We start from the raw sequence: 55,083 nt of genomic DNA, 5'->3' as shown, positions 1-55,083 counted from the left end.
GACCTCCAGCCGCAACCCGACGAAGGTCTCGGTGCGCGAGCGCGGCTGGACGCCGGGGACCGCCAGGTACCCCTCGTACTGCCCGCGGACGTAGTGGGCCGGGTCGGCGTCGGGGATCGCCCGGAACACATCAACCCGGCGGTCTCGGAGCGCGTCCGCATCGGCGGCTGATGGCGGCTCGGACGCCACCAGGGCGAGCAGCTGCAGCAGATGGTTCTGCACGACGTCGCGGAGCGCGCCGACCGGGTCGTAGAAGTGGCCGCGATCCTCGACCCCGAAGTCCTCGGCCATGGTGATCTGCACGCAGGAGACGTGGTCGCGGTTCCACACCGGCTCGAACACGGAGTTGGCGAACCGCAGGAACAGGATGTCCATCGCCGGCTCTTTGCCGAGGAAGTGGTCGATCCTCATCAGTTGATCCTCGTCGAGGAGCTGACGCAGCTCGGCGTTGAGGGCGCGCGCCGACGCGAGGTCATGCCCGAATGGTTTCTCCACGACAACCCGGGCGCCCTTGGTCAGCCCGACGCCTGCCAGGCCCTCGACCACCCGGGCGAACAGCGACGGCGGGATCTCCAGGTAGAAGACCGGGTGCCGCTTGCCGTTGACCGCCTGGGCGAGGCGATGGAACGTCTCCGGGTCGGCGTAGTCGCCCTGCACATAGCTGAGTCGGGCGGCGAACCGGGCAAAGACGGTTTCGTCCAGCGGCTCGCCCGTTGCCTTGATCGCCGTGCGGGCGTGGTCACGCAGCGCGTCTTCGGACCAGCCGTCGCGCGCCACTCCGACGATCGGACAGGTCAGCAGCTTGCGCCGCTCGAGCCGATAGAGCGAGCGGAACGTCATCTTTCGCGCGAGGTCGCCAGTGATCCCGAAAATGACCAGCACGTCTGCGGGAACGTTCGACGAGTTCGAAGCCACCTCATCCTCCTTACGGAGCCGGCACGGCAATGGGGTCGGGCATCATGGTCCTGTCGGCGACCGGACGCCTTCGCGAGCAGGATCCCGGCCGGCCGCCGCCGCGTCCGCGAGGACGAGCGACGCCGCCGCCTCGACCCGGCCGGCGGGAATCGAACGGTCTGCCGCAAGGAGCCTCGAGAGCGCTTCGCGCTTGTCCGCTCCGGTGATGAGCCAGAGCACCTGCTGGGCGCGAGCGAGCGCGGGATAGGTGAGCGTCATACGCCGGTGGCCCAGGTAGGGCGCCGTCAGGGCCACCGGCCGGTCCGAGACTTCGAGCACCGGGTCCCGTGGCACCAGCGAGGCGGTGTGCCCGTCCGGACCGAGGCCCAGGTGAACGAGGTCGAAACGCTCGGGCAGCGACCGCCCGTAGGCGGCGGCCGCCGCGTCAAGGTCGGCGTCGTTCACGGGCATCGCGATGACCTCGGCCGGGGCCGCACCGAGGCTCTCCCGCAGGTGGGTGAGGTTACGGTCCGGGTCACCGTCGGGCGCGACCCGCTCGTCGACCTGGAACACCACCACGTGCTCCCAGGGCACGTCCTCATGTGCGAGCCGTGCGAACATCGCCCATGGCGTGTGCCCCCCGCTGACGGCGAACGTGAATCGGCCGTGCGCTTGCACGCGGGCCCGGGCCAGCCTCGCCACGAACGCCGCCGCGGTGCCGGCGACCGCATCCGGATCGGCGACGACCTCGAGTTCGTGATGCACAGCCCTCAGCCCTTCTTTTCGGCGTGCCCGCCGAACTCCGAGCGCATCGCCGAGAGGATCTTGTCGGTGAACTCCCCGGCCTCCCTGGACTCGAAGCGTTCGTAGAGCGAGGTGGTGATGACCGGTACCGGGACGCCTTCGTCCACCGCGGCGAGGACGGTCCAGCGGCCTTCCCCGGAGTCTGAGACCCGCCCGGCGAAGTCGTCGAGGGAGGGCGAGCCGGCGAAGGCGTCGGCGATCAGGTCGACCAGCCACGAGCTGACGACCGAGCCGCGCCGCCAGACCTCGGCCACCTCGCCGACGTCGATGTCGTACTGGTAGGCCCAGGGATCGCGCAGTGGCGTCGTCTCCGCGTCGACCTCTTGCCGGCTTTTGCCGGCGTCCGCACGCTTGATGATGCTGAGGCCCTCGGCGATCGCGGCCATCATCCCGTACTCGACCCCGTTGTGGACCATCTTCACGAAGTGCCCGGCGCCGTTCGGCCCGCAGTGCAGGTACCCGAGCGGGGCGGTGCCGTCGGTCCGGGTCCGGCTCGGCGTCGGCTCGGCGCTGCCCTCGCCGGGAGCGATCGTCTTGAAGATCGGGTCCAGATGAGCCACGACCTCGTCCTCGCCGCCGATCATCAGGCAGTAGCCGCGCTCCAGCCCCCAGACCCCACCGCTGGTCCCGCAGTCGACATAGTGCAGCGACTTGCCGGCAAGTCGCTTGGCGCGCGTGATGTCGTCGCGGTAGTAGGAATTTCCGCCGTCGATCAGGATGTCGCCGGGATCCAGCAACGGCTCGAGCTGGTCGAGGATGGAGTCGACGATCGCGGCCGGAAGCATGAGCCATACGGCCCGTGGCTTGTCCAGTTTCGCGACGAAGTCCTGGAGTGAGTCCGCGCCCGTCGCGCCCTCGCCGGCCAGTTCGGCGACGGCCGCCTCGTTGACGTCGGACACGACGCAACCGTGACCGTCTCGCATCAGCCGACGCACCAGGTTCGCCCCCATCCGGCCGAGCCCGATCATCCCGAGCTGCATGGGCTTGTCTGTCGCCATGTGGCGCCTCCTAGTCCCTGGGTGAACACGCTGTGTGGTACCGGGCGGCGAGCCACTTCCAGGCGATCGCCATCCCGACCGAGGTCGCAACGCCCTGGCCGGGCGGACCGGTCGTGGTCTCCACTCCGCTGGTCCACCGGTACTCCGGGTGCCCGGGGCGGCGTGAGCCGAGCTGGCGGAATGTCCTGAGGTCGTCGAGGGTCAGGGCGGGTCGGCCGGGGATCTCATGGTCGGGGTCGGCAGCCCGCACACCGGTGGGGTGGAGCAGCGACCGGAGCGACGCGGAGGCGGGTCTTTCCGACAGCATGAAGCGGTCGTGGTTGGGCCAGATCGGGTGGGCCGGGTCGAAGAGCAGGAAGCGCAGGAAGCGCTGCCGGAGCGTGTACGCGACCGGGGCGATTCCCATCGGCGTTCCCGAATGGCCGGAGCCGGCCGCCTGGACGGCGTCCACGCACAGAGTGCGGATCGTGTTGACGGAAGGAATTTCCAGGTCGTTGTTGCTCAACGCGAGCCTCCCTGAAGGTGCCGCCCGTGCCCTCATATCGAGCGCGGCAGGCTAGGGTTGGGATTTCCCGGCCGGGGCGAAGAGCGCCGCGCCGACAATGCCCGCGTCGTTGAACAGCTGCGCCGGCACGATCTCGGTCCTGAGCTCGATGTACGGCAGGAACTTGTCGGCCTTCTTGCTGACGCCGCCGCCAATGATAATCAGGTCGGGCCACAGCAGCCGCTGGACGAGCTCGAGATACCTCTCCAGACGGTGCGCCCATTTCTTCCAGGACAGGTCGTCGTGCTCACGCACCGACTCCGCGGCCCAGTCCTCGGCGTCCTCGTGGTGCAGCGGCAGGTGCCCCAGCTCGCTGTTGGGCACCAGGTTCCCGTCGGAGAAGACAGCACTGCCGATTCCGGTGCCGAGCGTCACCATCACGACGACGCCCTTGCGTCCCTTGCCGGCGCCGAAGCGCATCTCGGCGATCCCGGCCGCGTCGGCGTCGTTCACTACACTCACGTGGCGGCCTGTCGCTTCTGCGAAGAGCCGGGCCGCGTCCGTCTCCATCCAGGCCGGGTCGATATTGGACGTCGTCTGGACTTTGCCGCCCCGGATGACGGCCGGGAGCGTCAGCCCGACCGGTCCTGGGACGCCGATCTGGGAGAGGACCTTCACGACCACGTCCGCGACTGCCCCCGGGGTCGCCGGATGCGGTGTCGGGATCCGGACCCGCTCACCGATGAGGCTGCCGAGCTCAAGGTCGACCGGCGCTCCCTTGATACCGGTCCCTCCGATGTCGACCCCCAGCACGTGGGCCGTCTTGTCCAGATTTTCCTGCGTCACTGCCCGCTCCCCTCAGGGGCTGGCCCAAAATGTGTTGTGTGAATTTTGGACGTTGGGCCCCAACAAGAGCTTCGCCATATAATACTTAACGTTCGCACATGTCTCTTATGCTCGCCACATCAGGTTTATAGGATTACATCGAAGGTTAAGGGTAAATCCAAGCATTGCGCGCCGCGCCCGCAGGAGCACAAGAGCATTGGCTTTCCCCTCCGTTCGAGAGGAACGCGACTGCGATGCATGCCGGCCGCGACCTGAGCTTACGGAGGCGTGATGCCAACCCGACCGATCCGCCTGCTTCTTGCCGACGTCGACGGCACTTTGGTCACGAGCGACAAGGTCCTCACCGACCGCGCCGTCCAGGCGGTCCACAAGCTCCACGACGCCGGCGTCCTCTTCGCGGTGACCAGCGGGAGACCACCGCGCGGCATGTCCATGATCATCGATCCCCTGGCGTTGACCACTGAACTCGCCGCCTTCAACGGTGGTCTCATCGTCAACCCGGATATGACCGTTGTCGAACAGCAGGTCATTCCCGCGGAGGTGGTGGCCCCGGTCGTCTCGCTGATGGAGTCGTTCGGCCTCAGTGTCTGGATCTACCGGGGCGCCGACTGGTACGTCCGCGACATGAAGGGGCCGCACGTGGATCGCGAGAGCTGGACGGTGCAGTTCGCGCCCACGCTCGTTCCCAGCTTCGACGGGCTCGAGCAGGGCGCCGCCAAGGTCGTCGGGGTCTGCGATGACCACCAGGCCGTGGAGGCGGCCGCGGTCGCAGCTCGCGCGCAGTTCGGCGAGCATGTCTCGGCCGCGCGCTCGCAGCCCTACTACCTCGATGTGACCCATCCGCAGGCCAACAAGGGCGGCGTCGTCAAGTACTGGTCCACCAAGCTCCGGATTTCCCCCGAACAGATCGCCACGATCGGCGACATGCCCAACGACGTACTGATGTTCGCCCACTCGGGACTGTCCATCGCGATGGGCAACGCCAGCCACGAGGTCCAGCGGGCGGCCAGGCGGGTTACGACGAGCAACGAGGAGGAGGGATTCGCGCACGCGGTCGAGCAGTTCATCCTATGACTCGCGTCATCGCATTCCCTCGGCATGGTGAAGGTGACCCGCGACCTGGTGGCCGGCCCTGGAAGCACTCGGCCGGGCCCGCCACGACATTCGGCCTTCCGGGGATGGCGGTGCGTTGCGGGGGGCACTCGGCTCACCGCGACTGCGGGGAGGTGGGGCGCGTCGTGTCCTTCTTCGGCCGTGCCGCGTGGGCCACGAGGAGCAGGAACAGTCCGCAGGTGGCGACGAGGATCCAGCCCGGGCGGGACGCGTGCGCGAGTCCCGCCGGGGTGGTGCCCGCGACCAGGCCGCCGGCGATGGCTATGCCGAGCGCGGAGCCGAGTTGGCGTGCGGTGGACGTGATCGCTCCGGCCACGCCGGCGCGGCTGGAAGGCAGTCCGCTCACCGCGGTGTTGGTGATCGGCGCGTTGGCGAAGCCGAACCCGACGCCGATGAGCAAGTAGGCCGCCAGGAGCAGGAGCACGCTCGTGTGCTGGTCGAGCCCGACCAGGCAGAGTCCGCCCGCCGTGATGAAACCGCCGGCCAGGACAAGCGGCAACCGTGGTCCGACGCGACCGACCAGGCGGCCGGACAGGGGTGCGCAGACGGTCGCTCCGACAGCCATGGGCAAGGTCGCCACCCCGGCCGCCAGTGGTGTCCATCCTCGGGCGTGTTGCAGGTAGAGGGTGTTGAGCAGGAGCGTCACGTTCAGGGCGACGAAGACCGCCACCGCGCCCAGCACGGCGCTGCTGAAGACCGGATGCCGGTAGAGCCGTAGATCCATCAGCGGCTCGCTCCGGCGGGATTCGACCGACACGAATCCGACTGCCGCCAGGGCAGCGATCGCGTACGCGACCATCGCAGGAAGCGACGCCCACCCGATGCGCGGTCCCTCGATGAGGACGCCGACCGAGACGCCGATGACCACGGTCAGCAGGGCCTGCCCCGGGAGGTCGAGCCGCTGTGCCCGCGGTGCCCGGGACTCCGGCACGAAGAGCGCGCTGAGCACGAGGGCGGCCACGATGACCGGCGCGTTGATCCAGAACACCGATCGCCAGCCGAAGCCGGCGATGAGGGCGCCGCCCGTGACAGGGCCGGCCGCCATGCTGAGCCCGAAGACCGACGCCCAGACACCGATCGCCTGTGCTCGCTCCCTCGGATCGGGCATCGCGTTCACCACGATCGCGAGAGCCACGGGACTGAGCATGGAGGCGCCGATTCCCTGGACGGCGCGGGCCGCGATCAGCACGCCCACCGAAGGGGCGATCGCGCAGACCAGGGAGGCCGTACCGAACACGACCAGGCCGACCTGGAACAACCGTCGGCGTCCGAACCGGTCCGCCAGCGCGCCGGAGGAGATCAGGAGACCGGCCAGGACGAGCGTGTACGCGTCCACGGTCCATTCGAGGCTGCGGGTCCCGATACCGAGACCTTGCCCGATCGCCGGCAATCCGACATTGACGATGGTGGTGTCCAGGCCCACCAGGAACATGCTCAGACAGCAGACGGCCAGCACCGTCCAGCGTCTGCGTGCGCTCAGAACGGGCTGAATGGGGTCCAGTGGCTGAATGGGACGGGTGGTTGTGGTCACTTGGTACCTCTCACGTCCGGAAGGGGCTGCCCGGCAAGGCTCGGGCCGGATCGCACCCCCCGCCCACCAAATTTGCGAAGGCCGCAAACTGAACCCCATGGACGCGGAACTGGAACAGATCATCGACGGCATCGGCCCCCGGCTGCGCACGCTGCGCCGGGACCGGGGGCTCACGTTGGAGGCGCTCGCGGCGACGACCGGAATGTCGGTGAGCACGCTGTCGCGTCTCGAGTCGGGCAAGCGGCGCCCGACCCTGGAGTTGCTCATCCCCCTCGCGCGTACGCACCGCGTCGCACTCGACCAGCTGGTGGCCGCGCCGGCCACCGGTGATCCTCGGGTGCATCTCAAGCCCTTGCGCAAAGGTCACGGCAGCGTCCTCGTGCCTCTGACGCAGTACCCGGGTCGGGTGCAGGTGTTCAAGCAGGTACTGGCTCCCCGCGAGCCGGCGTTGGTGACCCATGACGGCTACGAGTGGCTCTACGTCCTCGCGGGCGAACTCCGCCTCATCCTCGGAGAGCAGCACTGCACACTCCACCCGGGCGAAGTGGCCGAGTTCGACACCCGAGAACCACATTGGTTCGGTCCGGCGAACAACAGCGCCGTCGAAATCCTGCACCTGTTCGGACCACGAGGCGATCAAGCCGTGGTCCGCGCGAAACCCTCCGTATCCGATCCCGACCGGCCGACCGCCGCAACCCCGCCGTCGACAACGTCATGAGTCACAACACCGGGTCCGTTTCGTGAGGTTCAGCACGGCGGGGGTACCGTCACGATCGGGCAGGCGCCGAGCAACTCGACCAGGTCCGCAACGTCACCAAGCCGCCGCAGGGGCTGATCCGATGCGCGTGCTCCGACCCGCCGTCGCCGTCATTCGCCCGCGGGAAAGTCCGCGGACCGGCTGACATCGGCCCACCGCTCGGCTTCGGCGGCACGGGTACGGGAGGCGGTGGCCGCCATCTCGACGGCTCCGGCGCCGAGCAGCAGACGCAGCGGCGGTTCGTCGAGCCCGACGAGGTCGGTGATGATCTTGGCTGCCCGGGCCGGGTCTCCGGGCCAGGTGGCGGCGGTCTGTTCACGGTAGCGGTTCATCGCGCCAACGGTCTTTTCGTAGGCGGGACTTACGGGCAGGGCGGTCATGGACGAGCCGCCCCAGTCGGTACGGAAGCCACCGGGTTCGATGATGGTGACCTTGATACCGAGGGGCCCTACCTCGGCGTTGAGGACTTCGGAGAAGCCTTCTACCGCGAACTTCGCGGTCTGATAGGCGCTCAGGCCCGGTGATCCGCCCACGCGTCCGCCGATGGAGGAGAACTGGAGGAAGTGGCCGGAACCCTGTCGGCGGAGTACGGGCAGGGCAGCCTTGGTGACGTTGACGACGCCGAACAGGTTCGTCTCGATCTGGGCCCGGAAGGCGTCGTCCGGCATGTCCTCGATGGCGGCGCTGTCGGCGTACCCGGCGTTGTTCACGACGACGTCGAGCCTGCCGAAGGCGTCCAGGGCCAGTTGCACGGCGGCGCGGGCCGCTGCCGGGTCGGTGACGTCGAGGGCGACGGCGCGGACTCGGTCGCCGTAGCGCTCGACGAGGTCCTTGAGCTGCTCGGGGCGGCGGGCCGTGGCCACGACGCGGTGGCCGCTGTCGAGGACGTGGCGGGCGAGCGCCCTGCCGAAGCCGCGGGAGCTGCCGGTGATGAGCCAGGTCTTTGTCATGAGGTGTCTTCGCTTCCGGGATGGCCGAGCCACAGAGGGCCGGAGCCTGCTAACTAAACAGTCATTTATATAGTGCGGCCACCCGTGAGGCGTGTCAAATAAACAGTTAGTTGCACTACTCTGGAGTCATGCCCCAGCACCAGCCCCCCGCCCGCACCCGGGACTCCGAGGCCTCCAAGGCCCGCCTGCTCAAAGCCGCGACGGACGAGTTCGCGGCCCGTGGCATCGCCGGCGCCCGAGTAGATCGCATAGGCGCCGCGGCAGAGGTGAACAAGGCCCTCATCTACACGTACTTCGGCAACAAGGAACAGTTGTTCGACGCCGTCATGGACGCACATGTCGCCCGCATCCTCGACGAGGTCCCCTTCACGCCCGAGGACCTGCCGGGCTACGCGGGCCGCCTCTTCGACTTCCTCCTCGCCAACCCGCACCAGCTCCGGCTGGCCACCTGGCACCGCCTCGAACGCTCGGGCACCGACCGCGAGCCTCAAGGGCTGGGAGCCTCCATGCGGCAGAAGACCGCCGCGATCACCCAGGCGCAGACCGACGGCCTGCTGACCACGTCCTTCACCCCTGAAGACCTGCTCGTCTTCACCCTCGCCCTCGCCAACGCATGGATGCCCACCAGCCCCATGGCCACCAACGACCACGCGGCCGAGCAGACCCGGCAGCACCGCGACGCGGTCGTCGAAGCCGTCCGACGCCTCGTCGCGGGACCCCCGACAACCCAGCCTCTTTAGGAACTGGTCACCCGCTCAGGGGCATGTGTCCCGCGGTTCGGGCCGCAGGAGTGCTCGGTTGCCCAGCGGCGAGCCGGGGCAACCGAGCACCGCCGTCTCCACAGCGTGACGTCCGAATCCCGCCGGGCAAGGGGATCCACAAGCCGCAAGGTTGTGGATGCAACACCACTTGTGGCCTTGGTCAGGAAAGGATCGAGACCGATGACGGCCCACTCGCCGATGGACAGCCCGCCGGGCGCCTTCCACGACGCGGCATGACCATCACCACACCGGCCGCCGCACGCCGCACTTACACACTGCTCGGTCCGGACGGGCAGCTCTGTCGGAGCGGCACGCCGGGCACGCTCGGCGGACACCAGCGCGGGCGCCTCTACGGGCGTCTCGACTGCCCTTCCGCCCTCCGGGCCATCGCCCGCGGCCACTACGTCAAGCACCGCGTGTTCTTCCCGGACGAGGCCACCGCGATCGCGGCCGGATACCGGCCCTGCGCGGTCTGCCTGCCCGCCGAGTACGCCCACTGGAAAGCGACCAGAGAAAGCAGCAGCGCCTCGTCATGAACATCCTCGCCGAGCGGGAGCGGTCCCGCTCACCCCTGATCCGCGCCGCCGAACTGGCCGAGTTCGGCGTCCTGCCCGCCCACGCCGCACACGCAGGCCGAACTCGCTTCCCTCATCGACCTGTTGACCGTTCCGAAGTCGCGGATCGAGACCGTGACCATCGGCCACAGCCGCGATGCGGCTTCCCTGGCGGCTGCCGAAGCCTTCGCCGCCGCGTGGGAGGCGTGTGGCGGAAAGGTCCTCGCGTCGGTGGACTGGCCGGAGACCGCCGCATCCTGGCTGCGCCCCGCCAGAAGGCTGACTGCCGAAGCACCCGACGCCTGGGTCATGGCCGGGGCCCCGCTGGGCTTCGCCCAACTCGCCCGCCGTCTGCGCCACTCCACCGACTGGGACCCGGCGCGCACCTTCGCCTTCGCCTCTCTGCGGGACTCCCGCCTCCCCGCGCTCGCAGGCCCGGACACCCTGCACGGCCTGCGCGGGGCGACCACCGAAGGCGGTGCCTGGTACGTCCGCCACCGCTGGGTCATGTCCTAGGTCATGAGACGCCGTGCCAAGCCGGAAAGGCTCACCTCGTCGTCTCGGAAGGGGCCCGGGAACGCAGACGGCGGAGCATCCGAACATCCTGGAATCCCACCTCGCGGGCCGCGGCTTCCACCGTGGTGCCGTGGCCTATCAGGTGCTCCGCGCGTTCCAGTCTCAGTGTCTGCTGGTAGCGCAGCGGCGTCAGGCCACCTGTGGCACGGTGAAACATCCGGGTCAGCGTGCGTTCGCTGACACCGACGCTGGCGGCCACATGGGCCAGCGGCAGTGGTTCGGCGAATCGCGCGTCTATGAGGTCCTGAGCGCGGTGGACGGTGTCGTCGAGGTGCGACCGGTGCCGGAGCATGGCACTCGCCTGCGGCTCGTCGCCGTTGCGGCGGGCGTAGACGACCATGTCCCGCGCCACCTGGGCAGCGAGCGCGGGACCGTGACGGACGGCCACCAGGTGCAGCGCCAGGTCGATGCCGCTGGCGATGCCGGCCGACGTCACCACCCGGTCGTCGGTGGTGAACAGCACATCCCGCACCACGATCGCCCGGGGGTGGCGGGCCGCCAACTCGTCCTGGACGTGGTGGTGCGTGGTGCACCTTCGCCCGTCCAGCAGCCCAGCCCGGCCGAGGGCCTCGGCCCCGGCGCACACGCTGGCGACAACACCCCCGGCGGTGTGGTGGGCGCGCAGCCGCTCCAGCACGGACTGGCTCAGCTCCGGCCCGCCGCGCAGTGTGGTCGCTCTCCACCCCGGGACCACCACCAGGTCGTCGGCGCTCAGCTCCGGCCACTGGGTGCGGGCAGCCAGCGGCAGGCCCTGGGCGCTGCACACCTGCTCCTGGTCGGCGACGTAGCTCAGCCGGTAGGGCTGTCCGAAGTCCCCGGCCATGCTGAAGACCTGGGCCGGTCCGGCGAGGTCGAGCAGGTGGACGCCGGGTACGAGGACGAAGACGACATGGCTCACGCTTCGGATGCTCCCAGCTCCGCCTCCCGTTCGGCCACCGTGGAGATCCGGGCGAACCGGTCGCGCAGGACGGCCTCCGTGCGCTCGATGATCGCGTCGGCGCTCAGGTCGCCGATCGGATTGGTGGTGGTGGCGTCGGTGACGAAGACCATGCGGTACCCGAGGTCGCTTCCCACCCTGGTGGTGGTTTCCACGCACTGCTCGGTACGGATGCCGCAGACCGTCAGCTCGCGCACGCCCGCCTCGGTGAGCAGTTGTTGCAGATGGGTGGTGGTGAAGGCGTTGTGGGAGGTCTTGTGCAGGACCGGCTCACCGGACTGCGGCTGCTCCAGTTCGTCCAGCAGGCGGACGTGCCCCTGGACCGGGTCGAAGGCGCCGCCGCTGCCGGGCTCGATGTGGAGGACCCAGACGACCAGGTCGCCGTTGGCACGGGCGAGTCGCACCAGACGGTTGACCGGTTCCGCGATCTTCGGATTGGCGATCTGCTCCCACAGCGGGCGGGCTCGGAAGGATTCCTGGACATCGATCACGATCAGCGCTCGGTTCATGTCTCCCATTCTGGCCTGGGCAGATGCTGGATCCGCAGGCCCGATCCAGGCCGACACCGGAACGATCCGGTCAGTGGTGTGGAGGCTCGCAGAAAAGTGACACGGGGCGTTCTGCCGTCTACGACAGGCCGGCGCGCCGACCACACGGACGGCGGCCACGCGCTGACCCGGGACGTCAGTCCCGTCAGCGGGGACGTCGCGGGGGCGGTCGCCGCGTTCGACACCGTGGGGTACTGGTACATCGCGCTGCTACGGGATCCGTATCGCGCCGGACAGCACGGAACCGGGCACCGACCGGTCGTCCGGCCGAGCACGCGGTTGCGGGACACACGCGGGCCGGACTCTCAGTACGCGGCGAGCCCTGCGACGAGTCGACGGCCGGTGACGAGCTCGGGCTCGATGCGGATGAAGACCTCCTTGGGTGAGGCCACCCATGAGCGCGGGCCGGTACGGGCCAGCCGGCCGTGCTCCACGGGATCGGTCACCACCGTCGCGCGGCCGGTGACCACGACACTCCAGCCGCAGTGCGCCGTCGCATCCACCTCGTCCGCTTCGAAGGCGATCACCACGCCGTCGACCGCGGCGGCCAGTTCCGAGTCGGCGGAAGTACGCATCAGTACCGCGGAGTCGACGTCCAGGCAGAAGTTGACCGGCAGGACCGCGGGCAGGGCGTGGCGCGTGTGGACGACGCGGCCGATCGGTGCCCGCTCCAGCAGACGCAGGCACTCCTCGCGGTCGAGTTCACGGAAGCCGTCGTTGGGATTCATCACCGGTTCCAGCCTTCACGGGGTACAGCGGTACGCGTTTCAGCGTGCGGGGCGGCGGGCGCCGGGAAGAGAGCCCACCGGCGCGGGGCGGCCGAAGAGCGCCGCCCCTCGACGCCGGCGGTCAGGGCACCTCGATCCGGCGCCCAGTGACGGCGACCGGATCGACACACACCCACAGGGACCGCTCGCCGCCCGCCCACGGATCGCTGTACGCGCGTTCCTCCAGCCGTCGCGCCGCGTCCGCGTCCGTCACGGCCCTCGCACGACCCCGTACGAGGACGCTCCAGCCCTGGCTGAGCGCCTCGTCGATGTGGTCCACCTCGAAGGCCACGTCGGTTCCGACGGCCTTGGCGGGAGTCGTGCCGGGTGCCGTCCGGAAAGCGATCGCGCCGTCGACGACGCTGTAGTTGAGGGGGACGATCAGCGGCCCTTCGGCGGTCTCCATCGCCAGTCTTCCCACGCCGTGCGTCGACAGCCGGGCCCGGCACTCCTCGGCGCTCAATTCGACCAGCGCGGGGTGGCGGGCGGCTCGACCGGTCCCGGGTGGCAGGTCCGCCTCGCCACCACGCAGGGCCTCGACGCTGGTCTCGAGGACGTCGGCGAGCCTGATGAGCACGCCGATGCCCGGCGTGGCGGTGGACTGTTCCTCCAGGTACCGGACGTAGCCGGGAGCCGTGCCCGCCCGGTAGGCGGTCTCCTCCCGGGTCAGGCCCAGTTCCTCACGCCGTCGGGCGATACGGCGCCCGATGTCGCCCCGCGCGCTGTCCGCGGTGGCGGACGCGGCGTTCGGCGGTGTCTGTTCGCACATGGCCGTTCACTTCCTCCTGTCAGGGCGTCCTGACCGTCAGGACGTCGTGCTGCGGTCCGCCGAGGACGACCTTGAGCGCGCCGGTGTCGGCGGCCCGCGAGAAGATGTCGTACGCCTCCTCCATCGCGTCCAACGGGAAGATGTGGGTGATCAGGGACGACGTGGGCAGTTGCCCGGCGGCCGTCATGCGCAGCAGGGCGGGCGTGGAGTACGTGTCGACGAGCCCGGTGGTGATCGTCACGTTCTTGATCCACAGGTCTTCGAGGTGGAGCGTCACGGGCTTGCCGTGCACGCCGACGTTGGCCACGTGCCCGCCGGGCCGCACCATGCGCGTACACGCCTCGAAGCTCGCAGGCACCCCCACCGCCTCGATGACCACATCGGCCCCCAGGCCCTCGGTGAGGTCGGCGACCAGTTGCTCCGCCTCGTCCCCCGCCGCAGCCACCGCGTCGGCGCCGAAGCGCTTGGCGGCGTCCAGCCGGGCCGGGGCCAGGTCCACGGCGATGATCTTCCCGGGGGTGTACAGCCGGGCCGTGGCGATCGCGGCGAGCCCGACCGGCCCCGCTCCGACCACGACGACGGTGTCCGCGGGCCGTACCCGCCCGTTCAGCACACCCACCTCGTAGGCGGTGGGGAAGATGTCGGCCAGCAGTACGGCGTCCTTGCTGTCCACCGCCCCCGGCAACGGATGCGTCGACAGATCCGCATGCGGTACGCGGACGTACTCGGCCTGCGTGCCGTCGATCAAGTGGCCGAGAATCCAGCCCCCGCCACCGCGGCACTGCCCGTACATGCCTTCCCGGCAGTAGCGGCAGCGGCCGCACGCCGTGATGCACGAGACCAGGACACGGTCGCCGGGGCGGACCGTGCGGACGTCGCCGCCCACGTCGACGATCTCCCCGACGGCTTCGTGTCCCAGCACCGTGCCGGGGCGCACCTCCGGTAGGTCGCCCTTGAGGATGTGCAGGTCCGTCCCGCAGATCGTGACGGCGTCGACGCGGACGATCGCGTCGGTGGCATCCTGGATTCCGGGGTCCGTGACGTTCTCCCACGCGGACTCTCCGGAACCGTGGAACACGAGTGCTTTCATGACGATCCCTTCCTGGCTCTTGCGGATGCCGGTCGCGGGGCACTACGTCGAGCAGGCGCCCCTTGCCGTGCGGCCATCGCTTGCCGTCGAAGTCGTCGACTCCGACGATGGCGGTGCGCCGCTCGACGGCCTGTTCGCGCGTGGATCGACCTCGTACGTCCAGTCTGGGCGTGAGCGTCGCCGTCCGCTTGGGCCGGTCGGTCCCCGTCGCGGGACCGGCCGGGGTCGCGATGGCGCCTGGTCGGCCCCTGCCGCCGCGCACTCCCCGATGCGACCGTCCAGTCCATGACGCCGAGGAGGTGCGGTCGGATGCGCAGAACCGAGCGTGTGAGGCGGCTCCTGTGGCGCTGGCGGAACAACCCCCTGCGCCGGCACGACGACGTGGTCGAGGCCTGGATCGTGCTGGCCGTATGGCTGGTCATCGCGATCGGCGGCACCCTGACCGGGCTGCTGACGGCCCATGCCGCCGACGCGTCCTTCGCGCGGCTTCGGCACGAGCGGCACGCGGTGCAGGCCGTCCTCGTCGCGAGCACGGCCCAGGCGGTGGGGATCGGGGTCGATACGCCCTACGACCGTGTCCGGGCGACGGTCCGCTGGACGGCGACGGACGGCTCGACCCATACCGGCCGGGCCCTGGTGGACTACGGCCATCGGGTCGGGTCGAAGGTCGTCGTCTGGCTGAACAGCAAGGAGCAGCTCACCACGCAGCCGCCGACCGCCTCGGCGGCTGACGTCGAGGCAGCCTCGCTCGGCATCGCGGCCGGGGTCTCCTTCGGCGGCCTGGCGTTCGCCGCCGGGCGCGTCGCACAGTGGCGGCTCGACCAGCGGCGCTACGACCAGTGGGGTCGTGAGTGGGACCAGGCCGGACCACAGTGGCGACGTAAGACCACGTGAGACACAACGACCGTGCGGGGGACCGACCCCCAGGCCAGGACACGGGCGCGGGACGCCCCTGGCTCTGGTGGATCCGGCGGGTCGCCTGCTCCTCGTACGGCGCCCTGGACACCGACCCTCATCGCTCATCGTCCGGGCCTGTTCAGACGTGCGGGACGACGGCGACGGGGCAGGGAGCGTGGTGCAGTACGGCGTGCGCGACGGCGCCGAGGTGGGTGCCGAGCCGGGCCTCGCGCGCCCGGCGTCCCACCACGAGGAGCGCCGCGCCGGCCGAGGCGTGGACCAGCTCGCCTGCCGCGCGCCCTTCGGTGACGGTCTCGGTCACGGCGACCGCGGGGAACTTCCCGCGCCAGGTGCGCAGCGTCGCGACCACGGCGCGCTCGTGCGCGGCGAGCAGCTCGGGGCCGTTCTCGGGGGCGAGCCTGTCGATCGCCGCGTAGGCGGACGGACCGCTGAAGGCATGGACCACGCGGAGCGGAGCGGCACGGCGTCGGGCCGCGTCGAAGGCGAACTCGATCAGTTCGTCGCAGGGCCGGTCCGTGTCGAGGCCGAGCACGACATCGCGGTACGGGGTCTCGGGTATCTCGTCGGGGGAGATTCCGTCCACGGCCGAGAAGTGCTCGTCGGCGGTGCACTCCCCCGCCCGTACCAGCACCACGGGGCGCGGTGACCTGGCGACCACCCGTTGTGACACCGATCCGGTCAGGAAGCCCGCGACGCCGCTGATCCCGTGGGAGCCGAGGACCAGCAGATCGGCCTCTTCGGCCGCCGCGAGCAGGGCTCCGACCGGTGCTTCGTCGACCGAGTGGGTGATGACCTGCAGGCCGGCGTGCGCGGCGCGCATGCTGTCCGACGCCTGCCCCAGCATGTCCTCGGCCCAGGACCGCTGCGACATGTCCGCGGGAACGGTCGGAGCCGGCCGCGGCTGCCACTCCCAGGCGTGCACCAGACGCAGCGCCGTACCCCGGCGCAGGGCTTCCCTGGCCGCCCAGTGCGCGGCGGCCAGGCCTTCGGGAGAACCGTCGATCCCTGCGGCGACGTGTCGAAGCATGGTCCGCACCTCCTGCGTACATGCCGGTGGATTGCTCTTCTCCCATCAATCCTGGTACCGGCCCGGCCCGGATGCAGGGGTCGGGCGGGCCCTTCCGAGGGGCCCTTCGGCCCATGGCGGAAGGGGGGCCTGGAGAAGAGATTGAAGGTGGCCGGGTCGCGCTCCTGGAAAGGAGCCCGAGGAAGAGGACACGATCATGAACGCTTCCCCCACTTCCAGCATGCTGCGGGCGTTGCCCGCCGAGCACGGCGAACGACTGATGCACATCGCCCGTGAGGTTTCGTTCCCGATGGGGACCCGCCTGTTCGAGGAGGGACGGCGAGCGGACCGGTTCTGGATCGTCCGTACCGGCACGGTGGCCTTGGACATGCGCGTGCCGGGCCGCCGCCCGGCCGTGATCGAGACCGTCGGGCACAACGAACTCGTCGGCTGGTCCTGGCTGTTCGGACCGCACACCTGGCACCTGGGCGCCGAGGCGACGAGTCCGGTGCGCGCGTACGAGTTCGACGCCGAAGTCGTACGCGCCATGTGCCGGGCCGATCCGGCGCTGGGCATGGCCGTGAGCCAGTGGGCGGGAGACACGGTCGCCCGCCGGCTGCGGTCGGCCAGGACCCGGCTGTTGGACATGTACGCGCCCTACGGCAGCGGAAGCCTTCGCTGACCGCGTCGCATTCCAAATCCAACGAGGAGTCACCGGGCAGGCACCCCGCACATGGTCGGCGGCGTGATGACCCACACCGTCGCCGCCGTCGGCCGCGAGGCCCACTTCAAGGAGATCGTGCGGTTGACGGAGCAGTGTGGAAGGTCAGTGCCCCGGCCGTCACCGTCCGGGCGAACGCGACTCTCGCGCAGGCCGCACGGGCCATGGCGCGAGGGGGTGCGCCGCGAGGTGGTGTCGTATGTGTGGGACGTGGACTTCGAGCTCACGGGGCCGGCCCGCGGACCGGAGCAGTGACCGGGGGCCGATGGGACGACCGCGGTCAAGTTGGGCCGGTCGGCCCTAGTGTGTTCGGCCCCGGAGGGCGATGATCGTCGTCACAGTCGGCTCGTGGTCCACAGTCCGGCGCTGGAACCGAACAAGGGGTCGTCATGGCCGAGGCGCGCACCTTCACGGAACAGAACCCCATCCGGGTCTTCCTGCTGGACGACCACGAGGTGGTGCGCCGCGGTCTGACCGATCTCCTGGACGCCGAGCCGGACATCTCGGTGGTCGGCGACGCGGGCAGCGTCGAGCACGCGCTGGTGCGCGGCCCGGCGCTGCGGCCGGATGTGGCCGTCCTGGACGTACGCCTGCCGGACGGCGACGGGATCGGCGTCTGCCGGGAGCTGCGCAGCCAGATGCCGGAGCTGGCCTGTCTGATGCTGACGTCGTTCGACGACGAGGAAGCCCTGCTCGACGCGATCATGGCCGGAGCCTCGGGCTATGTGCTCAAGCAGATCAAGGGCTCGGATCTGGTCTCCGCGGTACGCACCGTGGCTTCCGGTCAGTCGATGCTGGACCCCACGACGACCGCCCGGCTGATGCGGTCGCTGCGCGCGGACCCGGCCGAGACCCCTGCGCTCGCTCCCGAACTCGCCGGCCTCTCGCCCCGCGAGCGCGACATCCTCGCGCTGATCGGGGGCGGCCTCACCAACCGTGAGATCGGCAAGAAGCTCTACCTGTCCGAGAAGACGGTGAAGAACCACATCTCCCGGCTGCTGGCCAAACTCGGCGTCCAGCGCAGGGTTCAGGCGGCGGTCCTGGCCAGCCGGCTGGAGCACCCCGACACCGCCGACCACCGGACTCGCTGACCCCAGGAGTGCGCTTTCAGGGGCGCGGTGACCTGCGCGACCAGCCCCCACCACCCGCAGCCGACGGACACCGGTCGCGCAGATCGGCGGCGGTCTCAGCCACGCGCCGGACCGCCCCCCGGCCCCACGCCGGGTGCGCTCACCGGTACCCGCCACACGAGCCGCGTGCCACCGCCCTCGGGCCGTTCGCCGAGCGTCAGCACGCCCCCGAGGGCGACGGCCCGCTCCTCCATGTTCTTCAGCCCGCTGCGCCGCACGTCACCCGGCACCCCACAGCCGTCGTCCGTCACGGTGAGCGTCAACTCGCCACCGGCGCACTGGAGTCGGACGTCCACGGCGTGCGCTCCGGAGTGCCGGGCCGCGTTGCTCAGCGCCTCGCCGAGCACCGCGACGGCATGATCGGCGATGTCGCCGGGGACTTCGGTCTCGACGAGCCCCTCGATCCGCAGCGCGGGCGCGAACCCTAACGACGTGGTCGAAGCCGTGACCGCCTCGGAGACCCGGCCGCGCAGACCGTTGCCGTCCCGGCCGGCCCCGCCGTGCGTCCGCAGGCCGAAGATCGTGGACCGGATGATCTTGATGGTGTCGTCGAGGTCGTCGACGGTGCGTGTCAGTCGCTCCATGCCCTCGGCATGCTCCATGAAGCGCTGGGCGCTCTGCAGGGTCATGCCGGCCGCGAAGAGTCGCTGGATGGCGAGGTCGTGCAGGTCCCGGGCGATGCGGTCGCGGTCCTGGAGGAGCGCGATCTGTTCCGCGTCCCGCCGTCGCTCGGCCAGCTCCAGTGCCAGAGCGGCCTGGTCGGCGAACCCGAGCAGCGGTCCGGTGTCCGCGTCGCCGAACGGTGTGCCGCTCCGCACCCGCCCCAGCAGCAGCACACCCCGCGCCTTGCCGCTGGTACCCAGCGGCACCGCGACGACGGGTCCGAGCCCGGTCCACTGGGCTTCGCCCGCGCCCACACGGGGATCGTGTTCGATGTCGGCGCTGACCACCGGCTCCGCGGAGCCGAGCGCGGCTCCGACGAAACCACTCCTGGCCGACATCACCAGGCCACCGCGCTCCTGCGCGCCGAGCCCGACGGCCAGCGCCGGCCGTAGCTCCTCCTCGCCCGCCACGTGCTCCGCGATCAGCCCCATGTCCGCGGAGACGATCTTCCGCGCCTCGTCGACGATCAGCCCCAGCACCTCCGCGCCCGGCGCGCCGGTCAGCAGGACGCTGGTGACCTTCCCGCTGGCCCGCTGCCAGCGTTCGCGGAGCCTGGTCTCCTCGTACAGCCGCGCGTTCTCGATGGCGACGCCTGCGGCCACGGCCAGCGTCGACAGGACGGACTCGTCCTCGGCGTCGAACTCCCGCTCGTTGCGCTTCTCGGTGAGGTACAGGTTCCCGAACACCTCGTCGCGCACCCGGATCGGTACGCCGAGAAAGGAGTGCATCGGCGGGTGGTGGGCGGGGAAGCCGTACGACTCGGGGTGCTCGGAGAGCTCCGGCAGCCTCAGGGGCACCGGGTGCCGGATCAGTTCGCCGAGGAGTCCGTGCCCGCTGGGCAGCGTCCCGATCTCGGACCGCCGTTCCTCGTCGATGCCGACGGTGATGAAGGCGGACAGCTTCCGGTCGCCGCCGATCACGCCCAGAGCCCCGTACTCGGCGTCCACCAGGACGACGGCGGCCTCGACGATGCTGCGCAGTACCTGTGGCAGGTCCAGCTCCCGTCCGACCGACAGGACGGCCTCCAGCAGGCTGTGCAGGCGATCCCGGGTGCCGCGGACGGCGTCGATGCGCACCTGCAGCTCGCCCAGCAGCTCGTCGAGCCGAAGCTTGGGCAGATGCTGCTCGGATCCCCCGTGTGTCTCCGCGCCCATCGCTTCCTCCGGCCCATTCGGCGCACAGGAGGCCGCGCGCCAGTTCGCCTGCCCTCACCGTACTGCCTGGCAGCCCGCGGCAGCGCGAGGCACTGCTCCGACGACAGGAATCCTGCACGTAGTTCAGACATCAGGCGGACGTCGGGGTCCCGCCGCGAAGTGGGTGCGTCGTCCTCGTCGAGCCCGATGGCGCAGCGCGCCTCCGGGCCCTGACAGGTCGATGCCTCCGCGCCCTGGGGGCGGCGGGTGCCGCGAAACCGACCGCGGTGCCGCCCTCAGATCGGCGACATCCCCGGCCAGGGCCTCGTGTACGAACGTCCACGGCTCCGCGCGCCGTCCTCGGTGAGCAGCCACTCCGTGTGTGCGGCGACGGCCCGGACCTCGGCCTCGGAGGGCCGCAGCCCCCGGGCTTCGAGGAAGGCCGCGGCGGCGTGCACCCGCGCGGAGTCCGTGATGACGCCGTGGGTGTCGAGGAGCACGGCCCGCGTCCCCCGCAGCGCACGGGTACGCGGGCCGCTCCGGGCTCATCGGTCGTCGGACTCGACGGCGACGCGACCGGTCATGCAGTTGAACTCCTTTGCTGGGTCCGGGATTTCGGCCGGAGCGGAGTGGGGGGGCTCAGCCGGACCAGGTCCAGTCGGCGACTTCCGGCAGGTCGGTGCCGTGTTCGCGGATCCAGGCGTGGTGGCGGGTGCGGGCGTCGGCCATCTGCTGACGGACGGCGGCGGCGCGCACGCCGAGGCCGGGGACGCGGTCGATCACGTCCATGACGAGGCGGAAGCGGTCCATGTCGTTGCGGACCACCATGTCGAACGGGGTCGTGGTGGTGCCCATCTCCTTGTAGCCGCGTACGTGCAGGTTGGCGTGGCCGGTGCGGCGGTAGGCGAGACGGTGGATCAGCCAGGGGTAGCCGTGGTAGGCGAAGATCACCGGCTTGTCGGTGGTGAACAGCCCGTCGTACTCGAAGTCGCCCATTCCGTGCGGGTGTTCGTCACGCGGCAGCAGCCGGGTCATGTCGACGACGTTGACGACACGGACGGCGAGCTCGGGCAGATGGCGTCGGAGCAGGTCGGTGGCGGCCAGGATCTCCTGGGTGGGGACGTCACCCGCGCAGGCGAGGACGACGTCCGGTTCACGGTCCCCGTTGGCCGAGCCCGCCCACTCCCAGATCCCGGCGCCGCGGGCGCAGTGATCGCGGGCCTGGTCCATGGAGAGCCAGTCGAAGCAGGGCTGCTTGCCCGCGACGACGACGTTGACGTAGTCGCGGCTGCGCAGCACGTGGTCCGCCACCGACAGCAGGGTGTTGGCGTCCGGCGGCAGATAGACCCGTACGACCTCGGGGCTCTTGTTGAGGACGTGGTCGACGAAGCCGGGGTCCTGGTGCGAGAAGCCGTTGTGGTCCTGACGCCAGACGTGCGAGGTGAGCAGGTAGTTGAGGGACGCGATCGGGGCCCGCCACGCCAGTCCCCTCGACGTCTTGAGCCACTTGATGTGCTGGTTGACCATCGAGTCGACGATGTGCACGAACGCCTCGTAGCAGGAGAACAGCCCGTGCCGGCCGGTCAGCGTGTAGCCCTCCAGCCAGCCCTGGCAGAGGTGTTCGGAGAGGATCTCCATCACTCGGCCGTGCCGGTCCAGATGCTCGTCCACCTGGAGGGTCTGGGCCTGCCAGGCCTTGCCACTGGCGCCGAAGACGGCTCCCAGTCGGTTGGAGGCGGTCTCGTCGGGGCCCACCAGGCGGAAGTCCCGGCGGTGGGAGGTGTCCTTCATGACCTGTTCGAGGAGGTCACCGAGGACCCGGGTGGGCTCGTGCAGGGTGGCGCCCGGTTTGTCGACGGGGACGGCGTAGCGGTCGAGGGACGGGAGGGGCAGATCACGGACGAGCAGGCCGCCGTTGGCGTGCGGGGTGCCGCCGAGTCGCTTCGAGCCGTCGGGTACGCAGGCGAGGACGTCGGCGACGGGGCGCCCCTCGGTGTCGAAGAGTTCCTCGGGACGGTACGAGCGCAACCAGGTCTCCAACTGCCGCAGGTGTTCCGGGTTTTCACGGACCGCGGCCAGCGGCACCTGGTGGGCGCGCCAGGTGCCCTCGACGGGCACACCGTCGACCTCCGCCGGTCCCGTCCAGCCTTTCGGGGTGCGCAGCACGATCATGGGCCAGCGGACCCGCTCGGCCACGCCCTCCTCGCGGGCGGTGCGCTGCATCAGCGCGATGCGGTCCAGGGCCCGGTCGAAGGCGTCCGCCATCGCGCGGTGGACCTCGTGCGGGTCGTCGCCGGCGACGTGGATCGGGTCGTGGCCGTAGCCGCGCAGCAGCTCGTCGAGTTCGGCCTCCGGGATCCGGGACAGGACGGTCGGGTTGGCGATCTTGTAGCCGTTGAGGTGCAGGATCGGCAGCACGGCGCCGTCGTGGACCGGGTCGAGGAACTTGTTGGAGTGCCAGGACGCGGCCAGTGGCCCCGTCTCCGCCTCGCCGTCACCGATGACGCAGGCGACCAGCAGGTCCGGGTTGTCGAAGGCGGCCCCGTAGGCGTGTGCCAGCGAGTAGCCGAGCTCGCCGCCCTCGTGGATCGAGCCCGGGGTCTCGGGCGCGACATGGCTGGGCACCCCGCCGGGGAAGGAGAACTGGCAAAACAGCCGCTCCATGCCGGCCGCGTCCCGCGAGACGCCCGGATACGTCTCACTGTAGGTCCCCTCCAGCCAGGAGTTGGCGAGGACCGCGGGCCCGCCGTGACCGGGCCCCCACACGCACAGCGCGTCCAGACCACGGGCCTTGGTCACCCGGTTGAGGTGCGTGTGCACCAGGTTGAGGCCGGGCGAGGTGCCCCAGTGGCCGAGCAGCCGCGGCTTGATGTGCGCGGGGGTCAGGGGCTCGGTCAGCAGCGGGTTGGCGAGCAGGTAGATCTGGCCCACGGCAAGGTAGTTGGCGGCTCGCCAGTGGGCGTCCAGGGTGCGCAGTTCGTCGTCGGTCAGTACGGTGCTGTCCTGGTGTTCGACCTTGGGCGGTTCGGCCTGGGGCATGGTGACTCCGTAAGTCATCGAGGTGCGTCACGAGGCGTGTCGCAGGACGTGGCATCGGTGTGCGTGATCGAGCGGAGGAGGCGGCATGGCCGGCGAGAAGACGGCGAAGGTGCCGGCTGCGGCGTACGAGCGGGAGCTGCTGCGCCTGCAGACGGAGCTGGTGAAGCTTCAGGAGTGGGTGCGCACCGAGGGCGCCCGGCTCGTGGTGGTCTTCGAGGGCCGGGACGCGGCGGGCAAGGGCGGCACGATCAAACGGGTGTCGGAGCTTCTCAACCCGCGCGTCGCACGGACCGTGGCGCTGCCCAAGCCGACCGAGCGCCAGCGCACCCAGTGGTACTTCCAGCGGTATGTCGAGCATCTGCCCGCCGCCGGGGAGATCGTGCTGTTCGACCGGAGCTGGTACAACCGCGCCGGCGTGGAGCACGTCATGGGCTTCTGCACGAAGGAGGAGCACCAGCTCTTCCTTCGCCAGTGCCCGATCTTCGAACGGATGCTGGTCGAGGAGGGGATCCTGCTGCGCAAGTACTGGTTCTCGGTGAGCGACGGGGAGCAGCAGAAGCGGTTCCGGCGCCGGCTGAAGGATCCGACGCGGCGCTGGAAGCTGTCCCCGATGGACCTGGAGTCGATCACCCGCTGGGAGGCGTACTCCCGGGCCAAGGACGAGATGCTGGTGCACACGGACGTCTCGGAGGCTCCGTGGTACGTCGTGGAGAGCGACGACAAGCGCCGGGCCCGCCTGAACATGATCGCCCACCTGCTCGGCTCCGTTCCGTACCACGAGGTGAAGCCACCCGTTCTCGAACTGCCGCCCCGGCCGCCGTCGACGGGCTATGTGCGTCCGCCGCGCGATCTGCAGACGTACGTCCCCGACCACGCGGCGACCCTCTGAGCCGCTCACCCCCGTTGCGGTACGACGGCGACCGGGCAGGCGGAGTGGTGCAGAAGCGTGTGGGCGACCCGGCCGAGCTGGAGGCCGGCGAGTCCGTGGTGGCGCCGGACTCCGACGACCAGCAGGTCGGCGTCGTCCGAGGCGTCCAGCAGGATCCGGCGAGCGCTGCCCTCGGCGGTCCTGCGGCGCAGATCCACCGCAGGATGCTCGACCGCGGCCTTGCTCAGCGCCGACTCCAGGATCTCCGCGGCCCGCTGCTCGTGCAAACGGGCCGGTTCACCCTCGAGCAGGGGGTCGTCGGTGCTCTCGTACGCCGGGCAGCGCCAGGCCCGTACGGCGTCCAGGGCGGCCTTGCGGATCTCGGCCTCCTCGAAGGCGAGCCGCGTGGCGGCCGTACTGTGCGGGCCCTCCCCGACGCCGAGGACCACGCGCCGGTGCGTCCCGGCCCCTGCCCGCCTGTCCTGGTCGCCGCGCAGCACGATCACCGGGCACGCGGCGCGGCCGGCGACCGTGAGGCTGACCGAACCGAGCAGCAGTTCGGCGAGGCCGCTGCGGCCGCGCGACCCGACGACCAGCGCGGCGGCGGTGTGCGCCTCGTTCAGCAGCACGCTCGCCGCGTCGTCGGGCAGGACGTCGGTGGCGACCTTCACCTCGGCGGCCCGCCGGTGGGCGCGCCGCGAGGCGGTCTGGACGATGCCGTCGGCCATCGCCTGCTCCGAGGACCCACCGATGCCCTCGGCGAGCGCGGCGCCCTCGTAGCGCTCCCACAGCGAGGCGTACACCAGGCGCAGCGGTGCGCCGCGCAGCGCGGCCTCGTCCGTCGCCCAGTCCACGGCGCGCAGGCTGGGTTCCGAGCCGTCGACGCCCACAACCAGGGGCAGCTCCACCGTCCTCACCGCCCTTCGCCGAAGTCTTCACCGAAGTCGAAGACGATCCGGACCTTGACCTGACCGCGCAGCACCGCGTCGATGGACTCGCTGACGGAGACGAGGGGCCGGGACTCGCGGCTGACCCGGGTGCGGCCCGCCACGTGCGGCTCGAAGACCTCGGCCAGGTCTTTCCGGGTACCCACGATCGAGCCGATCACCGACGTGCCGTTCAGCACGGTGCCGAAGACGGGGCACCGCGACGCGCTGCCCGAGCGCGGGGTGCGTGACGCCGTCGTGTGGCACAGCCCGGAAGCCTCCACCCTGATGCGGACTCGACCGGGGTCGGGGTCGGGGCGCTCCTCGATGACCAGGGGCTCACCGAACGCTCGTACGACTGCCGCTTTCATGGATGTCCCTCCTCGGATGGTGAGGCGTGTCTGCTGGTCAGTCGTGTCGAGTGATCGGTCGTGCCGGGTGATCGGTCGTGCCGGGCGTCAGTCGTGCGGGACCACGGCGACGGGGGCTGTGGCGTGGTGCAGTACGGCGTGGGTGACCGGCCCGATGTGGGCGCCGAGTGCCGAACGGATGTAGGGCGGCTCGTTCCAGCCGTGGACGACGCGCAGGCAGGCGCCGCGCAGGACGGCCGCCTCGAAGGCGAAGCCGATCGGGGTGTCGTCGGGGGCCGTGCTGTCGAGCCCGAGCAAGGCCGGCCGCGAGGGCTGAACGGCGGAATCGGTACCCGCGATGCCTTCCGCGGCCCGTACGAGGACGACCGGACGCTCGGCGTGTGCCACGACGGCCAGGCCGACGGAGCCGACGATGAAACCGCCCAGGCCGCTGCCCGGTGACGTGCTCGACGAACACGTCGACCTCCGGGTGGGCCGCCCGCAGTTCCTCTGCCGTTTCCCGCGGTGTCCTCCCCCAGCCTTCGGCCGGGGGTGCCCCCCTCTCGCTTCGCTCGCTCCAGTGCTGGTGGGTCTCGGGGCCGAGCAGCGGGGCCTGGGCGACGGGGGCCGGAGCGGGCTCCCAGACGTTGACGAGCTTCAACGGCAGCCCGCGGAGCTTCGCCTCACGGGCCGCCCAGTCGGCGGCGGCACGGCTCTCGGGCGAGCCGTCGGGGCCTGCGGTGACGGTGCGGGGCATGAACTCCACCTCCTGAACCGGGATCGCTCGATCCCGGTTCCAGCGTCGTGTCATGAGGGTTCGCGGTGCAGGGGCCGCAGGTCCCCGGCAGGGGCCGACCGGCCCTATGAACCCGCGGGGCGAGCGTGGAAGGGCGGCCCGTCCGGGTGTCGCCCGCCCTGGAGTGGACGGTGGACTCCATCGGCCCCGCCGCGACGCCGCTGAGGAAGCCCTTGGCCGACGAGCCACCGTCGGTCCAGCCCTTGCCGGAGGGGGGTGGCGTAGCCGAACCCGATGGTCTTGTCGCGGCGAAGGAGCAGGCCCGCAGGGTGTGCGTGACCGTGTGATCCCTTCGGGGATCGGACAGTGCCGGACCGGTGCCCGACGGCGACCGCTCTGGTGGCGCGGGACAGGTGGCACCGGGTGCCGAAGGGCCGTGACCGTGGGGCCGAACGACCCTGTCCGCGAGGGCTGTTGGGCCTGTCCCGCGCGACCGCGCCAAAAGGCGGCGGCTCTCCCCGACGCCCCTTCGAGGAAGCCGACTACGTCTCGGGACGTTCAGACTCGTCAACGCCGACACAGAAGCGCTCTTCGGCAACGGCCGCGAGGAACTCCTCGGCCCGACAGTGGACTTGCTCGTACCGGACCGTTTCCGAGCCCACCACTCACCGCACCGCGTCGCGCCCGCCACGCCGGAGAGCGTCAGGGGCGTCCGATGGGCGCAAGGCCCTCCTCAGCAAGGCCCTCACCTCTTGGGGCTGCGCAGCAAAGGCCGACGCCGGAAGGACGACCTGGCCTGTGCGCGAACCCGCCGACTCACTGGCCGGCGGTGGCGGTGCCCGAGCCGCTGGACGGGCCCTGACCGCTCAGGACGAGTTCCTTCGCCCTGCGGAACTCGTCGTCCGTGATGTCGCCGCGGGCGCGGATCTCGGACAGCTTGGCGAGTTCGTCGACGCTGCTGCTTCCGGTACCGCCGCCCGCCGCCTGCCGGATGTAGGAGTCGAAGGCCTCCTGCTGCGCGCGGGCCTGATTCACCTCTCGGCGACCCATGTTCTTGCCGCGGGCGATCACGTAGACGAGGACACCCAGGAAGGGCAGGAGGATGACGAACAGGAGCCAGCCGGCCTTGGCCCAACCACCCAGCTCGTCGTCACGGAAGATGTCGACGATGATCCGGAAGAGCAGGATGAACCACATGATCCACAGGAAGAACCAGAGCATGCTCCAGAAGACGCTCAGCAGCGGGTAGTCGTAGGCGAGGTACATCTGTGTACTCATGTCGCTCCTCCATCCCGGGCGCTCGCCCGGCGGTCGTCCCTCCCGATTCACCATGCGCACGGCAAGGTTCGTCCGGCCTCACCCGGGACGGGTGAACGTCCCTGCGGAGTCTCAGAGCGACTGGGCGGAGCCGTGCGGGTCCGCGGCGCGTGCGCGGCGGAGTGCGGCCCGCCAGGCGAAGGCGAGGACGAGTTCGATCAGGCCGAGCAGCACGAGCCACAGGCCGAGCAGCCGGGTCAGGGCGCGGGCGGACTCGGTCGGCAGGGCGAGCACCACGACTCCCGCGACGATGCCGAGCGCCGCGGCGCAGAAGACGACGCCACGGTGCGGGAGGGCCTTCATGGCGATGGCCGTGTAGGCGGTCAGCATCCCGGACACGAGCCAGACGACGCCGACGATCAGCGAGAGCGCGGCGATGGTCTGCAACGGGTTCCGCAGACACAGCACCCCGGCCAGGACGAACAGCACCGAAAGCAGCAGCCCGGGGAGCCGCTCGCCGTGTTCCTCACGGCCGAAGAGCGCCACGAAGCGGAACACCCCGGTGACGACCAGGTAGAGACCGATGAGTACGGCCAGGATGTGCAGGGTCTCGTCCGGCCACACCAGTACCAGGATGCCCGGAACCAGCGTCGAGATCGCCGAGCCCAGGATCCAGGTCCATGAGCGGCCGAGTCCCGCCAGCAGTTCCTCGGGGTCGGCGGGTGGCGCGGCGGCCGACCCTTCGGGCCTGGACCTGGGGCCGGGTTCGGTACGCGGCGCCGGACCACGCGATTCGGTCATGGCTCCTCCTCACGCGGTCGAGCGGGTCGTCGCCGGACCGCCGACGGGACGGTGTGCGGGGACTTCACCGGGTCAGCGTCCCGCGCGCCGCCCGCTGCCGGGTCACCCTCGGCGGGTGATCGTCCCTACCCCGGGGGCCGTGGGTGATCGTCCCTACCCTCGGCCCGGCGTACGCCCGGTCACTCCGGTAGACGGCGCATCTCCACGACGTGCAGTCCCAGCGACTGACAGCGGGCCAGCAGCCCGTACAGGTGCGCCTCGTCGACAACGGGGCCGAACAGGACGGTCTGACCGGACATCACCACGTGATCCATCTCCGGAAACGCCTTGGTCAGCGTCTCCGTCATGTGTCCCTCGACACGGATCTCGTAGCGCATGGGCTCAGAACGACCTTTCAATGCGTCAGGAAGAGCTTGAACGAGATGATCAGCAGTCCGAGCAGCAGATTGATCGAGGCGGCGACGGCCGTGAGACACCAGGAGGCGCCCGCACGACGTGCCGCGGCCGCCGACCAGCCCACCTGCCCGGCCACAGCGACGGCGAGCGCCAGCCAGAAGGTGCCTTGGAGATCGAGGCCCAGGAGCGGGCTGACGGCCACGGCCACGGTCGGCGGGACGGCGGCTTTGACGATCGGCCACTCCGCACGGCACACCTCGACGACGGCCCTCCGGTCCAGGGACTGCTGGGCCAGACGTGCCCCGAAGAGCTGGGCGTGCACGTGCGCGATCCAGAACGCCACGCCGGTGCCCAACAGCAGCCCCGCCAGCTCCAGGTGGGGGAACGAGCCCAGCGTGCCGGTGCCGATCACCACCGATGCGGCGAGCATGGACCCGTAGACACCACCGGTGTAGTCGGCTTGCGCCCGATGGTCGGCGTCGGCCGCAGAGGGTACGGCGGGTTCGGTCCGTGACATCAGGGCCTTCTTTCCGATTCGGCGCACCGGACCGAGGGCCTCGGCCGCATCGCCGGATTCGGGATGCTTCGGGCGCCCCGCCCGGCCGGGAGGTGCATGGTGCCGCCACTCCCATCGGATCCGAACGGCTCGTCCCGCGCCTCACCCGTGACGGGCGAGGGTGCTCACCGATACGGGTTCACAGCAGCCGCAGCTCGCGCGCCCGGCGCACCGCTTCGTTGCGCCGGTTCACCGCCAGTTTCCGGTAGACGCTCTTGAGGTGGGTCTTGACCGTGTTCACCGACACGCAGAGGTCGGCCGCGATCTCTTCCGTCGACATCATCTGGGCCAGTCGCCGGAGAACATCGCGTTCGCGTTCGCTCAGCTCCTGCACGACAAGCGGCGCGGGCGTTTCGAGCCGGGGCGCCTCGCCGTTCGTCAACCAGCCCGCAGCCAGTGGCTGCAGTGGCGCCGTGCCCAGGAGACGTCGGATCCACGGTCCGGCCTCGAGGAAGGGGCGCCGCAGCCGCTCGCGCCTGGCCTCCAGGAGCGCCTGGCCCACGAGCTTGCCCGCGGCGGCGGAGTCATCCGCCTCCAGTGCGACCTGCGCCCGTGTCAGCATGGCCCGCACGGTCACCGCCGGACCGGCCGGACCCTCGGGGCGCAGACGGCCGAGCAGGTCGAGCGCGGCGGCGGGGCGGCCCGCCGCCAGCTGGGCCCGCGCGGCCTCCACCACACAGGCCGGCTGGTCGTCCGGCACCTGTCGCAGCACCTCGGCGGCCGCGTCCGGCCGCCCCTCGGCCAGGTGGGCGGCGGAGGCCACCAGAGCGGTATGAGCCTGCGCCCAGGGTGATGCCATGTCCGTGGCGAGCGCCGGGTCCACTGCCGACAGAGCGGCTCGGGTCTTGCCTCGGGCGAGCAGGAGACGTGCCGTCACGATGGACCGGCCCGTGGCCGACACCGGGTCCCGTGTCGCCAGGCGTGAGCCGACAGCCTCGTCGAGGAGGGCTTGGGCCTGATCCAGTTCGTTCCGGTCGACGGCCACGGCGGCCAGGACCACCCGCCCGATGTCCGAGCCGGACGACCCGCACAGACCGAACCGCTCCGAGTCGGCCGTCGCCGCCAGTGCCTTGCGCTCCGCCCTGCCGTGCCGGCCGTACAGGTAGTCGATCAGCGCCAGGTGCCCCAGGGAGTCCTCGCGCGGAAGCGCCGTCGAGGCTCCGCCGGGACAGCCCGCCGCCGCGGACAGCGCGGTACGGGCGTCCTCGAAGCGCCCGGCCCACAGGCGCGTCGAGCCCAGATGCGTCAGCAGCAGAGCGATGAGTTCGGGATGCTGCCCCAGGAGGTGGGCGGGAACCGCCCGTCTCAGTTCCTCGGCCGCCTCCGCGGCCGTCTCCGCCTGGAGCGGGGACCCGGCAAGACGGGCCGCCAGTGCCTCCAGCAGCGCGCAGCTCAGCCGTGCCGCCGCCAGGCCGGGCACGCCGGTGGCCGCGTCGGGCACGTCCGCGGCCAGGCTCGCCTCGGCGTGGCGCAGACGGGCCAGACCGCGGTCGAGGTCGCACTGAGACAGGTCACGGGCCGCTCGGACGACGTCCGTCGCGGGGCTCGTGGCCTCGGGTCCCATCCGGGCGAACAGCTCGGCCAGCTCGTCACGGCGCAGACCGGTGAAAAGCTGCCCGATCGCCAGACCGTCGACGAAGGCACCGGCGGTGAACTCCCAGTCGCCCGCGGCGGCGCCGTGGGCGATCGTCTCCGGGAGGGAGCCGGAGCGCAGCAGCCACCGGGCGGCCCGCCGGTGGAGTTCGGGCTCCAGTCCCGGACAGCGCTCCCGCAGATGGGCCCGGAGGATCTCCCCGAACAGCGGGTGGAGTCGGTACCACGAGTGTCCGAGGTCCTCGACGAACGCGTTCTCGCGGTGCAGCTCGGCGAGAATGGGCTCGGCGTCGGTGCGCCGCGTCAGCGCGTTGGCCAGATCGGGGCAGAGTCGCTCCAGGACGCTGACCCGCAGCAGGAGGTCCTGTGTCTCGGCGGTTCGCCGCTTGAGCACCTCGGCCAGGAGGTAGTCGGCGACCGTACTCCGCCCCGCTTCGAATTCCTTCAGGTACCTCTCCGGATCCGGGCTCTCCCGCGCGGCCAGGGCGCACAGCCGCAGGCCGGCCGCCCATCCTCCGGTGCGGTCCACGAGCGCCCCCACCGCGTGCGCGGGCAGGCGCAGGCCGTGCAGCTCCAGGAGTAAGGCCGCTTCCTCGGGTCTGAAAGCCAGTTCCGCGTTCCGGATCTCCGTCAGGTCACCGGCCGCCCGGTAACGGTGCACCGGCAGCAGCGGCTCGGTGCGGGTGACAAGGATGAGGCGCATTCCCGGTCCGGCGTGGTGCAGGACGAATTCCAGCTGCTCCGCGATCTCCGGCGCGGTCACGCGGTCGTATTCGTCGAGCACGACGATCGCCGGCCGGTCGCGTCCGCTCAGCTCGGCGGCGAGCCGTGCCAGCAGTTTGCGGTCCACCCGGCTCGCGTCGGCGGGACAGCGAATCTCGCTGGGGACCGGCACGCCCGAGGCCCGCAGGGCCTGGATCACGTACGCCCAGAACATCCCGGGCCGCTGATCCGCCGCGTCGGCGGTGAACCAGGCGACCGGCTGCCCCAGCCCAGTGACCCACTCGGCGACCAGCAGGGTCTTCCCCGCCCCGGCCGCTCCGTTGACCACCGTCAGGGGGGTCAGCAGAGCCTGGTCCAGGTGTTCGACCAGCCGCTCCCGCCGCAGGAACGTGACGGGCCTCGTCGGCGGCGCGAACCGCGTGCGCAGAAACGGGTCTCCCATGGGATCGACCCATCCGACGGTCGACCCCTGGCCGCTCTCCTCGATCCCAGCCATGGTGCTCGCCATTATCCCGTCAGATCACGGGCGGCGCTCTTCGCACTCCTGCCGTGGTCAGCACCGGTTCGGGCAGCGGGTCCGCCGCCGACGTCCCGGTGGCCGGGTCGGCGAGCGACATCTCCCTGTCCGAGTGGCTCCCCTGCACGTCCTCCGCGACATCGCGCTGGACTCGAACCAGGGCAGGATCCTGTCCGTCGACCGCAGCGACACCGGCGGCACGGTCCAGGAGCCCTCGTGCCCGACCTGGCCCGACCTGCCCGCCGAAGCCATCGGCACCCGGTGTGGGGCCATCCAGGCCGGCGGGGCCCCATGCTCGACACCGACGCACAGGCGCCCCCGCCGTGGCACGCGCTGCCGCCGGAACTCGCCCCTGTCGACATCGCGTTGACACGGCCGGTTGCCCGGCGTTGACTGACAGCACGGTGCGGAGTCCTACCATTCCGGTGACACACTCCACTGACCACGACAGCCGTGATCACCGGCGGGTGTAGCACCCTTCGGGCCTGTGCACGACGCGGCCCCGCCCAGGGCGACGACACCGAAGCGGCCGGTACGGCGTACAGGAAAGCGGCACACGATGATGTACGACCAGTCACGCGCCCAGCAGCCTCCGGACAAACAGCCCGGTTCGGCCGGGCGTCGTACGCCGGGCCCCGAGCCGCTGCTCCCGTCGGACGAACGGGACAAGCTCGCCCATCGCCTCCAACACGCCCTCAACACCTTCGCCGACAGCCCGCGTGAGGCGTTGGAAGAGGCCGAGACCGCATTCGACGAGGTCACCGCCCAGCTCATGAGCACTCTCGCGGACCGGCGGCGAGTCCTCCACGCGACCTGGCAGGACCAGGAGCCCGGAACACAGTCGGACGAACTCCGGCACGCGCTGAGGCAGTACCGGGAGATCACACAGCGGCTGCTGCGCCTGTAGACACCTACCGCACCCCCAGGTCGACCGGACGGCCCGGTAGCCACCGTGGGTGAGGCCGCGGTGGAAGCCGACGGTCAAACCCGGTCGTGGGTACGGGCGGCCAGGACCGTCAGGCCGTCTCGCCGTGGTGGGTCCGGTCGGCGGGCGGTCTGCTGGTGTCGAGCCAGGAGCGGAGCGGGCCGGCGGCGCGCGAGGCGTCGATCGTGAGATGCAGTCGCGCCCCCGTCCCCGATCGGCCCCCGGGATAACTCCGTTGCTCGTCCCCGGCGAACAGGAGCCGGAGCGCTTCGGCGACACGTCGGGCCGCCTCGGGGTTCTCGGAGACGAGGCGGACCTCCACCCGGCCCTGCCCGTGGAGCTCGTCCGAAGACGCGGCGCAGTCCGATGGGTATGTGGCTTCGGATGTCATAGGGCGGAACCTGCCCCGGACCGGAGCGGCCCGTGTCTGCTGCGCGACGAGGACGAGACCGGTCAGGTCACCGGCATACGACGTGCCCTCGGTGGCTCCCACGGTACTCCAGTCGCTCCCGCCGGCCCTTACAACGCGGGCGGGAGTACGGTGCGGAGTACCGAGGGCATTCCGCACACCGGCCTCACGCCGGGTCGTTCTCGGTGAGCGATGAGCCCGGGCTGTGACCTCAGGGGACGGCCCGAAGACGCGTCCGCATGATGTCCGCGACCTCCGAAGCGGCTCTGCCGCGGCGTGTACCCGTCGCCGCCCCGCCCGCCTCGCGCTGAAGACCGTACCGCACCGGATACCCGTGGACGGCCATGTCGTGGAGGTCGGCTGGCCTGCCGCCCAGCCGCCGGCGCGGCCACGACGCGGCGAGGTCGGGCGCGCGACGTGACCACCGCGACGGAGTCCGTGGCCGCTTCCCGCCGCGCCGCCACCGGAACCGCACCACCCACAAGGAGCGGTGACCCGTACCGCCCCAAGGCCGCCGTACGCACCGCCGGTTGGCCTGCATGCGCGCAAGCCGGGACCGGATCTCCCGTCGGCGCACGCCTCACTGCGGTGGCACCACCCGTCCCCACCCACGGCGCGGCTCCTCGCGCGCACCGGTTCCACTCCCCTGCTCCTCGACGCTCCGGCGGCTCCGGTGCCGTCTTCTCTCCTTCACGACCTCCGCTCCCCCGCCGAGCCGCGCTGACCGGTGGTCAGTGCGACCTGCCGGGCCCGGCCCTCGTCAGTGGATGTCGGTCGCCACGGCGGCCATCAGGTACTCGGCGTCCGCCGCGTCGACCTCCGGGGGCACGACCAACAGGTCCCATCGGCCACGGCCCGGGCTGAGCAGGCGGACGGTGTGCCGGTCCCGCGAGACGGGCTCCCTGCGCAGTCGTACGACGTGGTTGGCGACGAGTATCCGTCCCGGCGACGCGGACCACATCTCCGCGTTCACGGTGACGCCGTTGATCTGCCCCCAGTCCCGGGGCAAGGCGCCGATCAACAGGGGGAGTTCGACCAGCAGATTGCGTGAGCGGGGCCACCATGCCCCGTCGATGCGCCGCGGCACCGCGCTGTGCGGCGCCAGCCGTAGGCGGGCCACGGGCCCTGCGGGCGGGGGCTGAGGGACGGAGGCCATGAAGGCGTTCCTGTCTGGGGGCATGGCCTCGTGGCCTGCCCCCGGGGCTGTCTGCGGCGGACGGCGGACGGAAGGAACGACGGGACAGCCCCGGTGAGGAGAGTGGTGAGGACGAATCAGGCGGCAGGCGGGGCTTCTTGGCCTCGGATCCCCCACCGTACTCCGCCCGTTGGCCAACAGCGTCGTACCGGATGGACCCGGACTCGCCGAAGACGCGGTTAGGGTGCCGGTGTGCCGTCGTACAGCATTGGCCAGGCCGCGCGCCTGTTGAGGGTGAGTCCGGAGACCGTGCGCCGTTGGGCGGACGGGGGCCGGCTTCCCATGGGGCGGGACGGTTCGGGGAACCGGGTGATCGACGGCGTCGGGCTGGCCCGGTTCGCGCGGGAGCGTGCGGCCGAGGACGAACGCGGCACCGTCGGCGGCGGGCCGCCCACGTCGGTGCGCAACGCGTTCACGGGCATCGTCACGGCGCTGACGGTCGACGACGTCGTGGCACAGGTGGAGATCCAGGCGGGGCCGCACCGGGTGGTGTCGTTCGTGACCCGGGAGGCGGTCGAGGAGCTGGACCTCGCGGTCGGCGTCACGGTCACCGCGCGGGTGAAGTCGACGAGCGTGCAAGTGGATCGCTCGTAGCCGAAGGCGTACGGCACAGCAGAGCGGCCCAGAGATCGAGGCGGTCGTAGAGGCGGGACAGGTCGCGGCCGGTGAAGTGCTCGATGCGCTGGATCCGGTAGTGGACGGTGTTGACGTGCAGGTGCAGGACCTCCGCCGTGCGGGCCCATGAGCCGTCGTGGGCGAGGAAGGTCTCCAGGGTCTTCAGCAGTGCGGCGGCGGAGGCGTTCCGGGTGTCCAGCAGGGGGCCAAGGACGGTGCGACTGTAGGCGGTGCGGACCTCGGCGGGTATGCCGGTCAGCAGGGTGTCGAGTCCGGTGAGCGACGAGGAGTCGATGACGGACGAGGAGTCGGGGGCGGTGGTGCGGGCCGAGGCCAGGGCGTAACGGGCCTCGGACAGCGCCCCGTTCAGGTCCTGCGGCCCGGCGGCGGCCGAGCCGATACCGCCGTGCAGCGGGATGGACGGCTCGCAGGCGGCGACCAGCGGCCAGAACTCCGCACAACCCCCTGCGGTGTCTTCAGTCTCCGGTACGACGGCGAACGCCGTGCCCTCCGGCAGCCGCCCCACGGACGCGCGCCCCGGCCCCGCATGGGCGACCGCCTCCGTCAGCGCCCCCTCCGCCAGTCCCGCCCGCTGCGATCCCGTCCCGGCGACGATCACCCGGTAGGGGCCCTCGGCCGGGAGCCCGCAGGTCCGCAGCGCTCCTTCCACGGCGGCGACCTCGGCGCCGGGTGAGGAGAGCAGGGCGCCGAGTTCGTCCGCCGCCTGATGTTCGGCGGCCCGGCGCCGGGCTCGAGACTCCTGGCAGCGGGCCAGGATCGCGGCGATCTCGTGCAGCATGCGCGGCGGGGTACCGCCGGGCTCCGGCAGATACAGGTGCCAGCGCTCGTACGGGGAGACGGCGTCGGAGTCGACGGACACCGTGATCCCCGCGCCGTTGGCCAGCAGCGCGACGGCCTCCCGCGCCGGAACCGTCCGGGCTCCCTCCGTGGCCGCGACGGTCCGCCCGGCGGGCGTGAAGACGTACGCGGCCGCCCGGTCGACGTGGGCGAAGGCGTTCGCGACGATCACGTCCGGGCCCGCGTCCTGGGCGACGAGTCGGCTCAGCCGGACGCGCACGTTCTCGGGCAGCGCGTGGAGGCGGTTCAGCTCGCCCCACTGCTGGAAGTACACGGTGTCGGTGATCGCGCGGAACATGATGTGGGCCGGGACCGCCGCCAGCGGGACGCCGTGCCGCGCACATGCCTCGATGAGGTCGTCAGGCACTGAGCCATGGGTCTCCTCGCCCGCAAGCAGCACGGCGGCGCCCGCCGTCCGCAGCGCGGAGACGAACCGCTCCGCCTTGTCCCGCCCGCCCTCGGACGCCCACCACACCAGTCCGCTGAGCACGACCTCGCCGGGGCGCACGAAACGGGCGGGGTCCTCCAGGTCGGTGGCGGTCACCCCGCTGATCTCCTGCCTCAGCTGTGGTTCCTCGGCCCACAGCAGGCGCAGGCCCAGGGACTCGTCCTTGAGCAGGTGGTCGACGTGCATGTGCGCTGGCTCCTTGTGCGGCAGCCGGGCACGAGGGGCGCGTGCCCGGCATCTCACATTCACCAGGTGTATGCGAGTCATCGCATCGTAAGTGCAAGGTGAGGCGAGCGGTATGCCTCTTGGTTGATCCTCCAGGACGCCTGCCGGAAAACTCGGCGTTTCCGTGTGGTGAACCAGTCGTCCCGAGCCCGGTCGCGTTGCTTCACTGGCGGTCATGGACCTGAACACCGTGGTGGAGATACGGGACGCACGGCGTCCCGCGCCCTGGCGGCCGGGCGACGCCTGGCTGGGCGGCGGGACATACCTGTTCTCCGAGCCGCAACCGCACCTGCGGCGGCTGGTGGACCTGAGCCGCACCGGTTGGGCACCGGTGCGGCCGCACCCGGACGGCTCGCTGGAGATCGCCGCGACCTGCACGATCGCTCAGCTGTCCCGGTTCGCGAGGGAGCTTCGGGCCGAGGCGGCGCCCCTGTTCGAGCAGTGCTGCCGCGCGTTCCTCGCCTCCTTCAAGATCTGGAACATGGCCACGGTCGGCGGGAACGTCTGCAACGCCCTCCCCGCCGGCCCGATGATCTCCCTCACCGCCGCCCTCGACGGAGAGTGCCTGCTGCACGGCCAGGACGGCGTACGCCGCCGGGTCCGCGTCGTGGACTTCGTGACCGGCGTGGGCCGCGAGGTCCTGACCGAGGGCGAGCTCCTGCGGTCCATCACTCTGCCCGCCCGCTCCCTCGCCCGCCGTACGGCCTTCCGGCAGGCGTCCCTGTACGGGCTCGGCCGCTCGGGCGCGCTGGTCATCGGCACCCTGGACCCGGTCGACCACTCCCTCACGATCACGATCACCGCCTCGACCGTCCGCCCGGTCCGGCTGTGGTTCCCGCTGCCGCCGACGGCGGACGGACTGCGCGCGGCGATCGACGCGGCCGTCGCCGACGACGAGTGGTTCGACGACATCCATGGGCTTCCCGAATGGCGGCGGCACATGACATTCCGGTACGCGGAGGACATCCGCCGCGAGCTGTCCCACGGTGAGGAGCCGCAGTGAGTTTCGGGATCGAGGTGAACGGCCGGCCGTTCACGCAGGAGCCGCGCCCCGGCCAGTGCCTGCGGACCTATCTGCGCGAGCGCGGCTGGTTCGGCGTGAAGAAGGGCTGCGACGCGGGCGACTGCGGCGCGTGCACGGTCCACGTGGACGGCGAGCCCGTACACAGCTGCCTCTTCCCCGCCTTCCGGGCCGACGGCCGCGAGGTCACCACGGTCGAGGGCCTGGCCTCCGAGGACGGCGAACTCCACCCCGTACAGCGGAAGTTCCTGGACGCGCAGGGCTTCCAGTGCGGCTTCTGCACGGCCGGGTTCCTGATGACGACCGCGGCGCTCGACGACGATCAACTGGCCGATCTGCCCCGGGCGTTCAAGGGCAATCTGTGCCGCTGCACCGGCTACCGGGCCATCGAGGACGCGGTACGAGGGGTGTGCCACGCCGAGGCTCCCTCGGCCGGCGAGGCCGTGGGCCGCAACCTTCCGGCCCCCGCCGGACCGCAGGTCGTCACGGGCACCGCCCGCTACACCTTCGACGTCGACATCCCGGGCATGCTCCACATGAAGCTGCTGCGCTCCCCGCACGCCCACGCCCGCATCCTCTCCATCGACACGTCCGCCGCCCTGCGCGTACCGGGCGTGCACGCGGTTCTCACCCACTACGACGCGCCGGAACGGCACTTCTCCACCGCCCGTCACGAGCACCCCGAGGAGGATCCGGACGACACCCGCGTCCTCGACGACACCGTCCGTTACATCGGCCAGCGCGTCGCGGCCGTCGTCGCGGACAGCGAGGCGGCGGCGGAGCAGGGCTGCCTCCTCGTCGAGGTGACGTACGACGTGCTGCCCGCGGTCGTCGACCCGGAGGAGGCGATGCGGCCGGGCGCACCGGTCGTGCACGACAAGGACGCGGCGACGGCCCGGATCTCCCGTCCCCAGGACAACGTCGTCGGTGAGGCGCACGGCGAGATCGGTGACGTCGAGGCGGGATTCGCCGAGGCCGACACCGTCTACGAGGACACCTATCGCACCCAGCGTGTCCAGCACGCCAGCCTGGAGACACATGGAGCCGTCGCCTGGTTCGACGAGGACGACCGGCTGAACGTACGCACCAGTTCGCAGACGCCGTTCCTGACGCGGCGCGCGCTGTGCGCGTTGTACGACCTGCCTCATGAGCAGGTGCGGGTGGTCGCGGGCCGGGTCGGCGGCGGCTTCGGCGGCAAGCAGGAGATGCTCGTCGAGGACATCGTGGCCCTCGCGGTGCTGCGACTGCGCCGCCCGGTGAAGCTGGAGTACACGCGGGCCGAGCAGTTCTACGGGGCGACCACCCGGCACCCGTTCGCGATCCGCGTGAAGGTGGGCGCCCGCCGCGACGGCACCCTGACCGCGCTGCAACTGCGGGTCGTCGCCAACACGGGCGCGTACGGCAATCACGGTCCCGCGGTGATGTTCCACAGCGTCGGCGAGTCGATGGCGGTCTACCGCGCCCCGCACAAGAAGGTCGACGCCTTCTGCGTCTACACCCACACCGTCCCGGCCGGCGCCTTCCGCGGCTACGGACTCGGGCAGGTCATGTTCGCGGTCGAGTCGGCCCTCGACGAACTCGCCCGCCGAGTGGGCCTGGACCCGCTGGAGTTCAAGGCGAAGAACATCATCGGCCCCGGCGAGCCGATGATCACCGCCGACGGCGAGGAGGAGGACCTGCACATCGCCAGCTACGGCCTCGACCAGTGCCTCGGCGTGGTCCGCCGCGCCCAGGAAGAGCCCGTGTCCGAGCCCGTCCCGGACGGCTGGCTGGTCGGCGAGGGCGCCGCGCTCGCGATGATCGCGACGGGTCCGCCGGGTGGCCACATCGCCGATGCCAGGGCCGCGCTGCTGCCCGACGGCACCTTCGACCTGGCCGTCGGCACGGCCGAGTTCGGCAATGGCACCACCACGGTGCACCGCCAGATCGCGGCCGGTGAACTCGCCACCACCGTCGAGCGCATCACCGTCCGCCAGTCCGACACGGACGTCGTCAAGCACGACACCGGCGCGTTCGCCTCCACCGGCGTGGTGGTCGCGGGCAAGGCCACCCTGCGTGCCTCCCGTGCCCTCGCGGACATGCTGCTGGACTTCGCCGCCGCCACCCTGCGCGTACCGCGCGCGGACTGCCGGCTCGTGGAGGAGGCGGTGGCGCATCCGGGCGGCCGCCTGACCTTGAAGGAGCTGTACGAGGCCGCCAGGGCGGTCGGTGTCACGTGCGCCGCCGACGGCCACTTCGGCGGCACCCCGCGCTCGGTCGCCTTCAACGCGCAGTGGTTCCGCCTCGCCGTCGATCCCGGCACCGGCGAGATCCGCATCCTGCGCAGTGTGCACGCCGCCGACGCGGGCAAGGTGATGAATCCCATGCAGTGCCGCGGCCAGGTCGAGGGCGGAGTGGCCCAGGCGCTGGGCGCGACGCTCTTCGAGAACGTGCGCGTCGACGCCCGCGGCGAGGTCGAGACGGCCGCCTTCCGCCGCTACCGCCTCCCTCAGTACGCCGACATCCCGCGCACGGAAGTCCACTTCATGGAGACCGCCGACGCCATCGGTCCCCTCGGCGCCAAGTCGATGAGCGAGAGCCCCTTCAACCCGGTCGCCCCGGCCTTCGCCAACGCGCTGCGCGACGCGACGGGCCTCCGCTTCACCGAACTCCCGCTCACTCGCGACCGGGTGTGGCTGGCCCTCGACGCGGCTGGGGTGAGCAGCCCATAAGGGCCCGGACCGGGCACCTACGGGCGCCCCAGGGCGGCGAGAATCTCGGCGCAGATGGCCAAGGCCGTCTCCGGCGGGGTGCGGGCGCCGATGTCGAGTCCGATCGGGCCGTGAATGCGGCGCAGTTGCTCCTCGCTGAGCCCCGCCTCTGTGAGGGCTGCGGCGCGGCGGGCCTGGGTGCGGCGTGAGCCGAGCGCGCCGACGTAGGGGATGCCGGCGGTCAACGCGGTGTGCAGGGCGGGGATGTCGAGGTCGGGCTCGTGGCTGAGCACGATCAGGCAGGCCGCGGCCGGACGGTCGGCCAGCAGTTTGCGGGCCTCCCCGGCGGCGAACGCGACCGTGGCCTGCCAGCCCAGCACCTGCGCCTGGACGGTGAGGAGTTCGGCGAGTTCGCCGCCGCCGACGATGACCAGGTGAGGGACGGCCGGGCAGGTCTCGACGAGGACGAGTCCGGCGTCGGCACGGCGGGCCTCGCGTCCGGCGCGGTGGCGGGCGAGCAGCTGCCGGGCCTGCTCGGCGGCCTGAGCGACGGCCGCCGGATCATCGCCCTGCCGTCCCGGAGTGATGACGTCGCTGACAGCGTGGGTGCGCTCCTCGTCGATCCGGGTGATCAGCGCGGCGTCGGCGCCCTCACTCAGGAGGTCCCACCAGCGGGTGGGGACGGTGTGCAGCGGCTGGAGCAGGATCTCGGCCTGTCCGCCGCAGGTCAGCCGTGCCGCTTTGACCTCGTCGTCGTGTACGGCCACCTCGCACACGCGCGCGGTGTGCCCGGCCGGGAGCGCCGCCGCCGCTGCGGCCAGCTGGTCGTCGAACGCACCGCGGTACAAGGTGCCCTGGCAGTTCCCGTCCTCGTCGATGAGGAGCGCGTCAGCAGGGTGCCGGGGCCCGAAGCCCTGCTCGGTGATCGGCCGGGCCAGTACGGCCGGGCGCCCCAGAGCTGCCCATCGCCGTGCCGTGTCCGCCAGCTCACGCATGATCGCGGCCCTCCTCGTCCCTGGCTTTCGGCACCGGGAAACCACCTGCCCGACCCGGGAACCACCTGGTCAGCGCGGCGCCGTCATCGACATTCTAGTGAGCCCTGCCACGACGCGACCAGCACGAACCGAACGAGCACGACGCGCGTGGACCGCGGAGTGCCCCTGCCTCGGCCCCCTGGACGACAGGACCTAGGCTGCACAGTGGATGGGCCGGCCGGAGGAAGGAGAGTCCCTGTGGGAAGCGACCACTCTGGTGCACGAGGCAGCGCCCCCACCACACCCCGCCGCGTTCCCCCGGGCCAGCGCCACGTGCACGGCTGGCCCGTCTCGCACTACGGCCCCGTCCCCCGTTTCCGCCCCGAGCGCTGGAACCTGCGCGTCTTCGGCGCCACCGCCTCCGGCGACGAGCGGACATGGACCTTCGACGAGTTCACCGCTCTGCCCCACACCACGGTCGTCGCCGACCTGCACTGCGCGACCGGCCCCACCTCGACGGACCACGAGTGGTTCGGGATCGCCGCCACGACGGTCCTGGACCTGGCACCGCCCTCGCCGGCCGTCACGCATGTCATGGCCTGGGCCGAGTACGGCTACGCCGCCAACCTGCGTCTGCGCGACTTCACGGCTCCCGAGACCCTCCTGGCCACCCACCACAACGGTGAGCTCCTCACCGCCGAGCACGGCTTCCCACTGCGTCTCGTCGTCCCGCACCTCTACGGCTACAAGAGCCCCAAGTGGCTGCGCGGCATCGAGTACCTGACCGAGGACCGGCGCGGCTTCTGGGAGGAGCGCGGTTACCACAACGTCGGCGACCCCTGGAAGGAGCAGCGCTACTCCCACCAGGAGCGCGAGGGCGAGGGACCGGCCCTGTAGGCGCAGGGGATCTCACCCGCTGAGGATCTGCCCCAGAGACGGCGTGCGCACGGGCAGGCGGCCCAGCCCGAACACCCGCTGCCCTCAGTGGTGGTGTCGACCGTGGGTGTCGCCACCGCTGTCGTCGCTGCCACCGTGGTGATCGTCGCTACGGTCGTCGGTGGCGCCGCCCCGGTCGTCGCGGCGGTGATCGTCGCCCGCCGGCTCCTGTTCCGCCCTCATGATCTGGCCGTTGCTCCGGGCGACGTACACGGTGTGCCGGCTGCCGCTCTTGAGGATCTTCACGCTCCACGCCGTACGGCCGTGCTCGACTTCCGGCTCGACCTCGATGACCTGCCCGCCGCCGACGTGGCCGACGGCGATCTCGGCGGCGCGGGAACTGCTGACCCGCGTGTTCGGGGTCGTGGGAAGTATCGCCGGACTCACGGTCGCGGTCGCGACGGGCGACGTGTTCCGGCTGGGGATCATGTCGTGGCTGCCACCGCCGGCGAGAGCGGTGCCGGTGACCGTGACAGCGAGCGCTCCCGCGGTGAGCAGGATCATGGACGTGCGTTTCATGGCGAACCTCCTGCGATTGCCCTTTGGTGCTGAGAGGTTCGCCCGAGCCGGGATAGGGCCGCACTGCGTCAGTGCTAAGAGCGGGCTAAAGCCTGCCCTGCGGGTGCGGACCGGAGGCGGGCGGACCCAGCTCCAGCGTCACCCGCGCACCGCCGGTCGGACCTGTGGCCAGGTCCAGGCGTCCACCGCTGGATTGGGCGACGCGCCGGGCGATGTCCAGCCCGAGGCCGGTCGACCCGCCCCGGCTCGCGCCACGCCGTACCTGATCGGCCGACAGACCGGGGCCGTCGTCCGCCACCGTCAGCACGGCGCCGCCCCCGGCCCTGGGGGCCAGGGTGACGGCGAACCCGGTGCCGTCCGGTGTGTGGGCGAACACATTGCCCAGCAGGGCGTCCAGGGCGGCGGCGAGTTCGTCGGCCGCCACACCGACGAGCAGCGGGCCGGTCGCCGCCACGTCCAGAGTGACCGCCCGGCCGGTGTCCTCAGCCAACACGGTCCAGAACGCCACCCGGTCGCGCAGCGAGGCCGTCGCCTCGCAGGCCGCGTCGGCGCGCGCCACCCGACGGTGGCGGGCCTCGCTGATCAGGCCGGTGACCGCGCGTTCCATGGCGTCCACGCGTGCGGCGATACGGGCTGCCTCGTCGGCGTCGGCGAGTGACTCGGTCTCCAGCCGCAGTGAGGTCAGCGGCGCTCGCAGCCGATGGGACAGGTCCGCGACCTGTTCGCGCTCCTCCCGGAGCAGTTCCTGGATCCGCCCGGCCAGGTGGTTGAGCGCCCCGGCGACCTCGCGCAGTTCCGGCGGTCCGACCGGGCGGGCCCGTGCGGTGAGGTCGGCCCGTGCCAGTTGGTGGGAGACGGCGGACAGTTCCGCGATGGGGGCGACGAGGGTGCGGCTGAGCCGGTCCGCGACGAGCAGGCCGAGCAGCAGGAGTGCGACGCCCAGGCCGACGAGGACGAGCCAGGCCTGGGTCACCCCGCGGGTCAGTTCGGCCGCGGGAACGAAGGCGCGGATCACGGCAGTCCCGTCCTGCCGTCCCAGCACGGCCACGACGATCTCACGGCCGTCGGGGCGCTCCACGGTCCTGCTCACGCCCACTCGGGCCGCGAGCCGCACCGCGCTGGTCCGCGGTGCCGGGGTGCCCAGCACCGACCCGTCGGGCAGGAAGACCGTGACGGGGCCTCGGGATCCGGCGGCCATGTGCTCGACGCTGAAGCGCAGGGTGTCCGGGTCGGCGGTCCCCACCAGGGAGACAAGGCTCTGGACGTCGGCACTGGCCGCGACGACCGCGCGGTCCTGCGCCACCGTTCGCAGCAACAGCGCCAAGGGCACCACGAAGGCGAGGAGCGCCAGGCACATGGTGGCGCCGACGAGCAGCGTCAGCCGGCGCCTCATCGCCGGTCCGCAGGTGCGCTCAACCGGACCCCCACGCCCCGTACGGTGTGCAGGTAGCGGGGGTCCTGAGCGGTCTCGCCGAGTTTGCGACGCAGCCAGGACAGGTGCACGTCCACCGTCTTGTCCGCGCTGCCGTAGGGCACCCGCCACACCTCGGTGAGCAGTTCCCGCTTGGGGACCACCCGTCCCGCCCGGACGGCGAGGTGATGCAGGAGGTCGAACTCGCGGGGTGTGAGGTCCAGCATGACGCCGGCCAGGCTCGCCTCGCGTGCGCCCGGGTCGATGCGCAGATCACCGACGACGGTCGCGGCCGTGCCCTCCTGAAGTCCTGCGCCCCGCCGGAGCACCGCCCGGACCCGGGCCTCGAGTTGGGCGGCGGTGAACGGCTTCACCACATAGTCGTCGGCGCCCGCGTCCAGCCCCCGGACCATCTCCGCCTCGTCGTCCTTCGCCGTCGCGATGATCACCGGTACGGAGCTGACCGCTCGCAGCATGCGCAGCAATTGGATGCCGTCCAGGTCCGGCAGACCGAGGTCGAGGACCACGAGATCCGGACGCTCGTCCAACGCGGTCTGCAGGCCGCCCATCGCCGTGTGCGCGGCGGCGACCGCGTGGCCGCGCTCACTCAGAGCGCGGATCAGCGGTGTACGTATCGTCGGGTCGTCTTCGATCAGCAGCAGGCGCACCACAGCAGGCACGCTATCCGAGTCGGCGGGCGGCCCAACCCCCTTAACCGTCCCTTAGGGTCCCCCGGTTCTGTCGTTAACGACGGCCGCGGCATAGTCGTCCGCATGCCTTCCCGCACTGTTCTTGCCGTGGCCGGCTGGGCGACCGCCGCCGTGGCCGCCACGCTCACGGGCCTGGCCGCCGTACAGGTCATCGGCGACGGGATCACCTCCTCCACCGACGGCGGGGTGCTCACCCCGGAGCAGGTCGAGCGACAACTCGCCTCGGCGACGGCTGCACCAACGGCCGGCCCGAGCACGGCGTCGCGCGCTGCGACTCCGACGCCCTCATCGTCCGCGGTAGGTCCCTCCGCCACCACGGTCAAGGAGGTGTTCTCCACTCCGGGCGGGACGGTCATCGCCGAGTGCGACGGCGCGGTGGTGCGGCTGGTGTCGTGGGCCCCCGCCCAGGGTTTCGGCGTCGAACGCGCGGACGCGGGGCCCGACGAACACGCCGAAGTGAGGTTCGAGGGCACCGCAGGCAAGGTCGAGCTCCGCGTGCGCTGCGCGAGCGGCCGACCCAGCGGGTCATGGAAACAGGACGACTGATCGGACGAGCCGGAGAGTGCCGCGGGCGTAGAGGCGCAGGGCCTCCCCGATGGCGGCGGTGCCGGTGGCCACGGTGGCGTCACGTATCGGCGCAGGTGCGGGCCAGTAGTGCCCCCGCGCATGATCGTGATGTTTGGTCTGCGGTCAGCCACCGTACTGCCTACCGGTTGGCGGCGCACAGCGCGTGGTCGATCAGGGTACCGGTGGCCCGGTTGAGCGTGGGCAGGTCGGGCATCGCGGAGGTGGTGGTGACGGAGACGGTGACCGCACGCCGCCCGTCCGAACTGACTGCGGGGCGGGTGTAGCTGCCGAACCCGTCTCCCTCATGCATGTAGTAGTGGCCGCCGCAGGACAGCGGGATCTCGCGCAGGCCCAGGCCGTACGTACCCTCGGGCAGCTCCGCGACATCGTCCGGGTCTCCGGTGCGCTGTACGGTCTGCCGCATCTCCCGCCACTGCTCGGCCGGCAGCAGGCGGCCGTCGGCCAGCGAGCGGAAGAAGGTGTTGAGGTCCGCGGTGGTGCTCACCACCCCGGAGTCGGCGGTGTGCAGGTAGCTGTTCGTGGTGACGTCGAGCCTGGTGCCGTCCGCGCCGGTCAGATAGGTGCTCACGTACGGCGTGGGCAGGAACGGGTCGAGACCGGGCACCGAGGTCTGCCGCAGGCCCAGTCCGGCGATGATGCGGTGCTCCACCAACTCCCTCCAACCGGTGCCGCTTGCCTTCTCGGCGATCATCCCCGCCAGCAGGTAGTTGGTGTTGGAGTAGGCCCAACGGGTGCGGCCGGCCTCCGGCACGAACAGCGGCTTGTGGGCCACGGCCGTCACCACCAGGTCGGCAGCGGAGGTGTCGTCGTAACGGTTCTCGTCGAAGTGCTCGCGGATCTTCTGCTGGATGTCCGGGTCGTCCACGTAGTCGAACAGCCCGCTGGTCTGGCGGAGCAGATCGCGCACGGTGATCCGGGAACCGTCGTTGCCGTTGCCGGAGACCACGCCGGGCAGCCAGTGCTCGACGGTGTCGTCCAGCGAGAGCCGCTTCTCGGCGGCGAGTTGCAGCACCACGGTGGCGACGAATGTCTTGGTGGTGGAGGCCGTCCGGAAGTGCGAGCCCCACGGCACGGGGGCGCGGGAGCCGGCCGACACGGTGCCGAGGCGGGCTTGCAAGCGCCCTCCGGGCAGGCCGTCGACCCTGGCCAGCACGTTCACGTCCCCGCCACCCGCTTCGCGCACGGCGGCCAGGTCGCGGCGGAGCTCGGTCCGGGTGTAGTCGGCGCGTGCGGGACGGTGCCCGGAGGCCGCGGAGGCCGCCTCCGGCAGCAGCGCGGCGGCGACGACCAGCGCGGCCGCCGCGAGGGCGGCGGCCGATGCGTTCTTCTTCCTGGCCTTGGCTGTTGTGCGCTTCGTACCGACCTTGAGAGAACGCATGGTTCGAACCTCCGGTTCGCGCTGGTGGACCACCGTCCGCTGACGCCAACCAGCCAACCCGACCCCGAACCCAGGGCCCATGGCCTTACCCCCCGGACCAGGGGTGGTGCCAGCCCCGCCCACGGTGGGGAAAACCCCCGTTGTCACATGCGCGGGGCCGGCGGTGTCTTCATGGCGAACGGCCGGACAGGCACACGTACAAGGAGGACATCGTGACGCTGCGCGTCCCGAAGGCCGAGCTCCCCGTCGAGCTCCGCGAAAACATGATCAAGCAGCTCGGTGCCGTACCCGAGCCCGTCGAGGTGCTGTGGAACAACCCCGAACTCGCCGAATCCAACCAGGAGTTCTCGGCCAAGGTGGGCACCTGGGACGCGGCCGACGCGAGCCTCAAGACCTTCGCGCACATGGCCGTCGCGGCACAGGTCGGCTGCAGCTGGTGCCTCGACATCAACTACTTCCATGCGCTGAACCAGAACCTGAACCTGACCAAGGCGAGCCAGGTGCCGCGCTGGCGGCAGTCGGAGGTGTTCACTCCGCTGGAGCGGGACGTGCTGGAGTACGCCGAGGCCATGACGAACACACCGCCGACCGTCACCGACGAGTTGTCCGCGCGGCTGCTCGACCGGCTCGGCCCGGCGGCGCTGGTCGAACTCACCGTGTTCATCGGCTTCGCCAACATGGCCACCAGGTGCAACACGGCGCACGGGATCACGTCGCAGGGCTACTCCGATGCCTGCGAGATTCCGCTGGCCGCGCGTCCGCGGAACTTCGGCGTGGCGTCGACGGCATGACCGAGGACCCGTTCATCGCCCATCGCAGCCTGCTGTTCACGGTCGCCTACGAGATGCTCGGCTCGTCGGCCGACGCCGAGGACGTACTGCAGGAGTCCTGGCTCCGGTGGGCCGACGTCGACCGCGCGCAGGTGCGTGACCCGCGGGCCTACCTCGTACGAACCGTCACACGGCAGGCGCTCAACCGTCTGCGGACCTTGTCGCGCAGCCGCGAGGAGTACGTCGGGGAGTGGCTGCCGGAGCCACTGCTGACCAGCCCCGATGTCGCCGAGGATGTCGAGCTCGCGGAGAACGTCTCGATCGCGATGCTGACCGTGCTCGAAACGCTCGGACCGACGGAGCGCGCGGTCTTCGTGCTCCGCGAGGTCTTCGAGATGCCGTACGGCGAGATCGCCGAGGCCGTCGGGAAGTCCGCGGCCGCGGTGCGCCAGATCGCGCGGCGGGCACGCGAGCACGTGGCGGCCCGGCGACCGCGGGTGCCGGTGAGCCGGTCGGAGCAGCAGGCCGTGGTGGAGCGGTTCCTGGCCGCGCTGCGCACCGGGCAGTTGCAGGAACTGCTGGACGTCATGGCACCGGACGTGGTTCTGATCGCCGACGGCGGCGGGCTTGCGGCCGCCGCTCCGGCTCCGATCCACGGGGCCGCACTGGTGGCCAAGATGCTCGCTCGCCCGGACCGGGTGGTGTCGGCCGTGTGGCTCAACGGCGCGCCCGCGGGCCGGATCGAGATCGACGGCCGAGTGGCCGCGGTGAGCTTCGTGGTGGAGAACGGGAAAGTCACCCGGATCCACGCGATCGCCAACCCGCAGAAGCTGACGCGACTCGACGAACCGGCCGAACTCGCCAGATAGGCCAGCCCGCTGCCGCTCTCTGACGTCGAAGCACGTTCAAGCACGTCCAAGCACGTCCGTCGTGCTCGGTATGGGCTGGTTATGAGCTCGGTGTGACCGCGGCGAGTCCGGTGCGTGCGCGACCGGGGCCGGTCGTGCACGGCATAGAGTGCCACGGCAGATCTGGCATGCCGTGGAGGTAGAACGCGATGGGGAATCCACCACAACTCACCGTGGGACGACTCCTCACCTCATGGCAACCGGACGTGCCCGCGCTGCTGGTGGTCGTCATCCTGGGCGCGCTGTACGGCTGGGGCGTGCTGCGTCTGGAGCGCCGGGGCGAGCACTGGCCCCTGCCGCGCGTCGGCGCCTTCGCGCTGCTCGGCCTGGGCACCCTCGTCGTGGCCACGATGTCCGCGCTGGCCGTGTACGACCACGTGCTGTTCTGGCCGGCCGCCGTCCAGAACGTCCTCCTCGACCTGATCGCACCGCTCGGACTGGCCCTGGGCGATCCGCTGCGGCTGGCGCTGGGTTCCCTGCCCGAGGGTGCCGCCGGGCGTGTGCGGCGGGCGCTGACCGGACGGCTCGTACGCCTGCTCACCTTCCCGCTGGTCAGCACGGCTCTGGTGCTCGCGACGGAGCTGACGGTGTACTTCACGCCGTACTTCGAAACCGCTCTGGGTAACGACTGGCTGCACGAGGTGATGTATCTGCACCTGCTGCTCGCCGGAAGCCTGTTCGTCATGCCGATGCTCACCCGCGAGGAGGCGCTGCCCAAGTGGTGTACCCATCCGGTCCGGGCGGCGCTGGTGTTCCTCGACGGGATCATCGATGCCGTACCGGGCATCGTCGTGATGACCCACGGCACGCTCATCGCCGGAGCCTGGTATCTGCGTCACGCGCCGTCCTGGGCGCCGGACGTGCTGCATGACCAGCAGCTGGGCGGTGGCGCCATGATCAGCATCGCCGAGTTGGTGGCGCTGCCCTTCCTCCTCGCGATCCTGGCGCAGTGGGCCCGTACCGAACGCGCCGAGACTGTCGCGCTGGACCGCCGCCTGGAGGCGGAGCTGGTCCCGGCGGTGTCAGCGCCGGGAGCGGCACAGACGTCCGAACTCGTACGTCCCTGGTGGGAGACCGAGAACAGCGAAGTCGCCCAGCGCATCCGCCACCAGCGGCCGGGACGTTGACACTGCGGAATTCACCGAGCCGCTCAGCACGAGCCGCTCCTCGTCCGTGGAGCGCCGTGCGGCAGGATGGGGCCATGAGCGTAGTCAAGATCAACGTACTGACCGTCCCGGCCGAGCAGCGGGAGACGCTGGAGAAGCGCTTCGCCTCCCGTGCCCATGCCGTGGAGAACTCCGACGGATTCGAATGGTTCGAACTCCTCCGCCCCGTCGAAGGCACCGACAGCTACCTCGTGTACACGCGGTGGCGTGACGAGGAGTCCTTCCAGGCCTGGATGGAGGGCCCCATGAAGGCGGCCCACCAGGGTGGTGACGCGGGGAGCGGTGAGCGCCCCAAGCCGGCGGCGAGCGGGTCCACGCTGTGGTCCTTCGAGGTCGTGCAGCAGGCGGCGCCGACCAGCGCATAACCAAACGCCGGCCAGGCCGTCGACGGGCCGCGGCCCCACGCGGCCCCGGCGGGAGCCCGGCGCGATGACCTGCTGGTAGCCCCACATCAGACGCGCCCTGCGGCTGGTGTGGCGGCCATCGTGTGCGTGCTCGCGGAGAGTCACCCAATGGCTCGATTTCAGGTCCTCTCCCACTGAAACGGAATCGACCACGGACGGCAGGCATCACCCGCCGACGGCGGACGGGCTCGCCGACTGGCGGCCGGCCGCACACTGCCGGTCGAGCGCCTCACGGCGAAGGTCGCCCCCTCACCGTGAGGCGTGATGTGCCGACGGGGCGGACCGGCTCATTCCTCGCGTTCGTACTCCGCCCGGGCACGTTCGGCGTCGAGATCTTCCTGTGCGGCACGGTAGATGTCACCGGCCAGCTTGCGGGCGGCCTGAGGATCGGAAGTCGAGGAGACCGTCCGGATCCGGTCAGCCCATGCATCCATGTCTTGCGGGGTTTCAGGATTCTTGCTCACACTACTTTTGTACCTTTTTGCAGGCTTCTTCGCCTCCCACGCCGGAGGAAATCGTGCGCATGACCCACGAAGCCGGGCTCCGATCGGCCGGATCGCTGAGCAGCATGCCAAGGCGACCGACTCCGCCGTGCGGCGGCGCCGCGCCGGGAGGATGAGATGGCGACCCTGCTCTCGGTCAACGTGGGACGGCCGAAGGACGTGCGCTGGCGCGACAGGACGGTACACACGGGAGCGTGGAAGCAGCCCGTCGACGGCCCCCGGATGGTTCGCCGCCTCAATATCGACGGTGACGGCCAGGGCGACCTTCAGGGCCACGGCGGGGAGCAGCGGGCAGTCCTCGTCTACCAGACGCAGTCCTACGCGTACTGGCGCAAGGTTCTCGAGCGTGACGATCTGGAGTTCGGCCAGTTCGGGGAGAACTTCACCGTCGACGGGCTGGCGGACGACGAGGTGTGCATCGGCGACCGGTACCGCATCGGCGAAGCCGAGTTCGAGGTCACCCAGCCACGTGTGACCTGTTACCGCGTCGGCATGCGACTGAACGAGCCGCGCATGGCCTCCCTCCTCGTCGCCCACCACCGCCCCGGCTTCTACCTCCGCGTCGTCGCCGAGGGCCGGGTCCGGGCGGGAGACCGGATCACACGGACCCGCACCGGCCGAGGGGCCCTCACCGTCGCCGACACGGACGCCCTGCTCTACCTTCCTGACCCCGACCCGGCCAAACTGCGTGCCGCATCGACCATCGAGGCGCTCAGCCCCGGATGGCAGCAGTCCTTCCAGGAGATGAGCCACCGACTCGACCAGCCGCCCGGCCCCGCACCCGCCACGCCGGGCTGGAGGGGCTTCAAACAGCTGCGCGTGACCCAGGTCGTACCCGAGACGCCCACGGTGTCCTCGTTCCGCCTGGGCCCCACCGGCTCCCAGGCGCTGGCCCCGGCCGCGCCCGGCCAGTACCTGACCGTGCGGATCCCCGACGAGGGCCGGCCCGGTCCGGTGCGTTCCTATTCGCTGTCCTCCGCCCCCGGTGCCGCCGAGTACCGGATCAGCGTCAAACGCGAAGACCGCGGCAAGGTCAGCGCCTACCTCCACACCCATGTGCACACGGGCGACGTCATCGACGCGGCAGCCCCCCGCGGGACGTTCGTGCTGGCGGATGACCACACGCCCGTGGCGCTGTTCTCGGCGGGCATCGGCGTCACGCCTGTTCTGGCGATGCTGCACCAACTGGCACTCGACCACAGTCCCCGCGCCGTGTGGTGGGTGCACACCGCGCGCGACCCCGGACAGCAGCCCTTCGCGGAAGAGGCCCGGCAACTCCTCGCCCGCCTGCCGCGCGCCCGCGCCTACATCTACTACACCGCCCCGGATCTCGAGATCGCCGGGGGGCCGGGCATCACGCACGGACGCATGACCGGCGACGGGATCCGGGAACTCGGCATCCCCGCGGATGCGCACGCCTATCTCTGCGGCCCCGAGGGCTTCATGTCGACGGTGACATCCGCGCTCCAACAGGTGGGGCTGAGCAGTTCGAACATTCACACCGAAGTCTTCGGGGCGCTCGCAGCCATCAACCCCGGCATCGCCCGCACGGGTTCGGGACATCCTCACCAGCCGACCGGCCCCCGCGGCGCAGGGCCCTCCGTCACCTTCGCCCGCAGCGGCCTGTCCACCGGCTGGTCGGAACGGTACGCGACGCTGCTGGAGCTGGCGGAGGCATGCGAGGTGCCCACGCGCTGGTCCTGCCGTACAGGGGTGTGCCATACCTGCGCCACTCCCCTGCTCACCGGTCAGGTCGAGTACACGACGCAGCCCCTGGAGGATCCCGCCCCGGGTGAAGTGCTGCCGTGTTGCAGCGTTCCCAGCACTGACGTCCTGCTGGATCTGTGAGCCCCCCGGTGGAGGGTCTTAGGCGTTGCGCGCTTCCCTGAAGCGCTGACAGTGGTGTCGACCTTCATCCGGTTGCCGCACTCCGCCGTGGCGGCGACCGGGCGCCGCGGACGGCCGCGCCGAGCACGGCCTTCGGGCGACACGGCAAGTCTAACCACCATACGCGCTTTGACAGGTTACGTCCAGCATGCTGGACTGCGCCTAACCGTTCTACCGCGTCATCGCGCCCGACATGATCGGATTCGGACAGTCGGCCATGCCGACGGTCGACAAGTTCGACTACACCTTCGACGCTCTGACCGACGTGACCGCCGGCCTGTTGGAGCTCGGCGTCGACCGGTTCGCGGTCTACGCGCAGGACTAGGGAGCACCCCTCGCCTGGCGGCTCGCCACGCGGTCTCCAGAGCGCATCACCGCGATCATCACGCAGAACGGCAACGGCTACACCGACGGATTCGTCAAGGCATTCTGGGACGGGCTGTTCGCCTACGCCGAGAACCCGACGCCCGGGAACGAAGCCCCCCTCCGCGCGGCCCTGACCCTCGAACTGACCCGCTGGCAGTACCTGAACGGGGTCGGGGACCCGCGCCTCGTCAGCCCGGACAGCTGGACCATCGACCAGGCGTTGCTCGACCGCCCCGGCAACGACGCCATCCAGCTCGCGCCGTTCCGGAACTATCCGACCAACGTCGCCGTCCGGGCACTTCGCCCTGGAGAGCCACCTGGAGGTAATCACCGGGTACATCCGCGACTTCCTCGCCCGCGTCAGTTCCTGAGAAGCACAGCCCGCGTGTCCTCGGCCGCCGTAACAGCCCTTCGCCGTACGGCACGTTGCGGAGGTCGGCGTACGGGACGCGGAGCTGGAGGCCACCAGGACGAAGTGGTGGCAGGGCGACGCCCTCACAGAGCAGCGATTTGGGAAACTTCGCCCCGGTGTGGGTGAGCGGCATCGGAGTGAGGACGTGCGGCGCGGCGCCGGAGCCGGGCAGCGGGTCGACGGTCCCGTCGACGAGTCGCATGTTGCGGTTGGGCCACTTCGGCAACCCCCTTCACAGGAGCCACACATGCCGTGCGAGGATGCGGCTCCCGGTATCGAGTACCGGCGTAGAGGGGAACATCATTGAGATCAAGGAAACTGAGCCGTAAGCGGCGACGGGCGACCATAGTCACGGCAGCGGCCGCCTCGGTCGTCGCCGGTGCCGCGCTGCTGCCCAACTGGAGCGCGGGCGCGTCGAGTGTCGCCGACCCCGCCGTGGACCCGTCGACCAAAGCCACCTTCCAACGGCTGGCGGACGCGGTCTTCACCGACCGTACGGACGCCCTGGTGGACAGCGCCAAGAGCGGTCGGAACACGTCACTGTCGTCGCGGTTCTCCGGCGATGTGCGGGTGTCCTCCACGCTGTCGCGCGAGGAGAAGTCCGCACTGTCGCAGCTGCGGGGCCGCAAGTCCCGCCTGGAGTCGCTCGGCGAGAAGTACAGCTCGGCCAACACGAGCGTCTCGCTGGACCGTACGCGGCTGAAGGGCCGTCACGCCACGGTCAACGTCACCGAGACGACGACGCTGACGTACGAGAAGGTCAAGGGCAACGAGCCGAAGACCACCGGCTTCCAGGCGCACCACGAGCTGACGTTCAAGGCCGACCGCGAGGGCGACTGGCAGCTGACCGGCATCCGTGACACGGACGACGGCGTCGCGGTCAACCAGGTCGCCGCCACCACGTTCGTCGCCGCGCCGAAGACGGCCGCCGACGACGCCCCGCCCGCGGCGACCCGCTCCGTCACCACGTGGCCCGCGCCGGCCAAGCCGAAGAACTTCTCGGCCTCCGGCTACGACTACAAGGCCATGGCGGCGTACGCCGCCAAGTACTGGAACAACTACAACCCGGCCTACCCGAACTTCAACGGGCAGGGTGCCGGCGGCGACTGCACCAACTTCGTCAGCCAGTCCCTGAAAGCGGGCGGCTGGAAGCACGTCCCCGGCTACACGGACGACTTCCACAAGTGGTTCGGCAACTCCGACATCCAGTCGGACTCGTTCGTCGGCGTCAACGAGTTCTCGTGGTTCGCCCTGTCCTCCAAGCGGGTCACCAGCCTCGCCAACGTGTACCAGTTGGATGTGGGTGACGTGCTGCAAATGGACTTCAACAAGGACGGGTCCAAGGACCACAGCATGATCGTCACGTACCGCAGCCCGCAGGGCGTGCCGTACGTGTCGTACCACTCCACCAACACCTACAACAGGTCGGTGGCGAGCATCATCGCGTCGTACCCGAACGCGGCGTACTACGCCTACCGAACCTGAGCGGGCCCTTCCGGGGCGGGAGCCGGTCCGAGTGTCCGGCTCCCGCTCCTTCGGCCTCGATCACTCACGGGAACAGTGCGATCCCGACGAGGATCAGCAGGATGATGCCGGCGACGAGCGCAACGGTCGCCCACGTCCCCCGCCGCTTCAGCGGCGTCCCGGGCGCTCCTCCACGGGGCCGGTCCTCCGGCAGTGCGGCGTCGGCCGGGCGCCCGCTCCTGTAGAACTCTTCGTCGGTCGGATAGACGTTGCGCGGATCTTCGAGAGCGCGCGGATCGATCTCGTGTGAACTGGTCATGAGCACTCCTTGCGCGGCGCTCGTCAGGGCTGGGGTTCCCGGCGGACGCCAGGGCCTGCGCCAGAGGCGATGGCTCACCACTTCCCAGGCGCGCGGCCCTTCAGGAAGGCGCCGCACAGGCAATCCGCCCTGCTCACCGCGCACAATCTGATCGTATACCCGAGCAGGGCCGTCCATCAGGTCCAGCGGGGCAAGGGGGCTGGGCCCGGCCGAGGGCCCGTGCCGCACACGTCCGCCACGGGCCGCGGCACGTTCGATGATCCCGTCGAG

At 70.9% G+C, this 55,083-nt stretch carries 54 protein-coding genes and 4 pseudogenes (1 of these 58 cut by a window edge); 23 read left to right on the top strand and 35 right to left on the bottom strand.

The genetic code is table 11. The features are described 5' to 3' along the window. The 5 genes in view from zwf to ppgK are tightly spaced (at most 51 nt apart) and all read right to left on the bottom strand, a layout consistent with a single transcriptional unit that may run on beyond the window. Positions 1–915, bottom strand: partial view of a glucose-6-phosphate dehydrogenase gene (gene zwf / locus ACIQTP_RS37005; RefSeq protein WP_403408222.1) — the 5' portion only. Its footprint begins 495 nt before the window's first position; the window shows 915 of its 1,410 coding nt (coding positions 1–915); the start codon lies at positions 913–915; its stop codon lies off the left edge, out of view. 42 nt (positions 916–957) lie between these two features. Then, the gene (pgl, locus tag ACIQTP_RS37000; protein WP_403408221.1) at positions 958–1,659 is read right to left on the bottom strand and encodes a 6-phosphogluconolactonase; all 702 of its coding nucleotides are present in this window, start codon (positions 1,657–1,659) and stop codon (positions 958–960) included. Between the two features lie 5 nt (positions 1,660–1,664). Next, positions 1,665–2,696: a phosphogluconate dehydrogenase (NAD(+)-dependent, decarboxylating) gene (gnd, locus tag ACIQTP_RS36995; protein ID WP_403408219.1), complete on the bottom strand. Its 1,032-nt coding sequence runs from the start codon at positions 2,694–2,696 to the stop codon at positions 1,665–1,667. A 10-nt stretch (positions 2,697–2,706) separates the two neighbouring features. After that, positions 2,707–3,201 (bottom strand): hypothetical protein, encoded by a 495-nt coding sequence (locus tag ACIQTP_RS36990; RefSeq protein ID WP_403408217.1) that lies wholly within the window; start codon positions 3,199–3,201, stop codon positions 2,707–2,709. Between the two features lie 51 nt (positions 3,202–3,252). Further along, positions 3,253–4,026, bottom strand: coding sequence for a polyphosphate--glucose phosphotransferase (gene ppgK, locus ACIQTP_RS36985; RefSeq protein WP_403408215.1), 774 nt, complete (start codon positions 4,024–4,026; stop codon positions 3,253–3,255). A gap of 270 nt (positions 4,027–4,296) precedes the next feature. On the opposite strand from ppgK, the gene ACIQTP_RS36980 reads away from it, so the two are divergent. Further along, positions 4,297–5,100: a Cof-type HAD-IIB family hydrolase gene (locus ACIQTP_RS36980; RefSeq protein WP_403408213.1), complete on the top strand. Its 804-nt coding sequence runs from the start codon at positions 4,297–4,299 to the stop codon at positions 5,098–5,100. A gap of 133 nt (positions 5,101–5,233) precedes the next feature. On the opposite strand, the gene ACIQTP_RS36975 is transcribed toward ACIQTP_RS36980, so the two are convergent. Beyond that, complete coding sequence (locus ACIQTP_RS36975; RefSeq protein ID WP_403408211.1) at positions 5,234–6,670, bottom strand: MFS transporter; 1,437 nt, start codon at positions 6,668–6,670, stop codon at positions 5,234–5,236. Between the two features lie 97 nt (positions 6,671–6,767). Between ACIQTP_RS36975 and ACIQTP_RS36970 the strand changes: the two genes are divergently transcribed. Continuing rightward, entirely contained in the window at positions 6,768–7,388 is a 621-nt protein-coding gene (locus ACIQTP_RS36970) for a helix-turn-helix domain-containing protein (protein WP_403408209.1), read from the top strand. 149 nt (positions 7,389–7,537) lie between these two features. On the opposite strand, the gene ACIQTP_RS36965 is transcribed toward ACIQTP_RS36970, so the two are convergent. After that, positions 7,538–8,377: an oxidoreductase gene (locus ACIQTP_RS36965; protein WP_403408207.1), complete on the bottom strand. Its 840-nt coding sequence runs from the start codon at positions 8,375–8,377 to the stop codon at positions 7,538–7,540. A 128-nt stretch (positions 8,378–8,505) separates the two neighbouring features. Between ACIQTP_RS36965 and ACIQTP_RS36960 the strand changes: the two genes are divergently transcribed. From ACIQTP_RS36960 to ACIQTP_RS36950, 3 genes are all read left to right on the top strand, one after another. Then, entirely contained in the window at positions 8,506–9,117 is a 612-nt protein-coding gene (locus tag ACIQTP_RS36960; RefSeq protein WP_403408205.1) for a TetR family transcriptional regulator, read from the top strand. 254 nt (positions 9,118–9,371) lie between these two features. Continuing rightward, entirely contained in the window at positions 9,372–9,674 is a 303-nt protein-coding gene (locus ACIQTP_RS36955; RefSeq protein ID WP_403408203.1) for an Ada metal-binding domain-containing protein, read from the top strand. 114 nt (positions 9,675–9,788) lie between these two features. Next, the gene (locus ACIQTP_RS36950) at positions 9,789–10,208 is read left to right on the top strand and encodes an ABC transporter substrate-binding protein (protein ID WP_403408319.1); all 420 of its coding nucleotides are present in this window, start codon (positions 9,789–9,791) and stop codon (positions 10,206–10,208) included. Between the two features lie 31 nt (positions 10,209–10,239). Here ACIQTP_RS36950 and ACIQTP_RS36945 read toward each other — a convergent pair whose 3' ends face one another. The 5 genes from ACIQTP_RS36945 to ACIQTP_RS36925 form a co-directional block, all read right to left on the bottom strand. Next, positions 10,240–11,166, bottom strand: a complete 927-nt coding sequence (locus ACIQTP_RS36945) for a GlxA family transcriptional regulator (protein ID WP_403408201.1) — start codon at positions 11,164–11,166, stop codon at positions 10,240–10,242. Continuing rightward, on the bottom strand, positions 11,163–11,714 hold the full coding sequence (locus tag ACIQTP_RS36940; RefSeq protein WP_403408199.1) for a cysteine hydrolase family protein: 552 nt from the start codon (positions 11,712–11,714) through the stop codon (positions 11,163–11,165). Before ACIQTP_RS36940 ends, ACIQTP_RS36945 begins: the two co-directional genes overlap by 4 nt. A 344-nt stretch (positions 11,715–12,058) precedes the next feature. After that, the gene (locus ACIQTP_RS36935; protein ID WP_403408197.1) at positions 12,059–12,481 is read right to left on the bottom strand and encodes a pyridoxamine 5'-phosphate oxidase family protein; all 423 of its coding nucleotides are present in this window, start codon (positions 12,479–12,481) and stop codon (positions 12,059–12,061) included. A 121-nt stretch (positions 12,482–12,602) separates the two neighbouring features. Then, entirely contained in the window at positions 12,603–13,289 is a 687-nt protein-coding gene (locus ACIQTP_RS36930; RefSeq protein WP_403408195.1) for a helix-turn-helix domain-containing protein, read from the bottom strand. A 19-nt stretch (positions 13,290–13,308) separates the two neighbouring features. Next, positions 13,309–14,379 carry an alcohol dehydrogenase catalytic domain-containing protein gene (locus ACIQTP_RS36925; protein WP_403408193.1) on the bottom strand — a complete coding sequence of 357 codons (1,071 nt, stop codon included), beginning with the start codon at positions 14,377–14,379 and terminating at the stop codon, positions 13,309–13,311. 309 nt (positions 14,380–14,688) lie between these two features. Here ACIQTP_RS36925 and ACIQTP_RS36920 point away from each other — a divergent pair, with 309 nt between their 5' ends. Then, the gene (locus ACIQTP_RS36920) at positions 14,689–15,273 is read left to right on the top strand and encodes a hypothetical protein (RefSeq protein WP_403408192.1); all 585 of its coding nucleotides are present in this window, start codon (positions 14,689–14,691) and stop codon (positions 15,271–15,273) included. A gap of 142 nt (positions 15,274–15,415) precedes the next feature. Here ACIQTP_RS36920 and ACIQTP_RS36915 read toward each other — a convergent pair whose 3' ends face one another. Next, on the bottom strand, positions 15,416–16,324 hold the full coding sequence (locus ACIQTP_RS36915; RefSeq protein WP_403408190.1) for a universal stress protein: 909 nt from the start codon (positions 16,322–16,324) through the stop codon (positions 15,416–15,418). Positions 16,325–16,520: 196 nt separating this feature from the next. Here ACIQTP_RS36915 and ACIQTP_RS36910 point away from each other — a divergent pair, with 196 nt between their 5' ends. The 3 genes from ACIQTP_RS36910 (at position 16,521) to ACIQTP_RS36900 (ending at position 18,115) form a co-directional block, all read left to right on the top strand. Continuing rightward, positions 16,521–16,985, top strand: coding sequence for a cyclic nucleotide-binding domain-containing protein (locus ACIQTP_RS36910; RefSeq protein WP_403408188.1), 465 nt, complete (start codon positions 16,521–16,523; stop codon positions 16,983–16,985). Between the two features lie 63 nt (positions 16,986–17,048). Next, positions 17,049–17,279 (top strand): hypothetical protein, encoded by a 231-nt coding sequence (locus ACIQTP_RS36905; RefSeq protein WP_403408186.1) that lies wholly within the window; start codon positions 17,049–17,051, stop codon positions 17,277–17,279. Between the two features lie 134 nt (positions 17,280–17,413). Continuing rightward, positions 17,414–18,115 carry a response regulator gene (locus ACIQTP_RS36900; RefSeq protein WP_402032380.1) on the top strand — a complete coding sequence of 234 codons (702 nt, stop codon included), beginning with the start codon at positions 17,414–17,416 and terminating at the stop codon, positions 18,113–18,115. A 95-nt stretch (positions 18,116–18,210) separates the two neighbouring features. On the opposite strand, the gene ACIQTP_RS36895 is transcribed toward ACIQTP_RS36900, so the two are convergent. The 3 genes from ACIQTP_RS36895 to ACIQTP_RS36885 all read right to left on the bottom strand — a co-directional run bounded on the left by ACIQTP_RS36895 (position 18,211) and on the right by ACIQTP_RS36885 (position 22,989). Then, a complete protein-coding gene (locus ACIQTP_RS36895; RefSeq protein ID WP_403408184.1) occupies positions 18,211–19,971 on the bottom strand; it encodes a GAF domain-containing protein in 1,761 nt (586 codons plus the stop codon). 275 nt (positions 19,972–20,246) lie between these two features. After that, on the bottom strand, positions 20,247–20,450 hold the full coding sequence (locus tag ACIQTP_RS36890; protein ID WP_403408182.1) for a hypothetical protein: 204 nt from the start codon (positions 20,448–20,450) through the stop codon (positions 20,247–20,249). Between the two features lie 139 nt (positions 20,451–20,589). Further along, positions 20,590–22,989 (bottom strand): phosphoketolase, encoded by a 2,400-nt coding sequence (locus ACIQTP_RS36885; protein WP_403408180.1) that lies wholly within the window; start codon positions 22,987–22,989, stop codon positions 20,590–20,592. 85 nt (positions 22,990–23,074) lie between these two features. Here ACIQTP_RS36885 and ppk2 point away from each other — a divergent pair, with 85 nt between their 5' ends. Beyond that, on the top strand, positions 23,075–23,878 hold the full coding sequence (ppk2, locus tag ACIQTP_RS36880) for a polyphosphate kinase 2 (RefSeq protein WP_402032387.1): 804 nt from the start codon (positions 23,075–23,077) through the stop codon (positions 23,876–23,878). A gap of 5 nt (positions 23,879–23,883) precedes the next feature. On the opposite strand, the gene ACIQTP_RS36875 is transcribed toward ppk2, so the two are convergent. The 9 genes and pseudogenes from ACIQTP_RS36875 to ACIQTP_RS36835 form a co-directional block, all read right to left on the bottom strand. After that, positions 23,884–24,765, bottom strand: coding sequence for a universal stress protein (locus tag ACIQTP_RS36875; RefSeq protein WP_403408178.1), 882 nt, complete (start codon positions 24,763–24,765; stop codon positions 23,884–23,886). A gap of 5 nt (positions 24,766–24,770) precedes the next feature. Further along, positions 24,771–24,998 (bottom strand): annotated as a pseudogene (locus tag ACIQTP_RS36870) (zinc-dependent alcohol dehydrogenase); the annotation flags it as partial. Between the two features lie 243 nt (positions 24,999–25,241). After that, positions 25,242–25,890: pseudogene (locus tag ACIQTP_RS36865) on the bottom strand (universal stress protein). A 148-nt stretch (positions 25,891–26,038) separates the two neighbouring features. Beyond that, positions 26,039–26,282 (bottom strand): annotated as a pseudogene (locus tag ACIQTP_RS36860) (hypothetical protein); the annotation flags it as partial. A 403-nt stretch (positions 26,283–26,685) separates the two neighbouring features. Next, entirely contained in the window at positions 26,686–27,147 is a 462-nt protein-coding gene (locus ACIQTP_RS36855; protein WP_403408176.1) for an SHOCT domain-containing protein, read from the bottom strand. A 111-nt stretch (positions 27,148–27,258) separates the two neighbouring features. Next, entirely contained in the window at positions 27,259–27,927 is a 669-nt protein-coding gene (locus ACIQTP_RS36850) for an HdeD family acid-resistance protein (RefSeq protein WP_403408174.1), read from the bottom strand. A 179-nt stretch (positions 27,928–28,106) separates the two neighbouring features. After that, complete coding sequence (locus ACIQTP_RS36845; RefSeq protein ID WP_101402986.1) at positions 28,107–28,304, bottom strand: hypothetical protein; 198 nt, start codon at positions 28,302–28,304, stop codon at positions 28,107–28,109. 17 nt (positions 28,305–28,321) lie between these two features. After that, on the bottom strand, positions 28,322–28,840 hold the full coding sequence (locus tag ACIQTP_RS36840; RefSeq protein ID WP_402032397.1) for a hypothetical protein: 519 nt from the start codon (positions 28,838–28,840) through the stop codon (positions 28,322–28,324). Between the two features lie 178 nt (positions 28,841–29,018). Next, positions 29,019–31,691 carry a LuxR C-terminal-related transcriptional regulator gene (locus tag ACIQTP_RS36835; RefSeq protein ID WP_403408172.1) on the bottom strand — a complete coding sequence of 891 codons (2,673 nt, stop codon included), beginning with the start codon at positions 31,689–31,691 and terminating at the stop codon, positions 29,019–29,021. A gap of 580 nt (positions 31,692–32,271) precedes the next feature. Here ACIQTP_RS36835 and ACIQTP_RS36830 point away from each other — a divergent pair. Next, complete coding sequence (locus ACIQTP_RS36830) at positions 32,272–32,619, top strand: hypothetical protein (RefSeq protein WP_403408170.1); 348 nt, start codon at positions 32,272–32,274, stop codon at positions 32,617–32,619. A gap of 109 nt (positions 32,620–32,728) precedes the next feature. Here ACIQTP_RS36830 and ACIQTP_RS36825 read toward each other — a convergent pair whose 3' ends face one another. Beyond that, positions 32,729–33,130, bottom strand: coding sequence for a hypothetical protein (locus ACIQTP_RS36825; RefSeq protein ID WP_403408168.1), 402 nt, complete (start codon positions 33,128–33,130; stop codon positions 32,729–32,731). Between the two features lie 676 nt (positions 33,131–33,806). After that, entirely contained in the window at positions 33,807–34,202 is a 396-nt protein-coding gene (locus ACIQTP_RS36820) for a DUF5994 family protein (RefSeq protein WP_403408166.1), read from the bottom strand. 231 nt (positions 34,203–34,433) lie between these two features. Between ACIQTP_RS36820 and ACIQTP_RS36815 the strand changes: the two genes are divergently transcribed. Beyond that, positions 34,434–34,835, top strand: coding sequence for a molybdopterin-binding protein (locus ACIQTP_RS36815; RefSeq protein WP_403408164.1), 402 nt, complete (start codon positions 34,434–34,436; stop codon positions 34,833–34,835). Here the strand turns inward: ACIQTP_RS36815 and ACIQTP_RS36810 are convergent. Next, positions 34,789–36,348: a PucR family transcriptional regulator gene (locus tag ACIQTP_RS36810; protein ID WP_403408162.1), complete on the bottom strand. Its 1,560-nt coding sequence runs from the start codon at positions 36,346–36,348 to the stop codon at positions 34,789–34,791. The genes ACIQTP_RS36815 and ACIQTP_RS36810 overlap by 47 nt on opposite strands. 214 nt (positions 36,349–36,562) lie before the next feature. On the opposite strand from ACIQTP_RS36810, the gene ACIQTP_RS36805 reads away from it, so the two are divergent. Both ACIQTP_RS36805 and ACIQTP_RS36800 read left to right on the top strand, forming a co-directional pair. Next, a complete protein-coding gene (locus tag ACIQTP_RS36805; protein ID WP_403408160.1) occupies positions 36,563–37,390 on the top strand; it encodes an FAD binding domain-containing protein in 828 nt (275 codons plus the stop codon). Beyond that, on the top strand, positions 37,387–40,119 hold the full coding sequence (locus ACIQTP_RS36800) for a molybdopterin-dependent oxidoreductase (protein WP_403408158.1): 2,733 nt from the start codon (positions 37,387–37,389) through the stop codon (positions 40,117–40,119). Before ACIQTP_RS36805 ends, ACIQTP_RS36800 begins: the two co-directional genes overlap by 4 nt. Positions 40,120–40,136: 17 nt before the next feature. Here the strand turns inward: ACIQTP_RS36800 and ACIQTP_RS36795 are convergent, their stop codons facing one another. Then, on the bottom strand, positions 40,137–41,093 hold the full coding sequence (locus ACIQTP_RS36795; RefSeq protein WP_403408156.1) for an XdhC family protein: 957 nt from the start codon (positions 41,091–41,093) through the stop codon (positions 40,137–40,139). A 237-nt stretch (positions 41,094–41,330) separates the two neighbouring features. On the opposite strand from ACIQTP_RS36795, the gene ACIQTP_RS36790 reads away from it, so the two are divergent. Next, positions 41,331–41,969 (top strand): sulfite oxidase-like oxidoreductase, encoded by a 639-nt coding sequence (locus ACIQTP_RS36790; protein WP_403408155.1) that lies wholly within the window; start codon positions 41,331–41,333, stop codon positions 41,967–41,969. Between the two features lie 84 nt (positions 41,970–42,053). Here ACIQTP_RS36790 and ACIQTP_RS36785 read toward each other — a convergent pair whose 3' ends face one another. The 3 genes from ACIQTP_RS36785 to ACIQTP_RS36775 all read right to left on the bottom strand — a co-directional run bounded on the left by ACIQTP_RS36785 (position 42,054) and on the right by ACIQTP_RS36775 (position 44,609). Continuing rightward, positions 42,054–42,527 carry a PepSY domain-containing protein gene (locus tag ACIQTP_RS36785; protein ID WP_403408153.1) on the bottom strand — a complete coding sequence of 158 codons (474 nt, stop codon included), beginning with the start codon at positions 42,525–42,527 and terminating at the stop codon, positions 42,054–42,056. An 85-nt stretch (positions 42,528–42,612) separates the two neighbouring features. Continuing rightward, a complete protein-coding gene (locus tag ACIQTP_RS36780) occupies positions 42,613–43,920 on the bottom strand; it encodes a sensor histidine kinase (protein WP_403408151.1) in 1,308 nt (435 codons plus the stop codon). Further along, the gene (locus tag ACIQTP_RS36775; protein ID WP_403408149.1) at positions 43,917–44,609 is read right to left on the bottom strand and encodes a response regulator transcription factor; all 693 of its coding nucleotides are present in this window, start codon (positions 44,607–44,609) and stop codon (positions 43,917–43,919) included. The genes ACIQTP_RS36780 and ACIQTP_RS36775 overlap by 4 nt, the downstream gene beginning before the upstream one ends. Positions 44,610–44,711: 102 nt before the next feature. On the opposite strand from ACIQTP_RS36775, the gene ACIQTP_RS36770 reads away from it, so the two are divergent. Beyond that, on the top strand, positions 44,712–45,194 hold the full coding sequence (locus ACIQTP_RS36770; RefSeq protein ID WP_403408147.1) for a hypothetical protein: 483 nt from the start codon (positions 44,712–44,714) through the stop codon (positions 45,192–45,194). A gap of 160 nt (positions 45,195–45,354) precedes the next feature. On the opposite strand, the gene ACIQTP_RS36765 is transcribed toward ACIQTP_RS36770, so the two are convergent. Next, complete coding sequence (locus tag ACIQTP_RS36765; RefSeq protein ID WP_403408145.1) at positions 45,355–46,614, bottom strand: serine hydrolase domain-containing protein; 1,260 nt, start codon at positions 46,612–46,614, stop codon at positions 45,355–45,357. 212 nt (positions 46,615–46,826) lie between these two features. Here ACIQTP_RS36765 and ACIQTP_RS36760 point away from each other — a divergent pair, with 212 nt between their 5' ends. The 4 genes from ACIQTP_RS36760 to ACIQTP_RS36745 all read left to right on the top strand — a co-directional run bounded on the left by ACIQTP_RS36760 (position 46,827) and on the right by ACIQTP_RS36745 (position 49,823). After that, positions 46,827–47,405 (top strand): carboxymuconolactone decarboxylase family protein, encoded by a 579-nt coding sequence (locus ACIQTP_RS36760; RefSeq protein ID WP_403408144.1) that lies wholly within the window; start codon positions 46,827–46,829, stop codon positions 47,403–47,405. Then, the gene (locus tag ACIQTP_RS36755; RefSeq protein ID WP_403408142.1) at positions 47,402–48,253 is read left to right on the top strand and encodes an RNA polymerase sigma-70 factor; all 852 of its coding nucleotides are present in this window, start codon (positions 47,402–47,404) and stop codon (positions 48,251–48,253) included. Before ACIQTP_RS36760 ends, ACIQTP_RS36755 begins: the two co-directional genes overlap by 4 nt. Before the next feature lie 188 nt (positions 48,254–48,441). Further along, a complete protein-coding gene (locus tag ACIQTP_RS36750) occupies positions 48,442–49,419 on the top strand; it encodes a cytochrome c oxidase assembly protein (protein WP_403408140.1) in 978 nt (325 codons plus the stop codon). Positions 49,420–49,493: 74 nt separating this feature from the next. After that, complete coding sequence (locus ACIQTP_RS36745) at positions 49,494–49,823, top strand: antibiotic biosynthesis monooxygenase (RefSeq protein ID WP_168499545.1); 330 nt, start codon at positions 49,494–49,496, stop codon at positions 49,821–49,823. Between the two features lie 326 nt (positions 49,824–50,149). Here the strand turns inward: ACIQTP_RS36745 and ACIQTP_RS36740 are convergent, their stop codons facing one another. Next, positions 50,150–50,326: a hypothetical protein gene (locus tag ACIQTP_RS36740; RefSeq protein ID WP_402032445.1), complete on the bottom strand. Its 177-nt coding sequence runs from the start codon at positions 50,324–50,326 to the stop codon at positions 50,150–50,152. A gap of 156 nt (positions 50,327–50,482) precedes the next feature. On the opposite strand from ACIQTP_RS36740, the gene ACIQTP_RS36735 reads away from it, so the two are divergent. The 3 genes and pseudogenes from ACIQTP_RS36735 to ACIQTP_RS36725 all read left to right on the top strand — a co-directional run bounded on the left by ACIQTP_RS36735 (position 50,483) and on the right by ACIQTP_RS36725 (position 54,515). Continuing rightward, positions 50,483–52,213: an MOSC domain-containing protein gene (locus ACIQTP_RS36735; protein ID WP_403408137.1), complete on the top strand. Its 1,731-nt coding sequence runs from the start codon at positions 50,483–50,485 to the stop codon at positions 52,211–52,213. 211 nt (positions 52,214–52,424) lie between these two features. After that, positions 52,425–52,989 (top strand): annotated as a pseudogene (locus ACIQTP_RS36730) (alpha/beta fold hydrolase); the annotation flags it as partial. A gap of 344 nt (positions 52,990–53,333) precedes the next feature. Further along, complete coding sequence (locus tag ACIQTP_RS36725; protein ID WP_403408135.1) at positions 53,334–54,515, top strand: amidase domain-containing protein; 1,182 nt, start codon at positions 53,334–53,336, stop codon at positions 54,513–54,515. A gap of 64 nt (positions 54,516–54,579) precedes the next feature. Here the strand turns inward: ACIQTP_RS36725 and ACIQTP_RS36720 are convergent, their stop codons facing one another. Continuing rightward, positions 54,580–54,813 carry a hypothetical protein gene (locus ACIQTP_RS36720; RefSeq protein WP_402032456.1) on the bottom strand — a complete coding sequence of 78 codons (234 nt, stop codon included), beginning with the start codon at positions 54,811–54,813 and terminating at the stop codon, positions 54,580–54,582. Positions 54,814–55,083 lie beyond the last annotated feature (270 nt).

Source organism: Streptomyces sp. NPDC090798 (assembly GCF_044768965.1).
Taxonomy (GTDB): domain Bacteria; phylum Actinomycetota; class Actinomycetes; order Streptomycetales; family Streptomycetaceae; genus Streptomyces.
The sequence above is the reverse complement of the archived record's forward strand: the minus strand, read 5'-3'. Positions and strand labels throughout refer to the sequence as shown.

Excerpts from the sequence above, each read along its gene's own strand:
- ACIQTP_RS36970 (WP_403408209.1), top strand. The coding sequence starts at position 6,768 with ATGGACGCGGAACTGGAACAGATCATCGACGGCATCGGCCCCCGGCTG.
- ACIQTP_RS36960 (WP_403408205.1), top strand. The coding sequence starts at position 8,506 with ATGCCCCAGCACCAGCCCCCCGCCCGCACCCGGGACTCCGAGGCCTCC.
- ppk2 (WP_402032387.1), top strand. The coding sequence starts at position 23,075 with ATGGCCGGCGAGAAGACGGCGAAGGTGCCGGCTGCGGCGTACGAGCGG.
- ACIQTP_RS36955 (WP_403408203.1), top strand. The coding sequence starts at position 9,372 with ATGACCATCACCACACCGGCCGCCGCACGCCGCACTTACACACTGCTC.
- ACIQTP_RS36735 (WP_403408137.1), top strand. The coding sequence starts at position 50,483 with ATGGCGACCCTGCTCTCGGTCAACGTGGGACGGCCGAAGGACGTGCGC.
- ACIQTP_RS36910 (WP_403408188.1), top strand. The coding sequence starts at position 16,521 with ATGAACGCTTCCCCCACTTCCAGCATGCTGCGGGCGTTGCCCGCCGAG.
- ACIQTP_RS36850 (WP_403408174.1), bottom strand. The coding sequence starts at position 27,927 with ATGACCGAATCGCGTGGTCCGGCGCCGCGTACCGAACCCGGCCCCAGG.
- ACIQTP_RS36965 (WP_403408207.1), bottom strand. The coding sequence starts at position 8,377 with ATGACAAAGACCTGGCTCATCACCGGCAGCTCCCGCGGCTTCGGCAGG.
- ACIQTP_RS36925 (WP_403408193.1), bottom strand. The coding sequence starts at position 14,379 with ATGAAAGCACTCGTGTTCCACGGTTCCGGAGAGTCCGCGTGGGAGAAC.
- ACIQTP_RS36930 (WP_403408195.1), bottom strand. The coding sequence starts at position 13,289 with ATGTGCGAACAGACACCGCCGAACGCCGCGTCCGCCACCGCGGACAGC.
- ACIQTP_RS36845 (WP_101402986.1), bottom strand. The coding sequence starts at position 28,304 with ATGCGCTACGAGATCCGTGTCGAGGGACACATGACGGAGACGCTGACC.
- ACIQTP_RS36750 (WP_403408140.1), top strand. The coding sequence starts at position 48,442 with ATGGGGAATCCACCACAACTCACCGTGGGACGACTCCTCACCTCATGG.
- ACIQTP_RS36810 (WP_403408162.1), bottom strand. The coding sequence starts at position 36,348 with ATGCACGTCGACCACCTGCTCAAGGACGAGTCCCTGGGCCTGCGCCTG.
- ACIQTP_RS36805 (WP_403408160.1), top strand. The coding sequence starts at position 36,563 with ATGGACCTGAACACCGTGGTGGAGATACGGGACGCACGGCGTCCCGCG.
- ACIQTP_RS36835 (WP_403408172.1), bottom strand. The coding sequence starts at position 31,691 with ATGGCTGGGATCGAGGAGAGCGGCCAGGGGTCGACCGTCGGATGGGTC.
- ACIQTP_RS36765 (WP_403408145.1), bottom strand. The coding sequence starts at position 46,614 with ATGCGTTCTCTCAAGGTCGGTACGAAGCGCACAACAGCCAAGGCCAGG.
- ACIQTP_RS36830 (WP_403408170.1), top strand. The coding sequence starts at position 32,272 with ATGATGTACGACCAGTCACGCGCCCAGCAGCCTCCGGACAAACAGCCC.
- ACIQTP_RS36900 (WP_402032380.1), top strand. The coding sequence starts at position 17,414 with ATGGCCGAGGCGCGCACCTTCACGGAACAGAACCCCATCCGGGTCTTC.
- ACIQTP_RS36720 (WP_402032456.1), bottom strand. The coding sequence starts at position 54,813 with ATGACCAGTTCACACGAGATCGATCCGCGCGCTCTCGAAGATCCGCGC.
- ACIQTP_RS36785 (WP_403408153.1), bottom strand. The coding sequence starts at position 42,527 with ATGAAACGCACGTCCATGATCCTGCTCACCGCGGGAGCGCTCGCTGTC.
- ACIQTP_RS36895 (WP_403408184.1), bottom strand. The coding sequence starts at position 19,971 with ATGGGCGCGGAGACACACGGGGGATCCGAGCAGCATCTGCCCAAGCTT.
- ACIQTP_RS36820 (WP_403408166.1), bottom strand. The coding sequence starts at position 34,202 with ATGGCCTCCGTCCCTCAGCCCCCGCCCGCAGGGCCCGTGGCCCGCCTA.
- ACIQTP_RS36755 (WP_403408142.1), top strand. The coding sequence starts at position 47,402 with ATGACCGAGGACCCGTTCATCGCCCATCGCAGCCTGCTGTTCACGGTC.
- ACIQTP_RS36770 (WP_403408147.1), top strand. The coding sequence starts at position 44,712 with ATGCCTTCCCGCACTGTTCTTGCCGTGGCCGGCTGGGCGACCGCCGCC.
- ACIQTP_RS36915 (WP_403408190.1), bottom strand. The coding sequence starts at position 16,324 with ATGCTTCGACACGTCGCCGCAGGGATCGACGGTTCTCCCGAAGGCCTG.
- ACIQTP_RS36920 (WP_403408192.1), top strand. The coding sequence starts at position 14,689 with ATGCGCAGAACCGAGCGTGTGAGGCGGCTCCTGTGGCGCTGGCGGAAC.
- ACIQTP_RS36940 (WP_403408199.1), bottom strand. The coding sequence starts at position 11,714 with ATGAACCGAGCGCTGATCGTGATCGATGTCCAGGAATCCTTCCGAGCC.
- ACIQTP_RS36795 (WP_403408156.1), bottom strand. The coding sequence starts at position 41,093 with ATGCGTGAGCTGGCGGACACGGCACGGCGATGGGCAGCTCTGGGGCGC.
- ACIQTP_RS36780 (WP_403408151.1), bottom strand. The coding sequence starts at position 43,920 with ATGAGGCGCCGGCTGACGCTGCTCGTCGGCGCCACCATGTGCCTGGCG.
- ACIQTP_RS36980 (WP_403408213.1), top strand. The coding sequence starts at position 4,297 with ATGCCAACCCGACCGATCCGCCTGCTTCTTGCCGACGTCGACGGCACT.
- ACIQTP_RS36935 (WP_403408197.1), bottom strand. The coding sequence starts at position 12,481 with ATGAATCCCAACGACGGCTTCCGTGAACTCGACCGCGAGGAGTGCCTG.
- ACIQTP_RS36745 (WP_168499545.1), top strand. The coding sequence starts at position 49,494 with ATGAGCGTAGTCAAGATCAACGTACTGACCGTCCCGGCCGAGCAGCGG.
- ACIQTP_RS36885 (WP_403408180.1), bottom strand. The coding sequence starts at position 22,989 with ATGCCCCAGGCCGAACCGCCCAAGGTCGAACACCAGGACAGCACCGTA.
- gnd (WP_403408219.1), bottom strand. The coding sequence starts at position 2,696 with ATGGCGACAGACAAGCCCATGCAGCTCGGGATGATCGGGCTCGGCCGG.
- ACIQTP_RS36840 (WP_402032397.1), bottom strand. The coding sequence starts at position 28,840 with ATGTCACGGACCGAACCCGCCGTACCCTCTGCGGCCGACGCCGACCAT.
- ACIQTP_RS36855 (WP_403408176.1), bottom strand. The coding sequence starts at position 27,147 with ATGAGTACACAGATGTACCTCGCCTACGACTACCCGCTGCTGAGCGTC.